At 47.6% G+C, this 57,671-nt stretch carries 50 protein-coding genes and 1 pseudogene (1 of these 51 running past the window's edge); 23 read left to right on the plus strand and 28 right to left on the minus strand.

Going from position 1 to position 57,671, the window contains the following annotated elements; translation table 11 throughout:
- Positions 1-1,213: the 5' portion of an FAD-dependent monooxygenase gene (locus NGM44_RS10475; protein ID WP_253223587.1), read on the minus strand. 440 nt of this gene lie to the left of the window's left edge; the window shows 1,213 of its 1,653 coding nt (coding positions 1-1,213); the start codon lies at positions 1,211-1,213; its stop codon lies off the left edge, out of view.
- A 137-nt stretch (positions 1,214-1,350) separates the two neighbouring features.
- The gene (locus NGM44_RS10480) at positions 1,351-1,779 is read right to left on the minus strand and encodes a MarR family winged helix-turn-helix transcriptional regulator (RefSeq protein ID WP_253223588.1); all 429 of its coding nucleotides are present in this window, start codon (positions 1,777-1,779) and stop codon (positions 1,351-1,353) included.
- Positions 1,780-1,916: 137 nt separating this feature from the next.
- Here NGM44_RS10480 and NGM44_RS10485 point away from each other — a divergent pair, with 137 nt between their 5' ends.
- Positions 1,917-2,708, plus strand: a complete 792-nt coding sequence (locus tag NGM44_RS10485) for a HesA/MoeB/ThiF family protein (RefSeq protein ID WP_253223589.1) — start codon at positions 1,917-1,919, stop codon at positions 2,706-2,708.
- A gap of 86 nt (positions 2,709-2,794) precedes the next feature.
- On the opposite strand, the gene NGM44_RS10490 is transcribed toward NGM44_RS10485, so the two are convergent.
- Positions 2,795-4,141 (minus strand): NarK family nitrate/nitrite MFS transporter, encoded by a 1,347-nt coding sequence (locus NGM44_RS10490; RefSeq protein WP_253223590.1) that lies wholly within the window; start codon positions 4,139-4,141, stop codon positions 2,795-2,797.
- Positions 4,142-4,199: 58 nt separating this feature from the next.
- Positions 4,200-5,405, minus strand: a complete 1,206-nt coding sequence (locus tag NGM44_RS10495; RefSeq protein WP_371923554.1) for a nitrate/nitrite transporter — start codon at positions 5,403-5,405, stop codon at positions 4,200-4,202.
- Between the two features lie 375 nt (positions 5,406-5,780).
- Between NGM44_RS10495 and NGM44_RS10500 the strand changes: the two genes are divergently transcribed.
- The 13 genes and pseudogenes from NGM44_RS10500 to NGM44_RS10560 all read left to right on the plus strand — a co-directional run bounded on the left by NGM44_RS10500 (position 5,781) and on the right by NGM44_RS10560 (position 15,110).
- Entirely contained in the window at positions 5,781-7,808 is a 2,028-nt protein-coding gene (locus NGM44_RS10500; protein ID WP_253223592.1) for a type IV pili methyl-accepting chemotaxis transducer N-terminal domain-containing protein, read from the plus strand.
- Positions 7,809-7,901: 93 nt separating this feature from the next.
- Positions 7,902-8,561: a two-component system response regulator NarL gene (gene narL, locus NGM44_RS10505; protein WP_253223593.1), complete on the plus strand. Its 660-nt coding sequence runs from the start codon at positions 7,902-7,904 to the stop codon at positions 8,559-8,561.
- 129 nt (positions 8,562-8,690) lie between these two features.
- Positions 8,691-9,752: a GTP 3',8-cyclase MoaA gene (gene moaA, locus NGM44_RS10510; protein ID WP_253223594.1), complete on the plus strand. Its 1,062-nt coding sequence runs from the start codon at positions 8,691-8,693 to the stop codon at positions 9,750-9,752.
- Positions 9,753-9,829: 77 nt separating this feature from the next.
- Positions 9,830-10,396: a molybdenum cofactor biosynthesis protein B gene (moaB, locus tag NGM44_RS10515; RefSeq protein ID WP_253223595.1), complete on the plus strand. Its 567-nt coding sequence runs from the start codon at positions 9,830-9,832 to the stop codon at positions 10,394-10,396.
- Positions 10,290-11,069, plus strand: a complete 780-nt coding sequence (locus tag NGM44_RS10520) for a molybdenum cofactor guanylyltransferase (RefSeq protein WP_253223596.1) — start codon at positions 10,290-10,292, stop codon at positions 11,067-11,069. The genes moaB and NGM44_RS10520 overlap by 107 nt, the downstream gene beginning before the upstream one ends.
- A gap of 24 nt (positions 11,070-11,093) precedes the next feature.
- The gene (gene moaC / locus NGM44_RS10525; RefSeq protein ID WP_253223597.1) at positions 11,094-11,591 is read left to right on the plus strand and encodes a cyclic pyranopterin monophosphate synthase MoaC; all 498 of its coding nucleotides are present in this window, start codon (positions 11,094-11,096) and stop codon (positions 11,589-11,591) included.
- On the plus strand, positions 11,581-11,832 hold the full coding sequence (locus NGM44_RS10530) for a MoaD/ThiS family protein (RefSeq protein ID WP_253223598.1): 252 nt from the start codon (positions 11,581-11,583) through the stop codon (positions 11,830-11,832). Before moaC ends, NGM44_RS10530 begins: the two co-directional genes overlap by 11 nt.
- A 1-nt stretch (position 11,833) precedes the next feature.
- Positions 11,834-12,322, plus strand: a complete 489-nt coding sequence (locus NGM44_RS10535; protein WP_253223599.1) for a molybdenum cofactor biosynthesis protein MoaE — start codon at positions 11,834-11,836, stop codon at positions 12,320-12,322.
- Positions 12,315-13,109 carry a molybdate ABC transporter substrate-binding protein gene (gene modA, locus NGM44_RS10540; protein WP_253223600.1) on the plus strand — a complete coding sequence of 265 codons (795 nt, stop codon included), beginning with the start codon at positions 12,315-12,317 and terminating at the stop codon, positions 13,107-13,109. The genes NGM44_RS10535 and modA overlap by 8 nt, the downstream gene beginning before the upstream one ends.
- Entirely contained in the window at positions 13,106-13,795 is a 690-nt protein-coding gene (gene modB / locus NGM44_RS10545; RefSeq protein ID WP_253223601.1) for a molybdate ABC transporter permease subunit, read from the plus strand. The genes modA and modB overlap by 4 nt, the downstream gene beginning before the upstream one ends.
- Positions 13,792-14,412 (plus strand): ATP-binding cassette domain-containing protein, encoded by a 621-nt coding sequence (locus tag NGM44_RS10550; protein WP_371923501.1) that lies wholly within the window; start codon positions 13,792-13,794, stop codon positions 14,410-14,412. Before modB ends, NGM44_RS10550 begins: the two co-directional genes overlap by 4 nt.
- Before the next feature lie 207 nt (positions 14,413-14,619).
- Positions 14,620-14,961, plus strand: a pseudogene (locus NGM44_RS10905) (type IIL restriction-modification enzyme MmeI).
- Positions 14,952-15,110: a type IIL restriction-modification enzyme MmeI gene (locus NGM44_RS10560; protein WP_253223603.1), complete on the plus strand. Its 159-nt coding sequence runs from the start codon at positions 14,952-14,954 to the stop codon at positions 15,108-15,110. Before NGM44_RS10905 ends, NGM44_RS10560 begins: the two are co-directional and overlap by 10 nt.
- 4 nt (positions 15,111-15,114) lie before the next feature.
- Here NGM44_RS10560 and glp read toward each other — a convergent pair whose 3' ends face one another.
- The 8 genes from glp to can all read right to left on the minus strand — a co-directional run bounded on the left by glp (position 15,115) and on the right by can (position 26,104).
- Complete coding sequence (gene glp, locus NGM44_RS10565) at positions 15,115-16,392, minus strand: gephyrin-like molybdotransferase Glp (RefSeq protein ID WP_253223604.1); 1,278 nt, start codon at positions 16,390-16,392, stop codon at positions 15,115-15,117.
- A gap of 13 nt (positions 16,393-16,405) precedes the next feature.
- Positions 16,406-17,467 carry a peptidylprolyl isomerase gene (locus tag NGM44_RS10570; RefSeq protein ID WP_371923503.1) on the minus strand — a complete coding sequence of 354 codons (1,062 nt, stop codon included), beginning with the start codon at positions 17,465-17,467 and terminating at the stop codon, positions 16,406-16,408.
- 92 nt (positions 17,468-17,559) lie between these two features.
- Positions 17,560-17,988: a hemerythrin domain-containing protein gene (locus NGM44_RS10575; RefSeq protein WP_253223605.1), complete on the minus strand. Its 429-nt coding sequence runs from the start codon at positions 17,986-17,988 to the stop codon at positions 17,560-17,562.
- Positions 17,989-18,212: 224 nt separating this feature from the next.
- On the minus strand, positions 18,213-18,941 hold the full coding sequence (gene narI / locus NGM44_RS10580) for a respiratory nitrate reductase subunit gamma (protein WP_253223606.1): 729 nt from the start codon (positions 18,939-18,941) through the stop codon (positions 18,213-18,215).
- Positions 18,938-19,735 carry a nitrate reductase molybdenum cofactor assembly chaperone gene (gene narJ / locus NGM44_RS10585; RefSeq protein ID WP_253223607.1) on the minus strand — a complete coding sequence of 266 codons (798 nt, stop codon included), beginning with the start codon at positions 19,733-19,735 and terminating at the stop codon, positions 18,938-18,940. Before narJ ends, narI begins: the two co-directional genes overlap by 4 nt.
- A 1-nt stretch (position 19,736) precedes the next feature.
- On the minus strand, positions 19,737-21,275 hold the full coding sequence (gene narH, locus NGM44_RS10590) for a nitrate reductase subunit beta (protein ID WP_253223608.1): 1,539 nt from the start codon (positions 21,273-21,275) through the stop codon (positions 19,737-19,739).
- Between the two features lie 219 nt (positions 21,276-21,494).
- Positions 21,495-25,244 carry a nitrate reductase subunit alpha gene (locus NGM44_RS10595; RefSeq protein WP_253223609.1) on the minus strand — a complete coding sequence of 1,250 codons (3,750 nt, stop codon included), beginning with the start codon at positions 25,242-25,244 and terminating at the stop codon, positions 21,495-21,497.
- Between the two features lie 227 nt (positions 25,245-25,471).
- On the minus strand, positions 25,472-26,104 hold the full coding sequence (gene can, locus NGM44_RS10600; protein ID WP_253223610.1) for a carbonate dehydratase: 633 nt from the start codon (positions 26,102-26,104) through the stop codon (positions 25,472-25,474).
- A gap of 245 nt (positions 26,105-26,349) precedes the next feature.
- On the opposite strand from can, the gene NGM44_RS10605 reads away from it, so the two are divergent.
- Positions 26,350-27,111 (plus strand): Crp/Fnr family transcriptional regulator, encoded by a 762-nt coding sequence (locus NGM44_RS10605; RefSeq protein WP_253223611.1) that lies wholly within the window; start codon positions 26,350-26,352, stop codon positions 27,109-27,111.
- Positions 27,112-27,203: 92 nt separating this feature from the next.
- Here NGM44_RS10605 and NGM44_RS10610 read toward each other — a convergent pair whose 3' ends face one another.
- The 7 genes from NGM44_RS10610 to NGM44_RS10640 form a co-directional block, all read right to left on the minus strand.
- Entirely contained in the window at positions 27,204-28,382 is a 1,179-nt protein-coding gene (locus tag NGM44_RS10610) for an acetyl-CoA C-acetyltransferase (RefSeq protein ID WP_253223612.1), read from the minus strand.
- 17 nt (positions 28,383-28,399) lie between these two features.
- Positions 28,400-29,029, minus strand: a complete 630-nt coding sequence (locus NGM44_RS10615; protein WP_253223613.1) for a 3-oxoacid CoA-transferase subunit B — start codon at positions 29,027-29,029, stop codon at positions 28,400-28,402.
- A 21-nt stretch (positions 29,030-29,050) separates the two neighbouring features.
- A complete protein-coding gene (locus tag NGM44_RS10620) occupies positions 29,051-29,749 on the minus strand; it encodes a CoA transferase subunit A (protein WP_253223614.1) in 699 nt (232 codons plus the stop codon).
- A 156-nt stretch (positions 29,750-29,905) separates the two neighbouring features.
- The gene (locus NGM44_RS10625) at positions 29,906-31,246 is read right to left on the minus strand and encodes a short-chain fatty acid transporter (protein ID WP_253223615.1); all 1,341 of its coding nucleotides are present in this window, start codon (positions 31,244-31,246) and stop codon (positions 29,906-29,908) included.
- Between the two features lie 193 nt (positions 31,247-31,439).
- Positions 31,440-32,762, minus strand: coding sequence for a TRAP transporter large permease (locus NGM44_RS10630; protein ID WP_253223616.1), 1,323 nt, complete (start codon positions 32,760-32,762; stop codon positions 31,440-31,442).
- Between the two features lie 17 nt (positions 32,763-32,779).
- Complete coding sequence (locus NGM44_RS10635; RefSeq protein ID WP_253223617.1) at positions 32,780-33,316, minus strand: TRAP transporter small permease; 537 nt, start codon at positions 33,314-33,316, stop codon at positions 32,780-32,782.
- Positions 33,317-33,431: 115 nt separating this feature from the next.
- Positions 33,432-34,487 carry a TRAP transporter substrate-binding protein gene (locus NGM44_RS10640; protein WP_253223618.1) on the minus strand — a complete coding sequence of 352 codons (1,056 nt, stop codon included), beginning with the start codon at positions 34,485-34,487 and terminating at the stop codon, positions 33,432-33,434.
- Positions 34,488-34,798: 311 nt separating this feature from the next.
- Between NGM44_RS10640 and NGM44_RS10645 the strand changes: the two genes are divergently transcribed.
- Both NGM44_RS10645 and NGM44_RS10650 read left to right on the plus strand, forming a co-directional pair.
- On the plus strand, positions 34,799-36,487 hold the full coding sequence (locus NGM44_RS10645) for an arylsulfatase (RefSeq protein WP_253223619.1): 1,689 nt from the start codon (positions 34,799-34,801) through the stop codon (positions 36,485-36,487).
- Between the two features lie 35 nt (positions 36,488-36,522).
- A complete protein-coding gene (locus NGM44_RS10650; RefSeq protein WP_253223620.1) occupies positions 36,523-37,755 on the plus strand; it encodes an anaerobic sulfatase maturase in 1,233 nt (410 codons plus the stop codon).
- A gap of 194 nt (positions 37,756-37,949) precedes the next feature.
- On the opposite strand, the gene NGM44_RS10655 is transcribed toward NGM44_RS10650, so the two are convergent.
- Both NGM44_RS10655 and NGM44_RS10660 read right to left on the minus strand, forming a co-directional pair.
- The gene (locus NGM44_RS10655; protein WP_253223621.1) at positions 37,950-38,948 is read right to left on the minus strand and encodes a fumarylacetoacetate hydrolase family protein; all 999 of its coding nucleotides are present in this window, start codon (positions 38,946-38,948) and stop codon (positions 37,950-37,952) included.
- Positions 38,949-39,018: 70 nt separating this feature from the next.
- The gene (locus tag NGM44_RS10660) at positions 39,019-39,564 is read right to left on the minus strand and encodes a VOC family protein (RefSeq protein ID WP_253223622.1); all 546 of its coding nucleotides are present in this window, start codon (positions 39,562-39,564) and stop codon (positions 39,019-39,021) included.
- 163 nt (positions 39,565-39,727) lie between these two features.
- Here NGM44_RS10660 and NGM44_RS10665 point away from each other — a divergent pair, with 163 nt between their 5' ends.
- The gene (locus tag NGM44_RS10665; RefSeq protein ID WP_253223623.1) at positions 39,728-40,639 is read left to right on the plus strand and encodes a LysR family transcriptional regulator; all 912 of its coding nucleotides are present in this window, start codon (positions 39,728-39,730) and stop codon (positions 40,637-40,639) included.
- A gap of 74 nt (positions 40,640-40,713) precedes the next feature.
- Here NGM44_RS10665 and NGM44_RS10870 read toward each other — a convergent pair whose 3' ends face one another.
- The 3 genes from NGM44_RS10870 to xthA all read right to left on the minus strand — a co-directional run bounded on the left by NGM44_RS10870 (position 40,714) and on the right by xthA (position 46,280).
- Positions 40,714-43,953, minus strand: coding sequence for an autotransporter domain-containing protein (locus tag NGM44_RS10870; RefSeq protein WP_305884150.1), 3,240 nt, complete (start codon positions 43,951-43,953; stop codon positions 40,714-40,716).
- A gap of 139 nt (positions 43,954-44,092) precedes the next feature.
- Positions 44,093-45,304 carry a bifunctional glutamate N-acetyltransferase/amino-acid acetyltransferase ArgJ gene (argJ, locus tag NGM44_RS10680; protein WP_253223624.1) on the minus strand — a complete coding sequence of 404 codons (1,212 nt, stop codon included), beginning with the start codon at positions 45,302-45,304 and terminating at the stop codon, positions 44,093-44,095.
- A 160-nt stretch (positions 45,305-45,464) separates the two neighbouring features.
- Positions 45,465-46,280 (minus strand): exodeoxyribonuclease III, encoded by an 816-nt coding sequence (gene xthA, locus NGM44_RS10685; protein ID WP_253224688.1) that lies wholly within the window; start codon positions 46,278-46,280, stop codon positions 45,465-45,467.
- Positions 46,281-46,336: 56 nt separating this feature from the next.
- Here xthA and NGM44_RS10690 point away from each other — a divergent pair, with 56 nt between their 5' ends.
- The 3 genes from NGM44_RS10690 to fetB are packed head-to-tail and all read left to right on the plus strand — an operon-like array spanning position 46,337 to position 48,403.
- The gene (locus NGM44_RS10690) at positions 46,337-46,930 is read left to right on the plus strand and encodes a thioesterase family protein (RefSeq protein ID WP_253223625.1); all 594 of its coding nucleotides are present in this window, start codon (positions 46,337-46,339) and stop codon (positions 46,928-46,930) included.
- Between the two features lie 7 nt (positions 46,931-46,937).
- The gene (locus NGM44_RS10695) at positions 46,938-47,636 is read left to right on the plus strand and encodes an ATP-binding cassette domain-containing protein (protein ID WP_253223626.1); all 699 of its coding nucleotides are present in this window, start codon (positions 46,938-46,940) and stop codon (positions 47,634-47,636) included.
- A complete protein-coding gene (gene fetB, locus NGM44_RS10700; RefSeq protein ID WP_253223627.1) occupies positions 47,597-48,403 on the plus strand; it encodes an iron export ABC transporter permease subunit FetB in 807 nt (268 codons plus the stop codon). Before NGM44_RS10695 ends, fetB begins: the two co-directional genes overlap by 40 nt.
- Positions 48,404-48,458: 55 nt before the next feature.
- Here fetB and NGM44_RS10705 read toward each other — a convergent pair whose 3' ends face one another.
- Positions 48,459-49,757, minus strand: coding sequence for a S1C family serine protease (locus tag NGM44_RS10705; protein ID WP_253223628.1), 1,299 nt, complete (start codon positions 49,755-49,757; stop codon positions 48,459-48,461).
- Between the two features lie 283 nt (positions 49,758-50,040).
- Here NGM44_RS10705 and NGM44_RS10710 point away from each other — a divergent pair, with 283 nt between their 5' ends.
- Complete coding sequence (locus tag NGM44_RS10710) at positions 50,041-50,808, plus strand: Nif3-like dinuclear metal center hexameric protein (protein ID WP_253223629.1); 768 nt, start codon at positions 50,041-50,043, stop codon at positions 50,806-50,808.
- 296 nt (positions 50,809-51,104) lie between these two features.
- Entirely contained in the window at positions 51,105-52,385 is a 1,281-nt protein-coding gene (locus NGM44_RS10715; protein ID WP_253223630.1) for a transglycosylase SLT domain-containing protein, read from the plus strand.
- Positions 52,386-52,486: 101 nt separating this feature from the next.
- Here NGM44_RS10715 and NGM44_RS10720 read toward each other — a convergent pair whose 3' ends face one another.
- The 3 genes from NGM44_RS10720 to NGM44_RS10730 form a co-directional block, all read right to left on the minus strand.
- Positions 52,487-55,420 carry a LysM peptidoglycan-binding domain-containing protein gene (locus NGM44_RS10720; RefSeq protein WP_253223631.1) on the minus strand — a complete coding sequence of 978 codons (2,934 nt, stop codon included), beginning with the start codon at positions 55,418-55,420 and terminating at the stop codon, positions 52,487-52,489.
- A 223-nt stretch (positions 55,421-55,643) separates the two neighbouring features.
- The gene (locus NGM44_RS10725) at positions 55,644-56,201 is read right to left on the minus strand and encodes a nuclear transport factor 2 family protein (protein WP_253223632.1); all 558 of its coding nucleotides are present in this window, start codon (positions 56,199-56,201) and stop codon (positions 55,644-55,646) included.
- Between the two features lie 201 nt (positions 56,202-56,402).
- The gene (locus tag NGM44_RS10730; RefSeq protein ID WP_371923555.1) at positions 56,403-57,413 is read right to left on the minus strand and encodes a CNNM domain-containing protein; all 1,011 of its coding nucleotides are present in this window, start codon (positions 57,411-57,413) and stop codon (positions 56,403-56,405) included.
- Positions 57,414-57,671 lie beyond the last annotated feature (258 nt).

The raw sequence follows: 57,671 nt of genomic DNA on the forward strand, positions 1-57,671 counted from the left end.
GCTCAAGCGACAGCGACAACACCGCATCACGCAGCAGACGAAAGCCCTTGCTCGGTGGCGCCATAAAGCGCGTGCTTTTGCCCGCTTCATCAATAATCTCACGCGTGGCCGTGACGCGTTCATCGCTATAACTATTTAGAAAATCTTCACTTGCAAAGCCTTGAATCACACTTGCCAATTTCCAGCACAAATCCATGGCATCTTGAAAGCCCGTGTTCGCCCCACGCACCCCAAAAATTGGCAACAAATGCGCCGCATCACCAACAAAGCAAATGCGATCATAGACATAATTTGGCAAAGTCAAAGCACGCGCCGAATACACCGAACCCCAATCCAGCTCCCAAGGCAAATCGCCATAGCCCATCATGGTAAGCTGAGAATTGACCGCGTGAGCGATGTTTTCAGGTTTTAGCGCTTCTTCATTAGAAACTTCTAGTGGCAGCTGATAATCAAATCGCCAAATGCCATCGGGTTCTTTGTGCAATAAAATGGTATTGCCCTTGTTCCATTCAGGCGAAAAATACGCCAAACGCTCGGTCGGCAGTGGCAAATCCACCTTAATATCAACAATCACAAATTGCCCTTCATAGCTGCTGCCTTCAAGCTTCAGCTCAAGTTTGCTGCGTACAAAAGAGCGACCGCCGTCTGCAGCAATCAGCCAAGGCGTCTTATAACTGTACTCACCTTCTGGCGTGTCAATTTTCAGTACCACGCCATTAGTTTCAGATGTAAAATCGATCAATAGATTGCCAAATCTAAGTTCAATATTTGGGTTGGCTAGTACTTCATCGATTAAATAGCCTTCAAGGTGGTTTTGCTGCAAGTTATTAAGCGGTGCAAAGACATCGTGATCATCGCTTGGGTTTTGCATACGAAATACTTGCTTGCCATGATAAAACGAATTGCCTGCCGTCCACGGCAAAACCTTTTGAACAATGCGCTTTGCCACCCCTGCTGTGTGTAAAATCTGCATCGAACGCTTGGTATAAACGAGCGCGCGACTGCCTTCAGAGACTTGTAGCTCGCTTGCCAACACGATGGATTTGATGCCTTGCTTGGCAAGTAGCAGCGCTGAAGTAAGCCCAATCGGACCTGCGCCGACGATGGTAACAGGCGCATCCGTTTGCGCGCCGTCTTTGGGATAAAAATGCGGATGGACGATATAATCGTGGTACAAAGAGTGTCGCGGTGTGGTGGTGGGATTGTGCGTCATTGGCTCATTTCCTTATGTTAAAAATTAGTTGTGTACGCAACTATTATAAGAAAATAATGCCATGCATTCAAGATTTCAATTGTCGGTAAATCTGTGATATTTATTGAAAAATATGATAATTGGTGATGATTAGAAAATCACCCCAATCCATCCACCACTTTATCAAGCAAGGCAAGTAATTGCTTGCGCTCATCATCATCTAAAGTGGACAAGGCAAGCTCATTACGCTCATGGATACGCGGGATGATGGCGTGATAGGCAAGCTCCCCTTTAGTGGTCAGGCTTAACTCAAAGCTGCGGCTGTCTCTATCGCTTTTGGTTTTGGCGACCAAGCCTTTATCCACAAGGGCTGCGGTAGCGCGACTGGCTTGGCTTTTATCAAGGTTGCTTTTGTTGGCAAGCCCATTGACCGACAAAGTCTTATGATAGCCAATCACCGCAAGCACCCGTCCTTCGCTGTAGGAAATGTCGTATTCATCGTTGCCAAAGTCAAGCTTTTGGTCGATGAGCTTGGATAGGTGGTGTAATTTATAGGTCAAAAATTCGTCTAGGATGAAGGTGCTCATGGGAAATTTCTTGATAATGAAAATTGAAGTATAACAATTTTCAACCCAAAATTTAAGCCCATTCGCTTATCCATAAGGTGTATTGACGCTGATCAATAAAATAGGCAGACTATATCAATCTACAACGAGTAAGTATTATGTCAATAAACTTAACAAATCAAAGCGACAAACACCCCATCGATATGCTGAGCGATGCTGAGATGATGCGCTACAGCCGTCAGATTTTATTGGACGGATGGGACATCGATGCACAGCTTCGGCTCAAAAACAGCACCATTGCCATCATCGGCATGGGCGGACTTGGAGCGATGGTCACGCCTGTACTGGTGCGTGCAGGCGTGGGCGTGGCGCATCTATTTGATCATGACACGGTCGATGACAGTAACCTACAGCGGCAGCTGCTTTATACGACAGATGACATCGGCAAACCCAAAGTGCTGTGCGCCAAACAAGCACTTAGCGCACAAAATACACTGGTGGACATCCACGCACACCATACCCAACTGGATCATGATAATATTGTAAATCATCTACATAATCTGCACGCAGATCTATGGATTGATTGTAGTGATAATTTTACCATCCGAACTTTATTAAACCAAACCAGTCTGCAGCTGAACACGCCGCTGTTGTCTTTATCTGCGATCGCAGAAGTTGGGCAGGCGGCTCTGTTCGAACCGAATAAAACAGGCTGCTACACTTGTGTTTTTGGTACGCCAAAAGCTGAGCAAGCCAACTGTGCGACATCGGGTGTGTTGGCAAGCACGGTGGCGATGATCGGTGCACTGGGCGCAGATGTTGCCTTGCATTATCTGGGCAAGGACATCAATACTATCGCCAATCAGTTGGTAATTTGGCACGGCGCGCGTGCAAGTTTACAAAAAATGCAATTTATTAAAAACCTAACTTGTCCGACTTGCGCTAATTAATCGTTTAAAAATCAACATAATAAAAAATGGCCTAGCAAAAATCTAAGCCATTTTTATTGTATATAAACTTTACAATATCTGCTATCTTAGCATGGATATTCAGCCCCTTTACGGCTGTAGTACCACCATGTCAGCGCGATGCACACCACATAAAATACGATCAGCGCGATGAAAGTGCCATTGACACCCAGACCTGAGCCGAACATTTTTGGGATGACAAAGCCACCATACGCCGCAAAGCCCCCTGCAAAACCCACCACGGCCGCTGCTTCTTTGCGCGCTTGATTGATGAGATCTGGAGAGTTTAGGTGCTCGTGCATGGTGCGGAAAATCACAGGAATCATGCGGAAAGTTGAGCCATTACCGATACCTGTGGTGATAAACAGCACCATAAAGCAAGCAAAATAACCGGTGAAATTCCCTGCTTTTAGAAAATACATCACCGCAATGACGGCCGCCGTCATGATGATGTAGTTGTACAAAGTTACGCGCGCGCCGCCCAATTTATCCGACAGCCAACCGCCGACAGGACGGAATAATGCACCGACCAACGGGCCCAAAAATGCCACTTTTAAAGGATCGACTTCAGGGAAAGACTGCTTGATGACCATCGGAAAAGCCGCGCTAAAGCCGATGAATGAGCCGAAAGTCGCTAGGTATAAGATGCACATGATCCAGTTGTGCTGACGCCCAAAGATCACCGATTGCTCTTTAAATGATGCTTTCGCGCCGCTTAAGTCATTCATACCAAACCAAGCAAGCAGTGTCATGATGACGATCGGAATCACCCAGACAAAAGCTGCATTTTGTAAGTACAGCGTCTTGCCTTCTTGGGTGACTTGTCCGCCACCTGCCAATGCACCAAACAGCGAAAAACCAATCACCACAGGCACGACGAACTGCAGCACTGAGACGCCCAAATTACCCAGCCCTGCGTTCAGACCCAATGCCATGCCCTGCTTGGATTTTGGGTAGAAAAACGAGATGTTCGACATACTTGATGAGAAATTCGCCCCACCAAAGCCACACAGCAGCGCGATGATCGCAAAGGTTATGAACGGCGTGTCAGGGTTTTGGATTGCAAAACCAAGCCACACGGTCGGAATCAGTAGTGATGCGGTTGAGATTGTCGTCCAGCGTCTGCCACCGAAAATCGGCACCATAAAGGCATAAAAAATACGCATCGTCGCCCCTGATAAGGCAGGTAAGGCAAGCAGCCACGACAGTTGCGCTTTATCAAAGCCAAAGCCCACTTCAGGCATACGCACGACGATCACCGACCAAATCACCCACACCGCAAAGGCAAGCAGTAGCGCAGGGATTGAAATCCATAGATTGCGGCTGGCGACTTGTTTGCCACCATTTTCCCAAAAGGCTTCATCTTCTGGTCGCCAGTCGTCAATACGGCGACCACCTTTGAGTTCATCTTTCATTACATTCTCCAAATCCGCACATTATGTGTGCGAGTATTTTTTAATAAATTTTACACAATTAGCCGCGTTTTGGCTGATGGCCTTTTTCCATTTTTGGCTTAACTTCTGATAAATAAATCCAAATCAAGCTTACCCACACCACGCCAAACATGATCATAAATGCTGATGAGCGCACGCCTGTGATGTCCACGGCAGCACCGAACATGATCGGTAGAATAAAGCCGCCCAAGCCACCTGCCAAACCGACCACGCCTGAGACCGCGCCCATGTTGTCTTTGTATTCATCGGACAAGTATTTGAACACCGATGCTTTACCGATGGCAAAGGCAATGCCAAGTAAGAAAATCAAGACAGTAAAGATGGTGGCATTTAAGCCGATATAAAAACTTTGTTCGCCATCGACCGTCTGAATGGTGAGAAATGTCTGTGGATATGACAGCACAAACAGCAGCAAAAATGACGCCCACAGCACCCACCAAGTGACGGTATGTGCTGAATATTTGTCTGACAGCCAGCCACCCAGTGCGCGCAAAACACCACCGGGTAAGCTAAAACACGCCGCCAAAAATGCCGCTGTCTGCAGGCTAAAGCCATATTCGCCGACATAATATTTGGTCATCCACAATGCCAATGCGACATAGCCACCAAAGACGATCGAGTAATATTGGCTGTATCGCCAAACATTTTTATCTTTTAGCACAGCTAATTGACTGCTGATACTGACATTGCTTGCGGTGCGATGTGCTTTGTTATCAAAACTAAAAAACCAAAAGCCAATTGCAGTGATGAGCATGATGCCTGCATAGACCTTTGGCAAGAACCGCCACCCTTCTGCCGCGCTCACAGCAGTCGATGCGCCCATGGCGATGATCGCAGGGCCGACCATTTTGGTCAAGGCTGAGCCGGCATTACCTGCGCCGAACACACCCATGGCAAAGCCTTGTTTGCTTGAGTCGAACCACTTGGCGACATAGGCGATGCCAACTGAGAACGAGCCGCCCGCCAAACCGACAAACAGACCCAATAACAAAAACTGCCAATATTGATCAGCATAACCCATCAAAAAAATCGGCAGAACGGTGCACAACATCAGCGCAAAAAACACGATGCGTCCGCCGTATTTATCCGTCATCATGCCAAGTGGCAAACGCACCAGCGAACCTGTCAGCACAGGCGTGGCAGCCAATAAGCCAAATTGCGTTTCGTTCAAATCAAGTGCCTGCTGAATGGGAATGCCAAGCACAGCAAACATCATCCAAATCATAAAACACACCGTAAAAGCGATGGTCGATGAGATGAGTACAAGGGTGGATTTCGTAGCCATGAGATGCTCTTTTGTTTAACTATGTTAAATTAACATAACAAGAATGCGTTCAATATCATAAGGTTGGATTGAACGGCTGTAAGGAAGATTTACAAACTATAATAAAGTGAAAATTTTTTGAATTAGTTGATTTAAATCAAGCATTTAAGACACTCCTTTTGGCTAAAATACCATCAACTACTACTTAAGCGGTAGTTGGATTTCTCAGGGATTAGCGTATAATTATCAGTGTTTTCAAAGACTTGTTTTGGCTTGGCTGATTATAATCAATATTTTTTCACTGATTAAAAATCCGATGGCTTTTTGGGGGTATATATGCCAAACTTGCGACTCGATGCCATTTTGCCCAGATCGCTGTCGGTGCGTGCGTGGGTGGCGGTGTGCATGATCGTGTTTTTCGCGGCGGCGACGGCAAGTACATCGGCACTGCTGGCTTGGGTGTCGAAATCGGACGCTCAAGCCTTAAACTCGGTCGGCTCGATTCGTATGGCGACTTATCGGATTAACTATCTACTAAAGACCAATACCACCTTGCCGATCGATACACATTTTAAGCTTGATCCGAATCTGCCGATCAATGAGCAGCTGATCGATGATATGCAGTCGCGCCTTGATGTGCTGGATGCGTATCAAGATATGCTTTTTAATAAAGATACGGAGATCGACGACCAAACCCAAGCCTTGATGCAGCATTGGCAACAGGTACTCAAGCCTGCTTTACTTGAAAATAACGCCCCTGCCGTTCTTGATGCATCAGGCGTGTATATCACCGCTGCCAATGAGCTGACCAAGAGCATCCAAGTGCGCAGCGAACGCCGTCAACACTGGCAACAGGTGCTACAGATGTCGGCATTGGTGGTGATTTTATTGACACTATTGATGGGAATGTATGAGCTGAAGCACAATGTACTAAGCCCGATTCGTTCGCTGATTTTTAGCACGCGGCATTTTCGCAGTGGGCATTATGTGCCTGCACCATTGGCAGGTTATCGTGAGTTTGAGACGCTGAGCAAGTCGTTCAATGACATGGCAAATACCATCAGCGCACATCAAACCAAGCTGAACCAAGAAGTACAAAATAAAACGCAGCATCTAACCCAAGCCAATCAACTGTTGACTTTATTGTATCATTTTTCTAATCAATTAAACCAAGAGCCAGTGACTTTATCCAAGCTGCATCACTTGCTTGAAAATTTCTCCAAGATCAATCCAAATTTCGGCTTTACGCTATGCTTGCATGATCGCTTAAAGATCAATGATGTTGATGAATTGGTGATGGATACGACCGATCCGAATAAGATTATCATCTCATCCAAAGAAGGCGCTGTCAAAGACAGCGTCAGCATTCACAGCCATCAGTTGGATGGTTATCACGGACATGATCAAGATGCATCAGCGCCACGCATGGGCAAGATCTGCACCATCGGCAACTGCGCACGGTGTTCGCTCAAGTCGCGCCCAACGACGCGCATCTATCCGATCAGCGCGCAGAACAGCTATTGGGGTGAGCTGATGGTGCATGAGCAGTCAAGCTCGCACCCAAACCCTGCTGTCGCCGATGAGCTTGTGCGGTCACTAGCAAGCCTAATCAGCCTTGTGTTTACCATCCAAAAGCAGCGTCAGCAAGAGCATCAGTTGATCTTATTAGAAGAGCGCAACACCATCGCACGCGAGCTACATGACTCATTGGCGCAGTCGCTGTCGTATCTGAAGATTCAGCTTGCCATGCTTGGCACGCACGCGCGTCAGCTGTCTGAAGCGGCGCAAAATACTGATGCCAATGCTGACGGCAGCACCGATGGACAAAGTGTGGCACAGTCAAGCGACAGCCTATTACAAGTGCTGACACAGGCGCGCACAGGGCTTGATAGCGCTTATACACAGCTAAGAGAGCTGTTGGTCACTTTCCGTTTAAAAATCGAATCAGGCAGCTTCGATCACGCCATCGAGCAAGCGTGTGATGAGTTTGCGGCTAAGGGCAATTTTCAAATCACGCTTGATAATCGTATCCTAAGCCAAAACCTAAGCGCAGGCGAGCAGATTGATTTATTACAAATCACCCGTGAAGCACTGTCGAACATTCAGCGTCATGCGCACGCCAAGCAAGTTTCTGTCCAGCTATATCAGCAGTCGGATGATACAGGTCAGCGCGTGCATCTGCAGATCAGCGATGATGGCGTGGGCTTGTCTAAGCACGCAGGCAGTCAGCAGCATCATGGGCTCAAGATCATGCAAGAGCGCGCCCACAGCTTAGGTGGTGAATTTCAGATCCGTGATAACGCGCCATCGGGCACGATTGTTAAGATTTGTTTTTTGCCGAAGTTTTATGAAAGAATGAATTGATAAATTATTTTATTAAGTTTATTGATATTATCTCGACTAAGTTTAGCTAAATTTACATATCGTTTAAATTTATATCAGTTTAAGGATTTTTCCATGACCCTAAAAATCTTCACCGCTGCCGGTCCTGCGCGCCTATTGCTTGTCGATGATCATCCGATGCTGCGCCGCGGCTTGGCGGATTTATTAAGCCTAGAAAAAGATGTGCAAGTCATCGCCGAAGCCAATCACGGTGCGGAAGCTTTGGAGATTTTGGCGGAGCAGTCGGTGGATTTGGTGATCTTGGATCACAGTATGCCGGTGCTAAACGGCATCGAGACGCTCAAAAAGATCCGCGAGCTTGGGCTTGAGACTAAGGTTTTGTTATTCACCGTATCGGATAACAGTAAAGATGTCCAAGACGCGCTGCAGCTGGGCGTCGATGGTTATTTACTTAAGGACATGGAGCCTGAAGAGATCATCACCGATGTGCGCAAGATTCTGCGTGGGGAGCTGGTGATCAGCCCAAGTCTTGCGCCAATCCTAGCCCAAGCGATGCGAAAACCTGTGCAAGCTGACAGCGGCTATGAGCTGACAGAACGCGAAGTGCAAGTGGCGCAGATGATCGCCCAAGGCATGAGCAATAAGATGATCGGCAATAAGCTTGGTATCGCCGAATCGACGGTGAAAGTTCATGTTAAGCATATCTTGGGCAAAATCGGTCTGCGTACGCGTGTCGAGATCGCGGTCTGGGCGGTGGGACAGTATCAATTATAAGCCCTGCATACACCCAAAGTAGTAGTAATCCGACACAAACCCTGCCCATGGGGTTATAGGGGCGTTTGCCGAACTTTGTTATAGTAGTGCCATACCCATCACCGAGGCAACGCCCATAAGTTCACTGTCATGAAAAAGTCAATCCACACCCCATCTGCAGCCCTTGCAGAGCATCGCTTGTCTGGTTCTGTTTTTCATCACAGTGAATTGACCCCTGATCATCTGACGGATCATTTTCATCGTAAGCTGACTTATCTGCGCTTATCTGTGACCGATTTTTGTAATTTTCGCTGCAATTATTGTCTGCCGAACGGTTATCAAGGTAAGCGACCTGATAACGAATTGACCTTAGATGAAATTTCAACCTTGTTCACAGGCTTTGCTGCGCTTGGCACGACCAAGGTGCGTCTTACTGGTGGCGAGCCATCGGTGCGCCGTGATTTACCCAACATCATCGCCCTTACCAAATCCACTGCAGGCATTCAGACCGCGTGCATCAGCTCAAATGGCTATAAGCTTGGCAAGCACCTATCGGCTTGGCGCAGCGCAGGACTGGATAAGCTGAACATCAGCATTGATAGCTTTGATCCTGCCATTTTCCATCAGATCACAGGACATGACAGCTTGCCACAACTGCTACATGACATTGATAAGCTGCTTGACAGTACTGATATCTCATTGAAATTAAATGGGATTTTGATGGCTGATACTGCTTATGATAATCTGATGGCAGCTCTTGATTTCATCAAAGATCGCCCTGTCGCTTACCGCTTTATCGAGTTCATGCAGACATCGGACAACAGTCAGCTGTTTTTTGCGCAGCACGCAAGCAGTCAGCACATCAAATCCTACTTACAAGAGCATGGCTGGACGGCGACGGCGCGACCTACAGATGGCGGCCCTGCGATCGAATACAGCCACCCTGATTATCTGGGCAAGATTGGCTTGATCGAGCCGTATGCGCCGCGTTTTTGTGATAATTGCAATCGCTTGCGCGTCAGCAGCCTTGGCAAAGTGCATCTGTGCCTGTTCGATCACCAAAATTATGACATCCGCACTTATCTGAGTGCAGGCGATACCGATGGCTTGATCGGTGCGCTGCAAGGCTTGATGCCAATCAAACCTGAACATCACCACCTACACAGTGCCGATAGCGGTATCATGCGTAATCTGTCGATGGTTGGCGGTTGATTGCTTTGCCAATTGACTTTGCCATCATCTTTGCCGCTTATTTATTATTGTAAAAATCTCAATCAAGGAAAATCACCATGTGCGAACTGTGCAACGACCCAAATCACAAACCTGAGACCAAAAAAGCCGACAAGCCTTTTGTACCGCTAAATATCGCGGTGCTGACGGTGTCGGATACGCGCACGCTTGATGAAGATACATCGGGCAAATATCTGGCGGATAGTCTAATCGCTGCAGGTCATACGCTGATCGATCGCAAGCTTACCACTGATGATGTCTATCAAATCCGCGCGGTGGTGAGTGCATGGATCGCCGATCCGAATGTCAATGCCGTCATCACCACGGGCGGTACGGGTTTTTATCATCGTGATAATATGCCTGAAGCGTTGTCGGTGCTGTTTGATAAAGAAGTGCAAGGCTTTGGCGAGATGTTCCGTCATTTGTCTTATGGCGAAATCGGTATGTCCACGCTACAGTCGCGCGCGGTGGCAGGCATGGCGAACAGTACGGTAATTTTCTGCTTACCAGGTTCGACAGGTGCGTGCCGTACGGGTTGGGAAAGCATCATCAAAGACCAACTGGATAATCGCACGCGTCCGTGCAACTTCGTGCCGCATCTGCTGCGCGAAAATCCATCGCACTAAGCTTGCCAAAGGCTTAAGCCCTATGCAGCCATCAGCCGTCGTAATCCTAGCAGGGGGACAGTCTAGCCGTATGGGACAGCCCAAGGCACTGCTGCCCTTGCCTGATGGTAAGACCGTGCTTGATCATCATCTATGCCACGCACAGGTGCTCGGCTGCCCTGTATTGCTTGCTGATAATGGTAAAAACTTCAGCAAGCAATCATCAGTGCAGACGATCAGCGACCATCTGCCGAGCGATACCGATGGCAAAGGTGCAGGTGCGCTGTCTGCCATCTGCGGCGCGATGAAATATGTGATGAAAAATCCAACCACAGCAGATGGCTATCTGCTTATCATCAGCTGCGATAGTCTTATCAAGGCGGATCGGCTGTTTGTACATTTACAAGACAAGCTTTCACAAACATCTGTGAATAATGATGAGCAAAACGATACGCACGCTCTGCCCTACGATGTGATCTATCTGAAAGATCATAAGGATTATCCACTGCTTGGACTGTATCATACGCGACTTCTGCCAAGCTTGATGGCGTATCTGGATGCAGGCGAGCGTTCGGTGATGCGGTTTTTGGCTGATCAGCGTACTGCGACTGTCACTGTGCCGAGTGCGTGGCGGCAGTTAGTGAATTTTAATACTTTACAAGATTTTCATTTGGCTTTACAAGCATATCATTGATAACTTAATCTAATAAATATACTCATGACAGATCATACAGCACACACTCACACCCTAAGTCATCTGGATAAAGATGGCAACATTACCATGGTCGATGTCGGTGACAAGGTCGCAACCACGCGCACCGCCACCGCCACAGGCAAGGTGATTTTTCCATCGGATATCTATCAAGCGATCAAGCAAACCGATGGACAGACTAAAAAAGGCAACATCACCGCCACCGCGCACATCGCAGGTATCATGGCGGGTAAAAAAACCCATGAACTCATCCCGCTATGCCACGCCCTACCACTTGACACCATTAAGATGAGCTTTATTTATGATGATGAAATGTGCGCGATCATCGTCACTGCCACTGCGAAGGTTACGCACAAGACAGGCGTAGAGATGGAAAGCTTGACTGCGGTATCTGTGGCGTGCTTGACCGTCTATGACATGACCAAGGCACTAAGCCATGACATCACCATCAGTGATATTTGCCTTGTCAATAAAACTGGGGGAAAGTCTGATTATGTCAAATAATGTAACAATCACCGTGCTGTATTTCGCAAGCTTAGCCGAGATCGTACAGCGTGATGAAGAAGTGCTGACTGTCGATAGCGGTGATCTTATTAAGATTTATCAAGATTTAAGCGATCGCTATGGCTTTACACTTAGCCAAGATGAGCTTGCTGTGGCGATCAATCATCACATCGCCGATTGGCATACACCTGCAAATGATGGTGATGTTATTGCTTTTATTCCACCTGTGGCAGGGGGCTGATATGCGACTACACCAAGGATCATCAGTTATCACATTAAGCCATGATGACGCGTATCAGACTGCCATTACTGATGGCTTTGCGCTGATGGATACGCCGATTAATGAAGCTGTGCTTAAAAAATCTCTACTCGATGGTAGCTGTGGTGCGCTTGCGACCTTTGAAGGTTGGGTGCGTAATCACAACAATGCTCGCCCTGTCGATCGGCTGACTTATTATGGCTATGAACAGCTTGCGCTCAATCAAGGCAAGCTTTTGATCAAGAAAGCCAAAGCCAAATTTGACATCGAACGCGCTGTCGCCATGCACCGCATCGGTGATCTTGCCATCGGTGATATGGCGGTGTGGATCGGCGTGACGGCACACCATCGCTACCCTGCTTTTGATGCGTGTCGCTGGCTACTGGACGCGATCAAAGCTGAGATTCCTGTGTGGAAACAAGAGTTCTACACTGACAGCGATGAGAGTCTGTGGCTGTCGAATAATGGCTGATCAATGGGTTAAGACGATGGCGCGAATGGCTTGGATGATGGCGGCGATGGCGCTAGCTGCTTGTACGCAGTCTGATGGCGCGCGTGATGATGGAGAAGATAGCCTGACCGTCTTTGCGCCAGCGAGCCTTGCCAATGCCATCGATGAGATCAATGCCATCTATCAAGCCCAAAACGGCATCAGCATTCACACATCATATGCATCATCAGGCACGCTTGCCAAGCAAATCGAAAATCACGCCCCTGCCGATGTCTTTATCTCAGCGGATACGGCGTGGATGGTGTATTTGGCTGATAAGAAAGCTTTGGCAAATCAGGCTTATCATCAGCTGCTGTCCAATCGGCTTGTGCTCATCACCCCAAAAAATCACCCGACCACTGTGCCGATCGCCGATGATGGCAGCTTCGATGTTGCTGTCTTTCGTGGTAAGTTGTGTATCGGTAATACTGATAGCGTCCCTGCAGGCAGATATGCCAAGCAAGCCTTGAGCCACTTGGGAATGTGGCAGGCATTAACGCCCAAGCTTGTCGAGACCGAAGATGTCAGACAGGCGCTGACTTTCGTCGATAAAGGCGAGTGCGAGCTTGGCATCGTCTATGCCACCGATGTCGTGGCATCTGATCGCGTAAGCGTGGTGGCGCGATTTGCTACTGACAGCCACGATCCGATCATCTACCCTGTGGCGATGGTAAGTGGGCGTGGTGCTACTTTGCAGTATGTGGATTTTTTATCAAGTAAGCAAGCGCAGGCGATTTATCATAAATACGGCTTTGTGGTGCTGCCATGATGGGTCTAAGCTATGACGAATGGCAAGTGATCGCGCTGTCGTGCAAGATCGCTTTGAGTAGTCTTGCCATCAGTATTCTGCCTGCGCTACTGATGGGTTATGTGCTTGCGCGTAAGGAATTTTTTGGTAAGTCTTTGCTTGAGACGCTTGTTTTTTTGCCCTTGGTATTGCCGCCTGTCGTACCAGGGTATTTGCTCTTGATTACCTTCGGCAGTCAAGGCGTGCTTGGGCAGTATTTAGCCAAGATCGGCATGACTTTGGCTTTTGATTGGAAAGGTGCGGTCTTGGCGAGTAGCGTGATGGGCTTTCCCTTGATGGTGCAGTCGGTGCGTCTTGCCATTGAACTTGTAGATAGACGGCTTGAGATCGCAGGGATGACTTTGGGCGCAAGTCGCTTGCAGGTATTTTTTGGCATTACCCTGCCTTTGGCAAAGACTGGGATTTTGGTCGGTGCGATGCTTGCCTTTTGTCGTAGCCTTGGCGAGTTTGGCGCGACCATCACCTTCGTGGGGAATATCGCAGGGCAGACGCGCACCTTGCCTTTGGCGATCTACAGCCTACTACAGCAGCCCAATGGCGATGAGAAAATCCTACGCTTAATGTTCATCAGCATCGCGGTGGCGTTCGTCGCGATGTGGCTTGCGCAGTGGTATAACCGTATCCAAAAAACAAGGCTAGGACGATGAGTTTTAATTGTCAATTCACCTTACAGTTGGGTAGATTCATGCTCGATGTCGATCTGTGTAGCTCTGCACAAGTCGTCGGGCTATACGGCGCATCAGGCACGGGCAAGACCAGCATTCTGCACGCGATCGCTGGCATTCACACGCCGCGATCAGGTATCATCAGTATCGATGATCAAGTGTGGTTCGACGCCCAAACGCGCACCAATCTTCCCATCCAAAGCCGCCGCACAGGACTTGTATTCCAAGACGCACAGCTATTTCCCCACAAAAGCGTGATGGATAATCTGCTCTATGGTTATCGTAATATCACTTTAAGTGAACAAAAATTCCACCCTGATGAGATTGTTCAATTATTAAAATTAGAACACTTGACTAAGCGGATGCCTGCCAAACTCTCTGGCGGTGAAAAGCAGCGAGTTGCCCTAGGTCGTGCCCTGCTGTATTCGCCGCGACTTTTACTATTAGATGAGCCGTTATCGGCATTGGATGGCGCGCATAAGGCTGAGATTTTGCCATTTTTCCAAACTGTGATCGACAGCACCGACATTCCCATGCTGTATGTTAGCCATGACAAGGCAGAGATCGAACGGCTGACAGATGAGATTTATTATCTATAAAGTGGCATTTTGGTGTCATTATCCCCCATCCCATCCTGTGTGAAACTGTGCTACAATACCGCCACCGAACCTTTAGGCTACAAAGGAAGCACCATGCCGATTTCACGCAATCAAATCATCAAAAACGCCCGAGCATTCAGCCTGCGTTGAGCAGACGAAACCAGCGAAAAAGCCGAAAGCCAAACCTTTTGGAATGAGTTTTTCGTCATCTTTGGGATTAATCGCCGTGAAGTCGCCATCTTTGAAGCTGGGCTCAAAAAGCTCAAAGGCTCACAAGGTTTCATCGATGTATTTTGGCGTGGCAAGCTGATCTGCGAACAGAAATCTCGCGGTCAAGATCTCAATAAAGCCTATCTGTAAGCCACCGCCAAAGTCGCGCGCGAAGATCTGCCGCGCTATGTCATCACTTGTGATTTTGAGTGGTTGCATTTGTATGACTTGGAAGCTGATACGCCTGAGATGATGCAGACCATTATTCCAGTTGCCAAGCTTGCCGATCATATTCATCTATTTGGCTTCATGCGTGACTCAGTCAGCAAATGCGCCTAGAAGAAGAACAAGCCAGCATCATCGCCGCATTAACGCAAGCTCATAAAAATTTAGATTTGGCAGTGGACAAAGCCTATCGCAAAGAGAAATTTGCCGATGAAGCAGAGCGAGTGGCGTTTTTGTTTGAGCTTTATGGGGAGATGGTTTGACCCATCACGCCCAATCAAACACTTCGATCATCACCTGATCACCTGCTGCCACACCTGCGCAGTCTTCATCTAGGACGATCAGGCAGTTGGCTTGTGATAGCTGCTTGATGCGGTGCGAGTCTTGGGCACTGGCGGATGACACCACCAAGCTATGTTCACCCTGCTCAAAGTATCCGCGCTGATATTCGCGCCGCCCTGCGTTTTTCTTGATCGCATTGGCAGATTGTGCAGATAATCTTAAAATCTGTGGTGGATCAATCGCACCTAATGCCTGCCACAGTGCAGGACGCACGAAGTTGATACAGCCGACCACGGTGGAGAGTGGATTGCCTGGTAATCCAAAATACAGCACCGTGCGATCACAATCACCAAATTCCCCAAAGACAAAGGGCTTACCCGGTTTCATCGCCACTTTATAGTGATTGATTTTACCAAGACTATCAACCACTTGGGTCAAAAAATCATAATCACCCACCGACACCCCAGCACTGGAGATGATGACATCGCACTCCTTGATGGCGCGTGCAACTGTCTGCATGGTGGCATCGAGTGTGTCTTTGGTGATGCCATAGTCTTTGATGGTGATTGGCAGCTTTTGCAATAATGCCTTGAGTGTCGGTGTGTTCGAATTATAAATCTGTGCTAAATTATCCAGTGAATTACCAATGGCAACCAGCTCATCCCCTGTGGCGATGATCCCCACCACAAGTGGCGCATAGACAGCCACGGCATTATAGCCCATACTGGCAAGCAGACTGACATCACTGGGGTTTAGGCGTTTGCCTGTGTGCAGCAGCACATCACCGCGGCTGATCTCTTCACCTTGGCGGCGGATGTTCGCGCCGATGGTGGCGGATTTGGTGAGTGTGATTTGATAGGGTTTGCTTTTATCCAGTGTGTCTTTGATGTCTGTGAAGTTGGTATTTTCTTGCATTACCACCGTATCGCACGCGCTTGGCACGACTGCACCTGTGAAGATGCGTACGCCTTGATTGGCTTTCAGATCACCTACGAACGGTGCACCTGCACACGATTCACCGATGATCTCATGCATACTGCCATCACCAAGATCCCTACCATGAGTAAACGCAAAGCCGTCCATCGCCGATAGGTTTTGGCGTGGGATATCCAGATGAGCTGTGATGTCTGTCGCCAGTATGTGATGGCAGGCATCATCAAGCGCGATACGCATCGTCTGACGAGCTGATAAAGGATTATCTGTGGCGGTATAGGCAGCGACACGCTCGCTGATGGCTTGTTTTAATTGATTGACACTGATCATATTCACCTACTTATTAGCCACGATAGACATTTTCTTCGTTCATGCTAAGCTCGATACCGACGATGTCTGCTTTTTTACTTAGTTCAAATAAATAATCGCACAGGCTGTGGTGAAATGACTGCTGCTTGAGCTGATTTTCGATCATCGGATACGCACCATCGAAATCAAGTTGCTTGCCGTCTTGTTTGTCCAGCACTTCGACGATATGCACACCATAGCGTGTCTCGATCGGATTGACGCCGACACCCACAGGCAGCGCGAATACTGCTTTTTCGAACTCAGGCACAGTGCTGCCTTTTTGGACCACGCCAAGCTCGCCACCGTCTTCTTTGGACGGGCACGCCGAATAGCGACGCGCAAATTCAATAAAATCACTGTCGCGGCTTGTGCTTTGGCTGAGTGTGGCGATGATTTCACTGGCTTGTTTTTTCAGCTGTAGTCGCTCTTCACCTTCTTCGGGTGGGCTGCTTAGCAGGATATGGCGTACTTTCATGATCGGCGGTGTGATAAACTGCGTGCGATTGGCGTCATAGTACTGCTGACAGATGGCGCGATCAGGCGTCTTGGCGTGGACTTGTCGCTCGATGAGTGCGGCGATGGCGGATTCTTCGTCCGCTTGCCATGCATCATCACCCTGCTGCTTGGCGACTTCTTGGCGCAGCAGCTCGCGCACGACTAGGGCTTGAGCGGCTAGATACAGCGCGTCTTCTTGGCTTTTGGCAGGATGATACTGGGTCTCTGCAGCGATGGCAGATTCTGGGATTGCTACGCCATTGACGCTAATTTTTGGCAGGGTTTGGCGACTGGATGCGATCAGATTGCTGTGATTGGACTTTTCTTCGCTGAGTGCTTTTTTGATGAATTCAGCATCTGATGATGGCTTGGTCAGGTCATCTGAAGTCGGCATGATACGAATGCCGTCATCGTCTTCGACAAGCCCAATTGGTGTAAATTCTTCGACGGTATGCGCCTGTTCGTGCTCACCTGCACAGCCACATGAGCCACCGCCACAGCCACCTGTGGTAGGCTTGGTGTCAGTCTTGTCTGCTGACGGTGTAAAAGTGCCAACGCTCATACATTTCCCCTTAAGATTGATGATAAGCCATTATCAAGGATGGGTTCAGATTTTGCCATACTTCTTTGGGGGAATGTGGGCGGATTTATCGCCTATTTGACATCAGGATGGCTGGCGTGATAAATCGCTAATAGCTGTACATCATCCAAAATCCGCTCAATCACTGGATATACTTGCCGTTCTTCATAGCGAATGTGCGCCGTCAAGGCATCGGCTAAGGCGTGCAGGTCTGTCAAGCTTGGATCAGTAGTATGTCGAAGTTTATCCATATCGCGATGCTCCCCTTGCATCTGGGCGATCAGTGCCATCGCGTCTGAATCACCGCTGTCAGTGACGAATTGTGCGATCAGCCCATCTTCGATGGCAAAGTGCTGCTGCATCTGCTGATCAAGATATGCCGTGATCGCTTGCCAATGTGTGTGAATCTCATTAGGATCTTGGCAATGTCTTGCATGATTGGCAAGCACCAAGCCTAAATGATGTTCGCGAGATAAAGGCTGTAGATAAGGATGGCGTTTCATGCGTTGTCCTTGGGATTTATAAGTTGATGATTTTGTTATTTTAGCTCAAAAACTGATACGGCTTTGGTGTTTTGGCTTAATAACTTGATTCAATAATTTATCCTAATAATTTACCATAATTTCATAATAAACTGCCATAAAAAACCACAAAGGCAAGGATGCGTAAGCCTTTGTGGTCAGTGGTGGAGCTGATAGCGTTTATTATTATAGTTATTCTTGGTGGTTTATTGTGCTTTTTTCTGACGCACAATCTGATAATTGCGACCCAAATACCAAATCGGTGCAGAAATGATATGCACAAGGCGCGTGAATGGGAATAGCAGAATGATGGTAATCCCCAATGCCACATGCAACTGATACACAAGACCAATGTCATGCAGCTGATTGAGCGCGTGTACGGGGCGCAAAATCGTGATGTTCTGCACCCAGCTTGACAGCGCGACCATCACCGAGCCATCCATATGCTGAGTCGATGCGATGATCGTGCCTAGTCCAAGATTCAGCTGAATGAACAAGATCACCAAAATCATCTTATCAGCGAAGCTAGAAGTATGGCTGATGCGCGGATCGGTAAAGCGGCGGATCAGAAGCATGGCAAGACCAATCCAGCACAGCACACCCATCACACCACCTGCGACCATCGCCAGTAGCTGCTTATGCTCGGTGCTGATGAAATGATGATAAATCGCAGCAGGTGTCATCATACCGACAAAATGCCCCAGCAAAATGCCGATGATGCCGATGTGAAATAGGTTACTTGCGATGCGCATACCTTTGTCATTGAGCATTTGGCTTGAGCCGGTTTTCCATGAATACTGCGACAGATCAAAGCGTGCCCAAGTGCCGATCACGCACACAGCCAAGGCAATATAAGGATACACGCCAAAAACAAAAATCTGTAGCCAATTAAGATGATCAAGCCCCATCGATGCGGCGGTTACGGCAGTTGTCATAGGTTCACCCCTTTATCACGGTTGGTGCGAGTATTCGGTTTGTCAAAGCCGACCCAGTGTACAGGGATTTCGGCGTTTTTATTAGCGGTTTGTGCCAAGGTTTCAGCGACGCGCTGATTGACTTGGTTGCTTGGGCAGCGGTCTTGTTGTTCGGCGGACAAAAAGTCCACCACTTCTTCTTCCCATGCCTGATCAATGGCATCCATCGTCGTGTCATCGGCGATTTTGCCCATCTTGGCAAGCTCATCATCGATGACGCTCAAGGGCTTGCCTGCAATCTGTAGCAGTGCTTTAAATAAGCTGGCATAGGTGCTGTTTTTGTCAATCAAACGCGCAGCAAGCACGGTCAGAATATGACTGATATCAGCGATGTCCATGCGAATCTGCATGGTGTCATCGGTTTGGCTTGCTTGATATGCCAAAAACTCAAGATACATCGGCAGATAGTCAGGCAGCTCTTTGATACCAATCTCAAAGCCTGCCGCTTCATACTGCGCCATCAGATCGACCATCGCCTGCCCACGGTCACGGCTCTCGCCATGTACATGCTCGAACAGCCACAGCGACAAGTTACGACCGCGTTCAAACAAGCCATCATAACGCGACTGCGCTTCGATGCTGCCCATGCTGCCAAGCTCATCGATGAACTTGGCAATCTCGGCGCGTACTTCAGGGCTGATCAGCTTCGATGTCATCACAAGCTTGCGACACTCTGCCAGATGATCATCACCAAACAGCACATCATCAGGATAATCCAGTAGAACGCTGATGACTTTTAATAATTTAAAATCCATCTTAGCTCTCCCAAGTCTGTACCGTCTCGATCATCTCGCGGCGATTGGTTTTCTTTTGTCCAAACATATTGACATCATTACTGCCGCCACAGCCTTCACCAAAGCTAAAGCCGCAGCCATTACGCTCAGCAAAGACATCGCTCATCGCTTCTTCGCGGTGTGCTGTCGGAATGACGAAACGATCTTCATAATTGGCAATCGCAAGGTAGCGATACATCTCATCGACTTGGGTTTTGGTCAAGCCCACAGACTCAAGCACGGCGGTGGCGTCTTGTTTCTCAACCAGCTCCAGACGCTTATAAGAGCGCATGGCAAGTAGGCGTTTTAGTGCCAATTTCACTGGGGCTTCATCGCCTGCGGTGAGCATATTGGCAAGGTATTTAAGCGGAATGCGTAGGCTATCGACATCAGGGATTAAGCCATCCATGCCCACCTGCCCTGCTTCGGCGGCGTTTTGGATTGGTGATAGTGGCGGTACATACCATACCATCGGCAAGGTGCGATATTCTGGGTGTAGTGGCAGTGCCAATTTCCAATCCATCGCAAGCTTATACACAGGTGATTTTTGAGCAGATTCAATGACCGACATCGGCACGCCGTCTTTTAGCGCTTGCTCGATGACTTTTGGATCATTTGGGTCCAAGAATACATCAAGCTGTGCTTGGTATAGGTCTTTTTCGTTTGGCGTACTTGCTGCTTCTTTAATCTTGTCAGCATCATATAGCAGTACGCCAAGATAGCGGATACGACCGACACAAGTCTCAGAGCAGATGGTTGGCTGACCTGATTCGATGCGTGGATAGCAGAAAATACATTTTTCAGATTTGCCTGATTTCCAGTTATAATAAATTTTCTTATAAGGGCAACCAGAGATACACATACGCCAGCCGCGGCATTTTTCTTGGTCAATTAGAACAATGCCATCTTCTTCACGCTTATAGATCGCCCCCGATGGACAAGACGCCACACAAGTTGGATTTAGGCAATGCTCGCACAGACGCGGCAAGTACATCATAAAGGTGTTTTCGTATTGACCGTAGATATCGGCTTGGATATTGTCAAAGTTCTTATCAATACGGCGTTTTTCAAACTCTGAGCCTAGGATCTCTTCCCAGTTTGGACCCCATTCAATCTTTTGCATACGCTTGCCAGTGATCAGCGAGCGCGGGCGTGCGATCGGCTGATGTTCGCTGATCGGCGCGGTGTGCAGATGCTGATAATCAAAGTCAAACGGCTCATAATAATCATCTAGCGTTGGTAAATCAGGATTGGCAAAGATATTTGCCAAAATACGAAATTTACCACCAATTCTAGGATTGATTGAGCCATTGGCGTTACGAATCCAGCCGCCTTTCCACTTGTCTTGGTTTTCCCATTCTTTAGGAAAGCCGATACCGGGCTTGGATTCGACATTATTAAACCATGCGTATTCCATGCCTTCACGGCTGGTCCAGACATTTTTACAAGTAACAGAACAAGTATGGCAACCGATACACTTGTCTAGGTTTAGCACCATACCCACTTGTGAACGAATTTTCATCTTAATTTCCTTGACCTAGCGTTTGCTTGGTAATTTTTGGTATTGTTCAATCAACAGACTGTAGGGTGTACGCACCATTAAGATTTGGGGTTTTGAAGGTGCGTGCAACGCACCCTACACCAAAATTTGTTAAAATCTATAATTTTAACAATACCAACTGTTTAAGTTATTGTATCCCCTTTGACAAGGCTTGATTATCCTGCCAAAGGGGCTTGCCCATCAGTCAATGGTAGTAGGCAGCGGCTGTGGCAGGCTGTCATCAGGCTTGCCTTCTAGCCAGTCGATGTTCGCCATCTTACGCACGACGACGAATTCATCGCGGTTGCAGCCGACTGTACCATAGTAGTTAAAGCCATAAGACTGCTGTGCATAACCGCCAATCATGTGCGTCGGCTTTAAGATCGCGCGCGTCACTGAGTTGTGGATACCGCCACGCGTGCCTGAGTTCTCAGAACCAGGGATATTCACAAGCTTCTCTTGGGCGTGGTACATCATGGTCATGCCTTCTTTGACACGCTGAGAGACGACAGCACGCGCGGTGATCGCACCATTGGCATTGAACACTTCGATCCAGTCATTATCGACGATACCTGCTTTTTTAGCGTCGATCTCACTCATCCACACAATCGGGCCGCCGCGGCTTAGGGTCAGCATCAGTAGGTTTTCTGAATAAGTTGAGTGGATACCCCATTTTTGGTGCGGTGTTAGGAAGTTTAGCACCACTTCTTTATTGCCATTAGACTGATAGCGTGTCAAGCCTTCGATTGCTTGGGTGTCGATCGGTGGGCGATACTGCTGCATCTGCTCACCGAACGCCTGCATCCAAGGGTGATCTTGGTAGAACTGCTGACGGCCTGTGATCGTACGCCAAGGAATCAGCTCATGCACATTGGTGTAGCCTGCGTTGTAGCTGACCTTTTCAGATTCTAGACCTGACCAAGTTGGGCTTGAGATGATCTTACGCGGCTGAGCGACGATGTCGCGGAAGCGGATTTTCTCGTGTTCGCTTGACTTGGCTAGGTGCGTATGATCACGACCTGTATTTTTGGACAAATCTGCCCAAGCTTTCACTGCCACATGACCGTTAGTCTCAGGGGCAAGCATTAAGATCGTCTCGGCAGCATCGACTGCAGTGTCAATGCGTGGGCGACCTTTGGCGACACCATCAGCGACGGTGTAGTTTAGGTCTGCCAAGTGGCGCACTTCTTCTGTGGTGTCCCAGTTGATGCCTTTTGAGCCATTGCCAAGCGTATCCATCAAGCCGCCCAATGAAGTGAACTTCTCATAAGTAGCAGGATAATCACGCTCCACCACCTTGATGTGCGGGCAGTTGATACCTGGAATTGGACGCTCGCCTGCAGTTTTCCAGTCTGTGCCACCAAATGGCTGCGCCAATTCAGCTGGGCTGTCGTGCTGCATCGGCAAGGTGACGATGTCGGTCTCTACGCCCAAGTGTCCATCGGTTAATTCTGAGAATTTCTTGGCGATGCCTTTATAAATTTCCCAGTCGGTCTTTGATTCCCAAGCAGGGTCGGTCGCCGCGGTCAATGGATGGATAAATGGATGCATATCCGATGTGTTCATGTCATCTTTTTCGTACCAAGTCGCGGTTGGCAGCACGATATCAGAATACAGACAAGTCGATGACATACGGAAATCGAGCGTCGTGACCAAGTCTAGCTTGCCAGTCGCGCCAGTTGGCTCAAAATCAATCTCAGTTGGGCGAATGCCATCATGAATGGTCTCATCGCCTAGGATACCGTGCTTAGTGCCAAGCAGATAATGCAGCATATATTCATGCCCTTTACCTGATGAACCTAGCAGATTTGAGCGCCAGATGAATAGGTTTCTTGGGAAGTTGGCAGGATTATCAGGACTTTCGGCAGCGAAGCGGATTAAGCCATTTTCCAGACCATCGACCACATAATTTTCAGCATTGCCTGATGCCTTGGCAGCACGACCGATGGCAAGTGGGTTTTGGTTCAGCTGTGGTGCTGATGGTAGCCACCCTGCACGCTCGGCGCGGATGTTGTAGTCAAGCATATGCTCAGGGAACTGTGACTTATCCGCGTGCGGTGATAGAATCTCGTGCGCTGACACTTTCTCATGACGCCATTGGCTTGAGTGATTATAAAAGAAGCTTGTGCCATTCATATGACGCGGCGGACGATGCCAGTCCAAGCCAAATGCCAAGGGTGCCCAACCTGTTTGTGGACGCAATTTTTCTTGACCGACATAATGCGCCCAGCCACCGCCAGACTGACCGATACAGCCGCACAGAATGAGCATATTGATCACGCCGCGGTAGTTCATGTCCATGTGATACCAGTGGTTCATGCCCGCGCCGATAATGATCATCGATTTGCCGTGGGTTTTGTGTGCATTTTCAGCGAACTCGCGGGCGATTTGGATGACTTTTTCGCGAGATACGCCTGTGATGACTTCTTGCCAAGCTGGTGTGCCTGCCACAGTTGCATCATTATAATCATCGGTGACATGATCGCCGCCGATGCCATTATCCACGCCAAGGTTCGCTAGCATCAGATCAAATACGGTGACGACTTTGGCGGTTTCGCCATTGGCAAGGGTTAAGGTGCGACAAGGCAGGGTTTTGTATTGAATGTCATCGCCTTTGGCAGAAGTGAAGTACGGATGCTCACCGCCACCGAAGTAGTCAAGACCGACTTCCACCGTTTCGCCTGAGCCTTTTTGCGAAAGCTGTAGGGTAACTTCGCTATTGTTCGTGCCTTCTTTATTTTCAAGATTCCAGCGACCAGATTCGCCCCAACGATAGCCGATAGAACCAATCGGAGAGACGAGTTCACCGTTTTGGTCAAGGGCGATGGTTTTCCATTCTGGGTTGTTTTCTTGACCAAGATTATCCACAAGGTCAGACGCACGAAGAAAACGCCCTGCACGAGCTGATTTGCCTTCCCCTTCTACCATCACAAGCATTGGCAAGTCAGTATAGCGGCGTGCATAGTCAAGGAAATAATCGCTTGGCTGTTTAAGATAAAACTCTTTGATAATCACATGGCAGAATGCTTGGGCAAGGGCTGCGTCCGTGCCTTGTTTTGGGTTTAGCCATAGGTCGCACAATTTGGCAATCTCGGCATAGTCTGGAGTAATTGCGACAGTTTTTGTGCCTTTGTAACGCACTTCGGTGAAGAAATGCGCATCAGGGGTACGCGTCTGCGGTACATTTGAACCCCATGCGATGATGTAGTCTGAATTATACCAGTCGGCAGCTTCAGGGACATCGGTCTGCTCACCCCAAGTCATTGGGCTGGCAGGCGGTAGATCGCAATACCAGTCATAGAATGACAAGCACACACCGCCAATCAGCGACAGATAACGACTGCCTGCTGCATAGCTGACCATACTCATCGCAGGAATCGGCGAGAAGCCGATGATGCGGTCAGGACCGAAGGTCTTGGCGGTATAGACATTGGCAGCAGCGATGATCTCTAGTACTTCATTCCAGCTAGAGCGCACAAAGCCGCCCAAGCCGCGTTTAGATTTATACGCTTGGGTCTTGGCAGGATCGGTGACGATGCTTGCCCATGCGTCCACAGGATCTTTGTGCTTGCCTTTGGCTTCGCGCCATAGTTTGAGCAGTGGTTTACGCACTTTTGGGTATTTTAGGCGGTTTGCCGAATACATATACCAGCTATAGCTTGCACCGCGTGGGCAGCCGCGTGGTTCGTGGTTTGGCAGGTCAGGACGGGTGCGCGGATAGTCGGTTTGTTGGGTCTCCCAAGTCACCAAGCCATTTTTGACATAGATTTTCCACGAGCATGAGCCTGTACAGTTTACGCCGTGTGTTGAGCGGACGATTTTGTCATATTGCCAGCGATTGCGGTAGAAATTTTCCCAATCGCGACTTTCATCACGGACTTCACCATGTCCGTCTGCGTATTCGCCAGTTTTTTTCTTAAAGAAACGAAATTGGTCGAGTAAATGGCTCATCTTGCTTTCCTCGTTGTGATAAAAATGCTGCATTGGCAGATGCCAAGCCAAGTTTTATTATAAAGTGTGACTAATCAGCCAACCATCGCCTAGACGGCTACAGCGAGATACTTCTTTGGGTGTAGTTGGGTAGTTTTGACTTGATTAGAATCAATAATTTTTAGCCAATTGATAAGTTTATTCATCATTATCCACATTCCTAGTGATGAAAATTATCACCCCACCCTTTAATGTGAATACACAAACGCCGATGCTAGCTGCTCGGTATCACTGATACTCACGCCCAGATCGTGAATGCGCCCATCGTGCATATCATAGATCCAACCATGCACGGCAAGTTTATCGCCGCGGTACCATGCGTTTTGGACGATGGTGGTGTGGCAGACATTGGTGACTTGGCGTTTGACATTGATTTGGCACAGTAAGTTCAGCTCATCATCACCGCTAAGACCTTCAAATTCATCGCGGTACTGATAGCGCATTCCTTTTAGCGGTCTGAGCCAATTATCGATCAAGCCAAACTCTTCTTGGCTGAGTGCCGCCTTGACACCGCCACAGCCATAATGTCCGCAGACGATGATGTGCTCGACTTTCAGTACATCGACCGCGTACTGCAACACGGATAATAGATTCATGTCCGTTGAGACCACCATATTTGCGACATTGCGGTGCACGAACAGCTCCCCTGGCATCACGCCCACCACTTCATTGGCAGGCACGCGGCTGTCTGAGCAGCCGATCCATAGGTATTTGGGCGATTGGGCTTTGGATAGCTTGGGGAAATACTCAGGATCGCGCGCACTCAGTGACTCTGCCCAGTATTGATTATTGGCTAATAAATCAGTTAATGATGTATTCATGATAATTCCAAAACGGCTTCGGTTGGCTTGGTGATCATGAGCATAAAATAAAGCGCGATCATCTGCCATGCCCTAAAAGGTCAAAAATCTAGCCAAAAGTAGTAAACACCCCGCCGCTGCTTGCCACCTAAGCACACTTAGCAGGCGTGGTGGGATTTTTTACAATAACTCATCTTTAAGCACTATGAATGACAAGGGCCGTGAATGGGTGAATTGATGGACTATCTGATGGGCTGTGTATCGCTATGAAAAAACTGTTCGATGATCAAAAAACCGCGTATCTGGAGCGACTGTGCTGCCATCCACTTTTGGCAGGTGTCAATAAGCAGGCGTTGCTATCCGTGCTTAGCATTCATCATTATCCGAAAAATAGCTTGATTTATCTGCAGTATGACAAGGTGCGCTATGTGTATTTCTTGCTCGATGGCGCGATCAACTGTTATCGTCAGCAGCCTAATGGTCAAGAAAGTCTGATGGCAAGCTTTGATACGCGTATGGATACATCACAGCAGGTACTTATGATCAATGAAAGCTTGCCAACTGTGAATCATAGCTTATCAATATCATCTGATCATACGCCTTATAGCCAGTACAGTTTATCAGCACAGCAAGACAGCCATCAGCTTACTGCTAAGGCAGCGCAATCAAGCTTTGTGGCATTATTGCCGATCAGTGAACTTGGCAAAATGATTGATTTAGGCGGTGTGTTCTTGTGGTATGGCGCGCAGATGCACAGGCAGCTATCGACGCAGTATCTGTTGTATGATTTATTGAGTCTAAAGACCGCGCAGGCGAAGGTGGCATATTATTTGCTGGCTTATGCAGATGCCAAAGGCGTGGTGACAGTGACGGTCAATCAGAAGAATTTGGCAGGATTGTTGGGCTTGCGTGCTGAGACATTGAGCCGTACTTTACGCATTTTGATGGCGAAGAAAATCATTGATACGCACGCACAGGGTTTTGTGATTTTGGATGAGAAAATCTTGGCTGCTATCGTTGAACAATAAGCATTCAAGCAGCAGTAAATTGGTAATTTTTTCTAAAATATAAAAAAGCATCTTATGATAAGATGCTTTTTTGTTGTGGTGCTTGCAAGCAATCACACTTCAACCGCCATTGCCAATCCCATACCGCCACCGACGCACAAGGTAGCGACGCCTTTGGATTTGCCTGAGCGTTTAAGTTCGTGGATTAAGCTGACCAAAATACGGCAACCTGATGCACCGATTGGGTGTCCGATGGCGATTGCTCCGCCATTGACATTGACCTTGTCGCTAGGCAAGCCTAATTCTTTGGCAACGCCTAAGGCTTGAGCGGAAAATGCTTCATTGGCTTCAAATAAATCCACATCGGCAATACTCCAACCTGCTTTTTGTAAGGCAACTTTCACCGCTGATACAGGCCCTAGTCCCATGACTTCAGGCTCAATACCAGTCGCACTATACGAAACGATTTTTGCCAAAATCGGCAAGCCCAATGCTTTGGCACGGCTTTCGCTCATCAGTAGCACGGCGGAGGCACCGTCATTTAAACCTGAGGCATTGCCTGCGGTTACTGTGCCATCTTTTTTAAAGGCTGGTTTTAGTTTGGCTAAACCTTCAGCTGTCGTATTTGACTTGATGTATTCATCTTTATCCACAATAATAGGGTCGCCTTTGCGTTGTGGTACGGCAACTGGGGTAATTTCGCTGACAAATTTGCCATCTGCTTGAGCCTTAGTCGCTTTTTGTTGTGATGACAAGGCAAATGCGTCTTGTTCTTCACGGCTGATATTTAAGCGTTCAGCAATATTTTCAGCAGTAATGCCCATATGATAGCCGTGATAAACATCGGTCAAGCCGTCCGCCACCATGCTATCGGTGAGCGTGCCATTGCCCATTTTTACGCCATCACGCATTCGTATAAAATGCGGACTTTGCGACATGGATTCTTGACCGCCTGCAATGACGATGTCGGCATCACCACATAAAATTGCTTGTACACCCATTTGCACGGCTTTTAAACCCGAACCACACACCACATTGACCGTTGTAGCTGGAGTGGTTACAGGCAATCCTGCAAACATTCCTGCTTGACGGGCTGGATTTTGTCCTACGCCTGCAGTCAAGACATTACCCATAATCACTTCGCTGATTTGTTCAGCTTTTAACCCTGTTTCTTGTAAAATATCGCTGATGACTACCTGCCCCAGTTGTGGTGCGGTTAGGCTTGATAATGAGCCTAAAAATGAACCGACTGGCGTGCGTTTGGCAGAAACGATAACAACTGAATTTGACATGATAGTTCCTTTTTTAATTATTGAATAATGCTAACGCCTGTTTTGCTTTGCAATTCATCAAAACTTACACCATCTGCCAATTCCACCAGTTTCAGCCCATCTTTGGTAATGTCCAAAACCGCTAAATCGGTAATGATACGATGTACCACTTTTTTGCCTGTCAATGGTAATTCGCATTGTGGTTTGATTTTGAATGCTCCGTTTTTGGCGGTATGTTCCATCAGCACAATCACTCGTTGCACACCTGCGACTAAGTCCATCGCTCCGCCCATGCCTTTGACCATTTTACCGGGTATCATCCAGTTGGCAAGGTCGCCAAATTCTGACACTTCCATCGCTCCTAAAATCGCCAAATTGACTTTTCCGCCACGAATCATCGCAAAGGATTGACTGCTACTAAAGAAGCTCGCCCCTGTTTGTGTGGTAACGGTTTGTTTGCCTGCGTTGATTAAATCAGGGTCAAGTTCGTCTTCGGTTGGGAATGCTCCAATGCCAAGCAAGCCATTTTCTGACTGGAGCATGACATTGACACCGTCAGGAATGTAGTTGGCGACCAAAGTCGGTAAGCCAATGCCCAAATTGACATAAAAACCATCTTGTAATTCTTGGCTGGCACGCTGTGCCATTTGCTCTCTTGTCCATGCCATGATTATTCTCCTAATTTTAAATTATGCTTGACGAATGGTGCGTTGTTCAATGCGTTTTTCTGGATTGGCATTTACCACAATGCGATGCACATAAATGCCAGGCAAGTGAATGCTATCAGGGTCTAACTCGCCCACTTCTACCAATTCTTCCACTTCTACAATGGTGATTTTGCCTGCGGTGGCAACATCTGGGTTGAAGTTGCGAGCGGTTTTACGGAAAATTAAATTGCCTGCTTTGTCAGCTTTCCACGCTTTAACGAGCGATACATCAGCCACAAGCGAGCGTTCCAGCACATACTCAACGCCATCAAATTCACGCACTTCTTTACCTTCAGCAACTTGTGTACCCACGCCTGTTTTGGTGAAAAAGGCTGGAATGCCCGCACCGCCAGCACGCAATTTTTCGGCTAATGTGCCTTGTGGTGTAAGTTCCACTTCTAATTCGCCTGATAAAAATTGGCGTTCAAATTCTTTATTTTCACCGACATAAGAGGCAATCATCTTTTTGATTTGGCGAGTTTGTAAAAGTAAACCTAAGCCAAAATCGTCCACGCCTGCGTTATTGCTAATACAAGTCAAGCCTGTAACGCCACTCTCACGCAAAGCACTGATTAAACTCTCTGGAATGCCACATAACCCAAAACCACCGACTGCGATGGTTTGGTTGTTGGCAACCACGCCTTGCAAGGCAGATACCGCATTGTCATATACTTTACTCATAATCATTCCTTAGGTTGTTGTTAAACATAGTATGGTAATTATTCATACATTTCAATAAATTTGGTGTAGAGTGCGTTGTATGCACCTTTAAAATACTCCATCTTAATGGTGCGTGGGACGCACCTACCGTATCTTGATTTAACAGTACAAAAAAAATTAAGCCAAGAAAAAGAACGCCCCACAAATCAAAACACCTGAATACGCCAAAGCAATCAAACAATAGCCCATGATGGAGCGAGCGTCAAGCCCTACAATGCCCAACAGTGGCAATGCCCAAAACGGCTGAATCATATTCGTCCACGCATCACCCCAAGCGATTGCCATTGCCGAAACCACAGGCTCTACACCAAGCTGTACACCAGCTGGTAGCATAATTGGACCTTGTACTGCCCATTGACCACCGCCCGATGGCACAAAGACATTAACCAGTCCAGCACTCAAAAACGCAAGCATGGGGAAAGTCTCTTGATTGGAAATCGCCACAAAGCCATTACTAATCATACCAGCGAGCGACTGACCGCCATCGGCTGACCCCATCATCAGACCCATGATACCGCCATAAAATGGGAATAATAACACAATACCTGCAATGCCCTTGGCACTGTCTTCAATGGCACGGCTGTAGCGTTCTGGGGTTTTGTGTGCCAAAATCCCTGCAAACAAAAACAGCCCAATGACGATGTTTAACGCCAAATTAAAGCCATTATTGGCAAAATGCCCAAACAGATAAATCGCCCCCATTGCCACGATAAGCAGTGCCATCAAGCGATTGTCATCTAGTTTTTGGGCAGGGGTATTAGTGGGTGGCAACACTGGCAATGCTTCGCTTAATTTGGCAGGGTCGGCAATGGTCGGCTCTTTGGGTAGCATGAGCATATTGACAATTGGCAAACCGATAAGCAAACCAAAAACGATAAAGAGATTAAGCGGTGAAAACAGCGTTTGGCTCACAGGAATGGCAGCTGTGATGGTCTCGCCAGAGATACGCACCAAATCCGCCCCTTCAGTCGCCAAAGCCAAGGGAATAGAGCCTGATAGACCACCATGCCAAATCAAAAAGCCAGAATAAGCCGAAGCCACCAGTAGTGGGTAGTCCACGCCCTGTACTTTTCGTGCCAAAGACTTGGCAAAGACCGCCCCCACAATCAAGCCAAAGCCCCAGTTGAGCCAGCAGCCTATCAACGCCACCACAGTTACAGCGACAATGGCTTGTTTTGGGCTTTTGACTTTGGCGGCGATATTATCCAAAAACCGCCCCACAATCGGTGCTTTGGCAAGTACATGACCTGTTACCAAAATCAGTGCCATCTGCATAGAAAAGCCAAGTAGCGACCACAGCCCATCGCCCCAAAATTTGGCAGCGGTGAGGATGCTTTGGTCAGTCAAGATCATCGCAGCGGCAAATACTGCGACAGTAAGAATGATACAAAATACGAACGGTGATGGCAGATAGCTTTTGACCAGTTTCACCGAGAGATTGGTGATCGCTTGAAACATTGTCACTTCCCTTTGCGGCGTCAATTCCTTATGTGGAAAACCGCGTATCTATTGTTATTTTATACGGCATCCGATTTCAACGATTGTAATCGTTTCGAATGCCAAAATCAATGTTTATTGCAATTTCATCAAAAATTTAGAATCAATCAGCCAAAGCCAAATAAACTGTCGCCAAAGTCAGCGACCGCCCTTTTTAGGATAAGACATGCACCAGCCACAGCGCCATACTTGGCATAAAGGCAAGCGCGACGATGCGGATCAAATCCGAGCACAGAAACGGCAGCACACCTTTATAAGTTTCTTTCATCGGCACATCTTTGGCAAGACTATTGATGACAAAGATATTCATGCCCACAGGCGGTGTGATCAAGCCAATCTCAACCACCATCAAGGCAAGCACGCCAAACCAAATCGCCTTATCGGTTGGGTTTAGCCCCCACAGATCCAGACCCATGATGATTGGGAAAAACACAGGAATGGTCAATAGAATCATCGACAAGCTATCCATCACGCAACCAAGCACAATATAGATGATGATCATGGCAAATAGCACGGTCAATGGTGACATACCGCTATTGATCACCCAGTCAGCAAGTGCAGCAGGCATCTGTGAGATGGCGAAAAATGCATTCAGCAGATCAGCACCGATTAGGATCAAAAAGATCATGGCTGTCGATGAAGCGGTATCTAGCAGTGCTTGCATAAAGCCTTCTTTGGTCAGCTCACGCGTCACTAAGGCAAGTAAAGCCACCGCCACCGTACCGATCGCCGCTGCTTCTGTTGGCGTAAAGATACCACCATAGATACCGCCGATCACAGTCACGAACACTGCGACTACAGGCCATACACCTTTTAATAAGGTGAATCGCTCGCCCCAGCTCATCTTCGGCATGGCAGGGCCACTGTTTGGCACTAGGCGCACATAGATGGCGATGGCAAGCATATAGCCAAGCATGGCGATTAAACCGGGGACTAATGCCGCCATGAACATCGCTGAGACATTTTGTTCAGTTAAAACAGCATAAATCACCAGTACCACCGATGGCGGGATCAAAATCCCCAAAGTACCACCCGCTGCAAGTGCACCCGTTGATAATGCATCTGAATAATTGGCGCGCTTAAGCTCTGGTAAGGCAACTTGCCCCATGGTGGCGGCAGTGGCAAGTGACGAACCGCAAATCGCCCCAAAGCCTGCACACGCGCCGACCGCACTGATCGCCGCCCCACCACGATAATGACCCAAAAAAGCATTGGCAGACTGAAATAGTCGTTTGGACAAGCCGCCACGCGATGCTAAGTTACCCATCAATAAAAACAATGGCACAACGGACAAATCATAGACCGAAAAGCGCGCAAACGGCATCCCTTTTAGGTAGCTTAATAACGGTACCCACCCTGCGACCATCACATAGCCGATACCGCCTGCAATAAGCATTGCAACGCCAATATGAATACGAAAAACCAATAGCAGAATGGTAAAAGCACCCATTCCAAGTCCGATCATCATTGGATCCATCTTATTATTCCTTATCCTTATTTGACAGCGTTGCCATAATCACGAAAAAACTGCCATGCTGTATAAAATGATGTCAATGCCAGTAGGAAAAACCCTGGTGCGATGGTTAGGTGCGCCCACCATTCAGGCATACCCAGAATCATCGTCGTTGTGCCGTTTTTGTAGGCGGTGATGCCCCCAAAATAACTACGCCACATCAGCACCAGTGAACACGCGCCCAATAAAATCGCCGCGATGATATCTAAGTATTTGCGCACAGCCATCGGTGCTTTTAGGGTAAAAAAATCAACAATTACATGGGCTTTTTTCATCTGTCCATAAGGCAAAAAAGCCGCAATCGCCCACGCACAGCCCAGTTGCACCAGCTCCACATCACCTTTGATCGGTGCAGAAAATAGCGCGCGGCCGATGACGCTTGCGGTCGAAATCACACAAATCGCCACCAAAATGACGATGCCGCCCATCGCAGACAGCTTCGACCACGCCATCAAAAACCGACCCACCGCATCCTTTGGTGTATCATCGCGCACTTCGATCTCAAATGCTTCAGACATATCATTCCCTTTTTTGTTATTGTAAGATTGATTGGCAGTCAGTTTGGCTTGTGATTGATCATAAGCTGATTAAATTCACTTAATCGCTTACCAAACTCACTGCCATTGTAGGTGATTATTTGGCAGCGGCGGCGACCAGTTCTTTGGCGCGATTGACCATCGCTTGACCGTCATAGCCCTTGGCATTCATCTCGCTGATCCAGTCGCTTTCGACTTTTTTCGCCGCTTCTTCAAAACGCTTAACTTCAGCACTGTCAATGGTGTTAATCGCATTACCATTATCCACCGCGTGCGCGCGTGCTGGCGCAAGCTCATCATCCCATGCCTTACCGATGCTCGCTGAGAAATCCGCACCAGAGTTATCATCGATGATTTTTTTCAGATTGTCAGGCAAACTGTTATAACGCTGCTTATTCATTGCGATGGTGAATAAGGTGCTGTATAGCACAGGATCAGGCTCGTTGATCTCTGAATGGTATTTGGTCATCTCGTGCAGTTTAAGCGTTGGCACGACTTCCCAAGGCAGCACATAGCCATCGACCACGCCTTTTGACAGTGAATCGGTCAAGCTTGGCAAAGGTAGGCTCACTGGTGTTGCACCATAAGCTTCTAGCATCTTATTGGTAAGGCGTGTCGGCGCGCGCAGTTTTAGACCTTTTAAATCTTCGATTTTGGTGATTGGGCGGACATTGTTGTGGAATTGACCGCGATCATGGACATTGAATGCCAATGGTTTTAGATTGGCGAAATCTTTTTGACCAAATTCTTCATAGATCTGCCACGCCACACGGCTGCTGCTTTCGGCATCGCGCGTCAAAAATGGCAGCTCCATCACTTCCATGCTTGGGAAGCGACCTGCATTATTACCTGGTAAGCTAAAGACGATGTCGGCCACGCCATCCATCACCTGATCGAACAGCTGCTGCGGTGTGCCGCCAAGCTGCATGGCAGGATAAAATTGGCAAACCATCTGACCTTGTGACTGTTGTTCGATTGTTTGGCACCAAGGCTCAAGCACCTTTTTTTGTGCCATGGCGGTCGCTGGCCAAAAATGTGAGACTTTAAGAACGACCTTTTCGCCTGATGCCGCTGAAGGTGCGGTTGCAACATCTTCCGTGCACCCTGCCATTGCTAGTGCTGCCAATACCAGTGCGGTTGCTTTTAGTTTCATGTGATACTCCTGCGTGAAATTGATGCCAAATAGCATTCCTTGATAAACATCGTTGCGAAATTTCAGGCTTAGGTTTTTGCCCTTGTTTGGTATTAAACCTGTTTTTTGGTAAAATTTACAGCGGTTTTTTCTGATTTATTTATACAAAATCGCAATAAATTCATTGCATTTTTGGGATTACAATACCCTTGTGTCATAATACTGCATAAAAATTGTCGAAATTTTATCAAAATGATGCATAATTTTTGTGATATCTGGCATGATTGTACAAGATTTTTTAATTTCAATGATAATTCTTCAAAGGAATGATTATGCAAAATGTACTTCATAATCGTCGTCCGCTGTATATGGCGGTGGGGCTTGCGATGTCGCTGGCTGCCCACACTGCTTATGCTGCTGATGGCGCGACAACGCAGCAGCCGAATATCCTTGTCATCATGGCAGATGATATGGGTTGGTCAGACATTCAGCCATTTGGCGGTGAGATTGATACGCCATATTTGGATGAGCTTGCCAAAGAAGGTGTAAGCTTCAGTAACTTTTTCGTCTCGCCTTTTTCATCACCGAGTCGCGCGATGTTCCTAACGGGTGCAGATCCGCATGAAGTGGGGCTTGGCAATATCCGTGAGCTGAATAAACCTGAACAGAACAAAGCACCGAACTATGTCGGTCACTTGACGGATAATGCAGTGACGCTGGCGCAACGGCTTAAGAATGCAGGTTATTACACCATTTTATCAGGCAAATGGCATCTGGGTCGCAAGATCGAAAATCAGCCTAATGCATGGGGCTTTACCGATGCCTTTGCTTTATTAAACGGCGAAGCGAACAACTACCGCTATCAAGATAAGTTCGATTCTCCTGATGGGCGCGATCTGTACAGTCATAATGGCGAAGATGTGCAGTTGCCTGATGGCGCATTTTCTACTGATTTTTATACCGATTATCTGATTGATCATTTATCAAAACAACAAGGCAAGCCGTTCTTTGCTTATTTGGCATATACCGCGCCGCACTCACCGCTACAAGCACCGCAGGCGTATATTGACAAATATCAAGGTCGCTATACCGATGGCCCACAGGCGCTGGCTGATCAGCGATTTGATAAGCTAAAATCCTTAGGTCTGGTCAATGACATAGCCAAGCCACATCCGCTCATCGGCGTGCCTGAGTGGGATAGTCTAAGTGATGACGAGCGCGCGGTAGAATCCAAGCGTATGCAGTTGTATGCGGCGATGGTCGATAATATGGATCATAATATCGGGCGCGTGATGGATTATCTAAAATCCACAGGTCAATATGACAACACAGTGATCGTGTTCTTGTCAGATAATGGTGCAGCAGGCGCATCTCGCGAAAAATCAGGCAGATGGGGCGGCTGGATCAGCCAATCTCGTGATAACAGCTTTGATAATCTTGGTAAGGCAAGCAGCTATGTTTCGACAGGATTGGGCTGGGCGCAGGCATCGATGTCGCCCTTTGCTTATTATAAGGGCTTCACGACCGATGGTGGCATCCGTTCGCCTTTGATTATCAAAGCACCGAATGCTAAAGCAGGCGCGATCGAAGGACGGTTCAATACACTAAAAGATCTTGCGCCGACTTTACTGGATCTAGCAGGTGTCAGTAAAGCCACGCCCGTGGGCAAAACACCGCTACAAGGCAAAAGCCTGATCGATCAACTTGCCAAGCCACAAGCTGCCCAAACAGGTCCGATGACCGCTGAGATCTTAGAGATGAACGGCAACCGCCAAGTGCGCAAAGGGAATTTTAAGGCGACATATTACAGCCCTATCCCATATGGTCTGCCACCTGAAGCGATGGATACCGATATCGGACGCTGGAAGCTGTATGATGTGATGGCAGATCCGGGTGAGACGACGAACATCGCCAAAGAGCATCCACAAATCCTAAATGAGCTGGTCAAAGAGTATGAAGCGTATTCTCAGCGCGTCAGCGTGGTGGAATTAAGCCCAACTAACCCAACCTTTTCTGATTGATAGATCTTTGAGTGATAACACCATTGGGGATATCTATGACAAGCAGTCAAACCCAAGCGCAAAAGCAGCAGTCTGCTGTTTTTGCGTTTCATACTATGATCAAACCCAGCGGCTCGCAGTGCAATATCGACTGCGAGTATTGCTTTTATTTACATAAAGAAAATCTACTACACCAGCCCAAGCAGCCACGCATGAGTGACGCGGTGCTACAGGCGCACATCAAGCAGTACATTGATGCGCAGACAGCTGGCGAAGTGATGTTTACTTGGCAAGGTGGCGAGCCGACCTTGATGGGGCTTGAATTTTATAAAAAAGTCGTCGCTTATCAAAAGCAGTTTGCCAAGCCCAATCAACGCATCGTCAATGACATTCAGACCAATGGACTACTCATCGATGATGCATGGTGCGAATTTTTGAAGCAGCATGATTTCTTGGTTGGCATCTCGATCGATGGGCAAGCAGCATATCACGATCAGATGCGCCGCGCCAAAAATGGCAAGCCGACTTTTGACTATGTCATGCGTGCCATCAGGCTTTTGCACCAGTATCAGATTCCTTTTCATGCGCTGTGCGTGGTCAATCATTATAATGCTCGCGCACCGCTTGAAGTGTATCGCTTTTTGCGCGATGAAGTTCGCCCGCGCATGATTCAGTTTCTGCCTGCGGTCGAGCCTTTGGATTTTACCAAGTCTGCCACCGCTTATATTCGCCCAAACTCGGATAAGCGTATCACCATACGCCCTGCTGCTGTGACCGACTGGTCGGTATCGGCTGATGATTGGGGCAGATTTTTGGTGGAGATTTGGCAAGAATGGCTGGAGCGTGATTTTGGTCAAGTGTTTGTTGATCAATTTGAAAATACCATCTCGCAGGCGTTTGGCTTGGGTGCGCAAAAATGCACCACCGCACCGATCTGTGGTAAGGCGCTTGCCATTGAGCATAATGGCGATGTCTATAGCTGCGATCATTTTGCTTATCCTGAATATCACTTGGGCAATATCTTGGACATCGAAGAAGGTAAGCTTGCTTTTAGTCAGCAGCAGGCAAGTTTTGGTTATGCCAAGCATCTAAACCTGCCCAGTGATTGTAAAGAGTGCCAATTTTTGAAATTGTGCTGGGGTGAATGCCCAAAGAATCGCTTTATCAAAGATAATGATGGCGGCACACGGCTCAATTATCTGTGCCATGGGCTAAAGGCGTATTATGCGCAAGTGGCTAAAGATCTACCACAGATTCATGCCAAGATGCTAAATAATGCTAAAAGGTAAGTTTGACTGTGTAGGTGCGTTCAATGCACCATCAATTCATAAGATAATGATTTTTAAATTAAATTTTTTATCGGCTATCTGATGATGTGCACGATACACCTATACTGTTAATTTATCAACCCTTAAATTCAAACCCAACAAATAAAATCAGCCACTGAACATGGCTGATTTTATTTGATTGGATTAAGCGGTGATCAAATCGCTTTGACCGTGTTTTCGATCGTGCCGAAGATATTATTGCCATCTTTGTCGAACATCTCGACGCGCACCACATCGCCATTGGTCATGAATGGAGTTTGCGGTTTGCCTTCGATGGCTTCATACATGCGCAGCTCAGCTAAGCAGCAGTAGCCGACACCGCCGTGCTCGACGCTTGAGCCCCATAGGCTGTCCTGCTTATTTGAGACCGTGCCTGAGCCGATGATGGTGCCAGCGGCAAGATTACGCGTCTTGGCAGCATGGGCGACAAGCTGACCGAAGTTAAAGGTCATGTCCGTGCCAGCATTTGGGCGACCGAATAAATTGTTATTCAGATGTACCACCAGTGGCAAGTGCAGCTTGGCATCATCTGACCAGTCTTCTAGCTCATCTGGCGTGACCGCCACAGGGCTAAATGCCGATGCAGGCTTACTTTGGAAAAAGCCAAAGCCCTTAGCAAGCTCAGCGGGGATCAGATTGCGCAGTGACACATCGTTCACCAGCATCACTAGGCGGATTTGCTTAGCGGCTTCTTCTGCGCTGCTGCCCAGTGCGACTTTACCTGTCACCACAGTCACTTCCGCTTCCATGTCGATGCCCCACTCTTCTTTGGCATAGATCTCATCGCGTGGGCCGATGAAGCTGTCCGAACCACCTTGATACATTAGTGGATCTTCATAAAAAGACTCAGGCACTTGTGAATTACGCGCCTTACGCACCAGCTCCACATGGTTCAGATACGCTGAGCCGTCCGCCCATTGATAGGCGCGTGGCAGTGGTGAATGGCAAGCGGCTTGGTCAAAGGCATCGCCCTGCTTGCTGTCGTTAAGCTCTTGATATACGGCTTTTAGCTTCGGTGCAGCTTCATCCCAGTTGTCCAGTGCTGCTTGTAGTGTCGGTGCGATGTCAGCGACTTCACGGCAGATACTCAGATCACGGCTTACGACTACCAAAGTACCATCCAGACCGCCTTTTTTTAGTGTTGCTAGTTTCATAAGTTTTTTCCTTGTTGTTAATTAAAATTTATAAAAAATCAAAAAAGTCATCAAAAATCACAAGCCAAAATCACACTTCAGGTGGCTCAGTGCCATCATGCACCCAGCGCGCGTGCTGTGGGGCTTTTTTGGTCACTGCCCATTCATTGAGCATATCCCACTTGACTTTATCGAGCGCTTTTGCCATCTTATCGGTGGTGACATCACAAGCAAGCTCGATGCGATGACCGTTTGGATCGAAGCAATAAATCGAATGGAACAGTGTGTGATTGACAGGGCCAAGTACATCCACGCCGCCTGCGATCAGCTTTTCTTTGGTGGCAAGTAGCGTATCCATGTCCTTGACTTTCAGTGCCAAATGCTGTGTCCATAGTGGCGTATTCTCATCGCGACCCATTTCAGGCTTGGTTGGCAACTCAAAGAATGCTAGAATATTACCTGCACCTGTGTCCAAAAAAATGTGCATATACGGATCAGGCTCGCCAGTGGACGGTACTTTGTCTTCGGCGATGGCGAGCACAAAGCCCATGTCTAGATGTTTTTGGTACCACTCGACGGTTTCTTTTGCATCTTTACAGCGGTATGCGACATGGTGAACGCCTTGGGTGATTGACATAATTATACTCCTTTATAAAAAAAATCAGCTTAAGCCATGTGCTTGGGTTGTGTGTTCAACCTTAGGTGTATTTCACCAAAAATCAGGCAAAAGGTAAAACGGTATTTTCTTAATTATTTATCGCGATTTGTGATAAGTATTGACAACAAAAAGAGCAAGGATCATGAATTTAAATAATGTCACGCTAAAACAACTGCGCGCCTTCAAGGCAGTGGCAGAGACAGGCAGTTTCACCAAGGCAGCAGAAAGCCTGCATTTGACCCAGTCGGCATTGAGTGGCTTGATCAAGGATTTTGAGACGACGCTGTCACTGCGGCTGTTCGATCGTACCACGCGCAAGCTGTCCTTGTCGGTCGCAGGTCAGCACATTTATCCGATGGCGACCAAGATTTTATATGATGTCGAGACCATGGCGACAGAAGTCGGACGCCTAAAAGCATTAGAAAGTGGCGTGGTGAATATCGCTGTCAGTCAGCAGCTTGCCGCGGCGATTTTGCCCAAGGTGATGGCAGAATTTGTCACCGCTTATCCGAATATCAAAGTTTCGGTCAAAGACTGTTCAGTCGATACGGTGATCAGTGCGGTGGCATCTGGTGAAGTGGATTTTGGCATCGCACCTGCGCGTAATATCAGTGACAGCCTATCATCTGAGATGCTGTTCGATTTGCCGTTTTATGCGGTGATGCCACAAGCGCACCCTTTGACCAAGCGCGACTCGGTCGAATGGAAAGACCTAAAACACGAAAAGTTGATCACCATGGCAGGCGTGTTCAGTGATCTACTCAGCGATGAGCTGCCCGAAGAAGAAGCGCAAATGGTGAAAAACTCCGCATATCAAGTGAACTTTTTGACCACGGCATTTAGCATGGTAAACCAAAACTTGGGCGTAACCTTATGCCTGCCCTATTCACGCGCCCGTGTCGCCCAAAACGGACTAGAAATGCGCGTCCTAACTGCACCACGCATCACGCGCGCATCGTATCTGTATCGCTTGCGCGGACGGGCGTTCAGTGATGCGGCACATAAGTTTTATGTGGTTTTGTGCCAGCATTTACAGAGTAATGATTATACTTAATTAATCAAAATACAAATATCCCACAAAAATGCCCAAACCGATGATGGCTTGGGCATTTTGTTTGGTGTGATGGCTTAGAATGCGATACGCAAGCCGACATTCGCCGATTGGCTGTCATAGCCTGACTGCCACTGACCTTGATAAGTCGCTGAGACTTGAGCCCGTGGTGTCAGCTGATAGGTTGCGCCCACCCCTGCGATACCGATCGTGCGACCGATTTCGCGGCTGCGTGTGCTGAAGCGCCCATCATGATCAACAAAGCCTGCGCTAATGAAGCTTGCCGCATCGCCGCTTTCATAGCCCGCGGCAAGCTTACCAGTTAGAACAAGCTTTGGTGTGATCGCTTGATTGAACTTAGCACCGATGGTACTACGCACACTCTCAAAGCTTTGTTTATCCACAGTCAGATCATACACCCCTGCGCCTGTTTCGCGATAGCCATCAGCGCGCACGCGTGCATAGTCGAATGCCACAAATGGCGTGATGTTACGATCGCTGGTACCGATGCGGTATTCCGCGCCGATGCCTGCATTGACGGTATTGGCTTGATAATCTGATTTCGCTACAGAATTGGTCAACGTGTTCAGATGGCGTTCACCATCGATATCACTGCGACCGATGGCAGCTTGACCATACAGGCGGGTTGCGTCATTTGCATAGTGATCAGTATAGATGATCGCTTGCTTAGACTTGGCGGTCAGCTGATGATTCGTGCGTCCGCGGCTGTCTGCATCGCTGTGTACATAAGACACCGCGACACCGACACGCGTCTGATCGAGCATGGTATCGATACCTGTCACCACGCCGTATTCATCGTTGTTATAGCCCAGCGCGCCTGTGTCATCAGCATCAAGCGTGCTGCTCTTACCGATCACTTTCGCCCAGAAGGCACGATCACGGTTAATATCTGTATCAAAAATCACTCCTAATGCCTGTGCATTAGCATCATGAACAATACGATTGCCTGCACCCATCATCAGTGGCTCAAGCTCGCTGACTGCTTGTGATAGCTTGGCAGAATCAAAATTCACCGTATCACGAAGCAGTGCATCAGACAGTGCAGAACCATCTGCCACGACACCATCTAGGAAGCTTGCCAATGACAGCGTATCGGTATTGTTGTTTTCATTGACCGCAGTCACGAAGTTCACATCACGCACCGATGGCACTGGCTCAGGCTCTGGCTGTGGTGTTGGTTCAACTGGCTCAGGCTCTGGCTGAACATCAGGCTTAGCAGGCGTTTCTTCCACTGGTGGCACAACTGGTGGTGTCGGCTCAGGCTGCACAGGCTCAACAGGATCGGTCGGTACGACAGGCTGCGGCTCAACAGGTTTTGGTTCAGGTTTTGGCTCAACCACTGGCGGTACTTCAGGCGTTTGTGGTTCTTCAGGCTTAACCAAAGTGAGATGAACTTTATTTGGATCGGAATAATCCGCATAAAAAGTCACCAAAGGACTGTTATCAGTCACTTGCTTGAATTGCCCTACTAGTTTTTCTGCAGTGATGACATCTTTCCATACCGCAGATTTGTCGGTGTTGTTTATCAACTCTTGTGTAAGAACAACAAACTCGCCATTACTGATGTCAGCAGTGCCGTTAAAGACAAATTTGCCATATGGGTCAGCATTAGGATCAATAACATCATCGGCATCGACCCATTCATTCTGTTTTTGATCAAAATAATCAAAATCAAATAGGGTAATACCCAAGCGATCCCCTGCTTTCATCGCATAGTCGCCATTAACTTTGAGCACACCTTCAGAGACAATGGTATCGCCCTGCCAGCCCATAGATGCGCTATCGATCTCTAAAGTACCCATACCAGTTTTTGTAAATCCAACATTTGGGCGGGATGTCTCATATAAATCACCTTTGGCAGTGCCAACATTTCCCACCAAGCGTGCGTTTGGATTGATTCTGACATAATGTGGTTCTATAGCCGCATTGCCATTGATATCAGTGTAATCTGCATCAATTTGGAATAGTACACCGCCTGCACCAAGCTCAATTGGGGTTGTGCTATCAAATCCTGCAAAGAAATTATTCTCACTGCGGGCACTATCAATCAATGATGCGTTATCAATTTTTACAGTAGCTTTGCCCTTTGGATTTCTAACGATATTACCCACATGAAAAATAGAATTATTGTCAATGATTAGCGTACCTTGACCTTCATTACCAACGGTAACCGTATCATTAAAATCCACCGCTGCATTATCAACCGTAAGCACGCCTTGTGAGCCTGCTTTATTTGCAATAATGACATTTTGGACATCGGTTAAGATTGACCATCCGTTGTTTTCTGAGTTTTTTGCAGTAAAAGTGCCAGTACCTTCATCGCCGACAATTAGATTGTCAGCAAAGATTTTGATATAGCGATCTTCAACATTTTCTTGGTCAAGCGTAACACTGCCTACACCTGCTTTGGTTTTTCCCAAAATCATGTTCCCTGCAGAAACGCTACCACTTTTTAAATCAATGATGCCATGACCTTCATTACCTACGATCAAGTCTTGGGTGGTGCGCACACCAGTGATAAAAGATCCAATATCGACAGCAGATGTGATGGTGCCTTGAGATCCTTGTTTATTACCTAAAATGATGCCTTGATCGGAGATCAAATATCCTTTTTGGGCATTGATAGTCGCAGAGCCGCTATCACCGATAATCGTTTGTCCTGCGACCTGAATATGGTTATCCGATCCCCATGAAGTGGTCGATTCATTTTCTTTGCCCAAAGTGATGGTGTTGCCTTTACTGACAACATTAACACCTGCGATCAAGTCTTTACCGACAATAATCTCACCACGCTGCGAGAAAGCAACATGGCCGACTCCATTAACACCGACTAATAGATTTTCAGCGATCGTCGCTTTTGGGGATGTTGCATGGGCACTAAAGGCTGCCACATCAGTGACGGACAAAGTACCTCGAGAGCCTGATGACTGACCTAGAGTGATCGATGTGGCTTTTATTTCAGGTGAGACGATGGTAAGCGTGCCATCAGTAGATTTGGCGTTTTGATTAGTAACGGTTAGACTGGCAGTCGTCGTGTCGCCAATGATGGTATTTTGATAATTAACAACTGTGCGATGGCCATCAACCGTATCGGTACCTGCGATGATGTGTGGATTATCAGTGATTGTGGTACTAGAAGTATAATCCACCGCCATCGCTGATGAGCTTGCCATCACAGCACCGACCAAAGCCATAGTCTTAAACGACTTACTTTTGCCTTTACTGCGTGCCAATTCACTCACACACTGCCATACGCCTGTGGCATGGTTAAAAATCACTCGATAAGCACGATTCATAATATGACCCTTTGATGATAAAACCTTGCTGAATTGCAACAAAACCTATCTGTATCTTATCAAATAACCGAATCACTTAGCAAGTAAAAAAACAGCTATTGTCAATTCTAACAATAGCTGTTTGCACCAGTTCGCCTGTTTATGAACGATAATCGGCGTTAATCTTCACATAGTCATAAGACAAATCGCAGGTATAAACAGTATCTGTGGCATCACCACGCCCAAGCTCAATGTGTACGGTAATCTCAGGACGCTTCATCACCTCACTGCCACGCGCTTCGGTGTAGCCATCTGCCAATCCACCACGCTCACAGATGGATACTTCATCGAGTGCGACACTGACACGGCTTTGGTCAAGCTCAATACCTGCATAGCCAACCGCTGCTAGGATGCGACCCCAGTTCGGATCAGAGGCAAAAAACGCCGTCTTGACCAATGGCGAATGTGCCACTGCATAAGCGACATCGGCACACTCATTGGTGTCTTTACCACCAGTGACTTTGACCGTGATGAACTTGGTCGCCCCTTCGCCATCACGCACAATCAGCGTCGCCAAGCGGACAAACACACGCTCAAGTGCAGCATAAAACTCGCCAAACCGCGGATGGCTCTCGCCAATCTCACCGGCTGTGCCTGTGGCGATCAGCGTACAGCAGTCATTGGTCGATGTATCGCCATCGATGGTGATGCGGTTGAATGAGGCATTGGTTAGCTTGATGAGCATGGACTGGAGCACAGCTTGATCAATCTTGGCATCAGTCGCCACAAAGCCAAGCATCGTCGCCATATTTGGGCGAATCATCCCTGCACCCTTTGAGATGCCTGTGATGTGATAATCCACGCCATCAATGCTTACCTTCTCACTAGCAATCTTCGGGATGGTATCAGTCGTGCAGATACCGTGTGCTGCATCCAGCCAGTTATTTTCGGACAAATCTGCCAAAGCACTATCCAGCCCTGCGATGATTTTGTCGCTAGGTAGAGTCTCACCGATGACACCAGTTGAGTAGGGTAAGATTTGCTCGATACTCACACCAGCTTTATTTGCCAAGGCATCACAAGTGGCAAGTGCACGCTTGACGCCATCAGCACCTGTTGCGGCATTGGCATTGCCAGTATTGATGAGTAGATGTGTAGTCACTGTATTTGCAATGTGCTTACGAAGTACTTGCACAGGTGCGGCACAGAATTGATTTTGAGTGGTGACCGCTGCTACGCTCGCTCCTTTTGCAATCTCAAACACCACCAAATCACGGCGGTCGGCATATCGCACGTGCGCCTTGGTCGTGCCGATTTTGACACCAAAAATTGGATAAATCGTCTGCGGAATACTAATATCACCGACTGCCATAACATCACTCCATGTTGCTAAATTACAAAACCGACTGCGATAGTCACTATTTATCGCTGATAGTCATCTAAAAAATTGTCGTCAAAAAAATGGCTGATTTATAATCAATTGAGATAATCCTAACCATCACTCAATTGACAAACCACCATGACAAAACCCATTACAAATCAAACTTCGCCCAAATCGGTGCATGATCTGATGGCTTGTCCATGCCGCGAATATCATAGCTGATGCCAGCATCGATACAGTCGGCTTTTAGTCCATCGGTGCACAATATATGGTCAATACGAAGTCCACGCTTAGGTGTATCCTCAAAGCCACGAGAGCGATAATCAAACCAGCTAAATTCATCAGCGGCATTTGGACGGAATAGGCGATAAGTATCGCTTAGACCCGTCGCCATCAAGGCTTGATACCAGTCTCGCTCTTCGGGTAAAAATGAACAAGTCCCCTTGGCAAGCCAGCGTTTGGCATTGACTTCACCGATACCGACATCGATATCCAGTGGCGAGATATTCATATCACCCATGATGACAAGCTCACGCCCTGCCGTGGTCAACTCATTGATATAGCGGTTCAAATCTGCATAAAATGCACGCTTCATGGGAAATTTGGTCTCATGGCTACGGTTTTCGCCTTGGGGGAAATAGCCATTAATCACATCCACCACACGACCATCGAAATCGTAGCGTGCATGAATCAGACGACGCTGTGCCTCAGCATCACCAAATGGAAAGCCTTTTTGTACAAAAATCGGTGCTGTCTTTGATACCAGTGCCACACCATAATGCGACTTTTGCCCAAAAAATTCCACATGATAGCCAAGCTCACTTGCCATCTCGAGTGGAAACGCTTCATCATGCACTTTGGTTTCTTGTAATCCGATGATATCTGCGTTCAAACTTTCTTTGACGGCTTGTAGCTGATGTGGTCTGGCTCGAAGCCCATTGATATTAAAACTGACAAATGTGGTCATCATAAAACGCCTAACAACATAAAATTGCTGACTATTGTAACAATTTTTTGGGATAAATGGCGAAATTTTTTTGTGCTGTGATGACTTTGGCATTCATCAACTTACCGTGCTTGGTACTACCACCAAGCCATGAAAAGGTGTACAATAGTAAGCCAATCGATGCTAAGGCTAGACGGATTATCAAGGAATTTATGATGGCTATTTTTCAAAAAAACTACAAAGTCTATATCAATCACACCGACGCAGGCGGGATCGTCTATCATGCCAATCATCTCACTTTTTTTGAAAATTGTCGCCGTGATTGGTTGGCGTCCTTAGGCTATGATGGCTACTTTTTTGATTTATCCAAGGATGGCGACAGTGCGGCGAATACCCATGGTCAAGGCGGTGCGGTGCATTTTGTGGTAAGTCAAGCCGAACTAAAATATATCGCCCCACTATTGGTCGATGATGAGCTGAGCGTTACCGTAGATAGTCTGACCATCAAGCCTGCAAGCCTAATCCTATCCCAAAGCATCTATCGACCTGATAGTGATAAGCCTGCCACCACAGGCATGATCACGCTTGCGTGCGTGCGTAATGATGGCAAGGCAATTCGCCCTTATCGCTTACCGCAGAAGTTTGCCGATCTGATGAAATCGCTTGTGTGATCATCGTATGAATATAAGCTTATCTACAGATACCGATCAAGCATTATTACAATTTGATGGTATCAGTATCACACATGAAGATAAAGTATTGCTAAATAATGCCACAGGGACAATCACGCGCCAATCCTTGATCGTGCTATGTGGTCAATCAGGCTCGGGCAAGTCGTTGTTATTATCAGCCTTGGCAAATCAGCTGCCGCATTTTGGGCAGGTGTCATTGTATGATCGTGGGCATATTTTATCGCAGCACACCACAGAGCCTACCCAGTGGCGCGCCAAAATCGCCCTACTGACGCAGACGCCTGTGATGATCGATGGCACAGTGCTTGATAATCTTGCTCTGCCTTTTACTTTTAAGCAGTATAAAGATCGCAACTTTGATCAGGCGTGGTGCGTCGCGCGCCTAGCTGAATTTGGCAAGCCATCAGATTTTATCCATCAAGACATCGCAAATTTATCTGGTGGCGAGCGGCAGATTGTGCACTTTTTACGCACTTTGCAATTAAATCCTGCCTTGCTGCTGCTTGATGAACCGACTGCCGCGCTTGATGATGTCACCGCTCGGGTGCTGTGGCAGATGGTGCAGGCGTGGCTATCTGCCGATCCGATGCGTGCCGTGCTTGCCATCAGTCATCGTAAGGATGAGCAAGTGTACGCGACACAAATTTGGCAGATGGCAGATGGCTGCTTGGCGGTGCGTACATGACTTTGACATTCATTGATGTATTGATCTCTGCAAGCTTGGTACTGGTCGCCATTATTGTGTCGTGGTGGCTGAAACTTGGGCTTGCGCGCACGCTGATTGTAGCCAGTATTCGCACAATTGTTCAGCTAAGCTTAATTGGCTTGATCTTAGCTTGGGTGTTCGCGCGCGAATCGATGGTCGAAGTGCTGACGATTTTATCGGCGATGACCATCATCGCTGCCATTTCTGCTAAGAACCGTGTTAAAAAACCTTATCAAGGTTTGCTTATCGATACGCTTATTGCGCTTGGTGTGGCGACTTTTGCGGTGACATTGGTGGCGATGCTGCTGATTTTACAGGTATCACCATGGTATGCGCCGCAGTATATCATTCCGATTTTGGGCTTAATATTGGGCAATTCACTGACGGCGATTTCGCTGACCACAGGTCGGCTGATTGAGCATCTGCATGAGCAGCAAAGCCAAATCCGCACTCTACTTGCTCTATCCGCCACGCCTTTTGAAGCGTGTCATCGGGCTATGGCGACAGCGATCAGTGCAGGGATGCTGCCGACGATTAACTCGATGATGGTTGTGGGATTGGTCAGCTTACCAGGGATGATGACGGGGCAAATCCTAGCGGGCGCAAATCCGACGCAGGCGGTGCGCTATCAGATTGTGACGATGTTTTTGATTTGTGCGGGCAGTACGATTTCTTGTACGCTGTCGGCGGTTTTTGTGATACGGCGGTTTTTTGACAAGCAAGATCGCTTGGTTATACCTAAGTAAGTTGGGTTACAAAAATAAAGCGTATGCCATCACATACGCTTTATTTTTGGCTAAATTACTGCCCTTGCAGTCGCTTGACTTCATCGATCAGTCTTTGAAGCTGTGCTTCATAGCTGCCATCATTCGGGTTTTGGGCTTTATCATCACTTGGTTCGCTTTGATTGTGTGCGCTCAGTGATGGGCGTTCGGCTAGGACGATGTCCAGCATCAATTCTTGACCATTGCGCTTGATGGTGGCTTTGACTGTCGTACCAGGTGATTTTTGGGCGATCAGATTGACAAGGCTTGCATCATTAGATAGCACTATATCATCGATCTGCAGCAGGACATCGCCTGATTGTAGCCCTGCTTGCGCCGCTGGACTGTCTGGGAATACGCGCGCCACAGTCAAGCCCTTTGGCGTCTCAAGTGCAGTCGGATCATCGCTTGAGCGCGCAAACTCAATACCAATCCAGCCGCGACTGACATAGCCCTTACTGATCAAATCATTCATCACTTTTGCGACAGTCGATGTCGGAATGGCAAAGCCAATCCCCATTGAGCCACCAGAGCGAGAGTAGATGGCAGTATTGATACCGATCAAAGCGCCATTGGCGTCAACCAGTGCACCGCCTGAGTTACCTGGATTGATGGCGGCATCAGTTTGGATAAACTCTTCAAAGGCACTCACGCCAATCCCAGCACGCCCTGTCGCTGAAATGATGCCTTGGGTGACGGTCTGCCCCACACCAAAGGGATTGCCGATTGCCAAAGCGACATCGCCCACTTCGATGGCAGTATCACGAAACGCCATCGGCACAAGGTCATTTCGCTCAACTTTAATCACCGCCAAATCACTTTCGACATCACGACCCACGACACTTGCTCGTGCTTTTGAGCCATCATTGAACACGATGACAATCTCATCAGCCCCTTCGATGACATGGGCATTGGTAATGATATAACCATCTTTTGAGACGATCACGCCTGAGCCTAGGCTATTGCCCTGTTGCAGCTGATCGCCATAATAGCGTTCTAGATACTGCTGAAGTGCAGGATCATCGGCAAACTGGCGTCTGATATCTTGGGTGGTATAGATATTGACCACAGACTGAGCGGCGGTTTTGACCGCTGATTGATATGAGCTGATTGGGCTGGCAGCATCAGGCAGATTGCCAGCTTCTGCAATCTTAGGCTGCCATACTTGTTGCTGCTCTACTTGGGCGGCATTTGCGGTCTCAAGGCTTGTGCGAGTGCTTTGTAATTGGTCATAGACAAGCCACAGCACAGCCGCCAAAGCGATGGCAAGTAGCCAAGGCAAAATCGCCCAAGCACTAAAGCCTTGTTGTTTTTGGTGAATTGGCTTTTGGTTCATAGTTTATCCTTATTAAATGGCGTGATGGTGTTATTTGCAGTTTATCGTGCAGTATATCATGGGCGTATCAAGCAAGTTTTTCAAGGTGGATACATTTGGTAATCATGAGTCTAATCAATTTTTCTAAATTTTATCAATTTGCCAAATCCACATCACAAGTTATATTGATGATCGTCAAGTCATACAAAAAGCCCTAGAAACCCAAAAACCCTTCTAAGCTTGCCAAGTGCCCATGAAGTCATTACAATAGCCTAAATTTACCATTTCTATCGGATAAACCAACATGACAACCACCATCACCGCCCAAGCTTTGACCGATTTTTGTGATGAGTATCTACAAGCTGCCAATTTCAGCGATTATTGCCCCAATGGACTACAAGTCGATGCAGGCGTGCCAATTGATAAAATCATCACTGGCGTAACTGCAAGTCAAGCACTGATTGACGCCGCCATCGCCCAAAATGCTCAAGCCATCTTGGTACATCATGGCTATTTTTGGAAAGGTGAGCCAGCACCGCTGACAGGTATGAAAGGCAATCGCATTCGCAGTCTGATGCAGCATGGTATCTCGTTGATTGCTTATCATCTGCCGCTTGATGCACACCCTGTTATTGGCAATAATGCCGTACTTGCCAAAGAGCTTGATTTGCAAATTGTCGGTGCTTTGTACCCACATGAGAAGTACCCTGTCGGTAATATCGCTACCACTGCGCCGATTTCAGCACAAGCTTTCGCCGATAAAATCAGTAAAGTCCTAGGCCGTGCGCCATTATATATTGGCAATGATCCAAGCCGTACTTTGCACAAGATTGGGCTGTGTACAGGTGGTGCGCAGGATATGATCGAGCAGGCATATGCGATGGGTTGTGATGCTTTTATCTCGGGTGAAGTCAGCGAGCGCACGACGCATTTTGCCCGAGAAATGGGCATTGATTATTTTGCTGCAGGGCATCACGCCACAGAGCGCGGCGGTATCCGTAAGCTTGGCGAGCTGATCGCTGATAGACTTGGCGTGGCGGTGACATTTGTCGATGTGGATAATCCGGTGTGATCACCCTTGCGCGAATCATTTGATAAAAACTGTGCGGCGCATCTAAGTACAAAATTTAACTTGACAACACAGTGCGTGCGCGTTCTAAAATTGATTATAGCATTTTACTGTGTAATATTATTTTATAAATATAAATAATTAGGTAGAATTTGGGGTAAATTTGCTGATTACTGTCAATTTTTGATCAGATTATTGTAAAATTGTGTTGTCGTGCATTGCGATTTTTGGGATTTTTTTGCATAGTATGATGAGTTAAAAACGCTTAAAGTAAAGCAAAGCTTACTTATCAGTGATCTATGAGCCAAAATTCACAACTGCCCAAACGCGACAAATCCGCTTACCGCCCGACACCAAAACGGGTGGTGTTTCGTCGTGATCTGGAGACAGGTAAATGGGCATGGATCAAAAATCGCTTATTTTTCCCCATCCAAACTCACGCCCAAGCCTTGTACCGCAAGCTTGAAGGTTATCGCCAAACCCATCCACAGTACTATGTGCGCACGGCTTTTGCTGCCGTGATCGGTGCGCTGATCATCATCCCCGCCATCGGTATCATTCAGCATGACCCTGCGATCAAAGCAAAAGTAATTCGTGGGATCGATAGTTTGACCCAAAATAAAGTGCTGACATTGGCGGCGGTGACTGGTCGCAGTACAGTCTATGATGAAGATGGGCTAATGCATGGCTTTGGCTATGATGTTGCGCGGCAGTATGCCAGCCATTTGGGCGTGGAGCTGCGCGTGATTAAGTTCGATGATGCCAATGCGGTGCTGTCGGCGATGCATTCAGGTGATGTGGATTTGGCATTATTAAGCCAATCTAATATCATCAGCGAACAATCCGCCAAGCTACCCATCAGTCCTTTGGCGTGCAGCGACAGTGAGCGTGCGATTTTTGCAGGTGCAGGCATTGATGCGGATTTGGTTTTCGTCAGCCAAGCTGACAGCGATATCGTCAGTAATGTCACGCAGTTTCTGTGCGATGATGAATTTCAAGAAGATTTAAGTTATTTAGCTAAATTTCATGATGATACCCTGCTTGATAATGCCTATAATGCACAGCATTTTGCTGATGCGATCCAAAAACTGCCGCTGTATGAATACGGTTTTCGCTTGAGTGCCAAAGAGTTCAATCATGATTGGCAGCTGCTTGCGATGATTGGTTATCAAGAATCGCACCTAAATGCCAATGCTGTCTCGCCAACGGGCGTGCAAGGGATCATGATGCTCACCCAAGACACCGCCAAAGCAATGGGCGTAAAAAACCGTAATGATGCTGCACAAAGCATCCGCGGCGGCGCGAAATATCTAAGCCAACTACAATCGCAATTTCAAGACATCCCCGAAGTGGATCGCTTGTGGTTCGTGCTTGCGGCGTATAATATGGGTCCAAATGCCGTGCGTCAGATTCAGTCACGCCTAAGCGAATCGGGTAAAGATCCAAATCTGTGGCTGAATTTCTATGCTTATCTACATAAAAACGCCGCGAAAAACTCGCGCTATCGTCAGTGCATCACCTATGTGACCAATATCCGCACTTATTTAGAAGCGATCAAAAAACACAATGCCAATGCGTGATTGATGGTTTTCTCATTAACATCACAATTTAAATTCAAGATTAACACCCAAAAAAATTAAGCCTGTCATCATCATGATACAGGCTTAATTTTTTGCCAAACTTATTTATTCGGCACAGTCAGTACTTGACCGATTTGTAGATTTGCCGTCGGTTCGATGTTGTTCATCTTGGCAAGTTCTTGAGCGCTGATGCCATAACGGCGCGCCAATGAGATCAAGCCATCACCTGCCTTGACGGTGTAAGTTGTGGTGGTTTTTGGCACACGCAGTCGCTGACCGACCAGTAGATTGGCATTGGTTGCAAGGTTATTGGCACTGGCAAGCTCTTGGATCGACACCCCAAAACGCGATGCCAATGCAGTCAAGCTCTCACCTGCTTTCACCGTGTAGCTATCGGTTGCGGCAGTGCTTGTATTGTTACTTGCAGCTTTTGGCGTTGGCGCAGGCGTAGTCTTAGCAGGCTGTACAGGCGCTGCCGCCCCATTTGGTAGTTTTAGCACTTGACCGATCAAGACATTATCAGTCACTGATAAACCATTTTCAGCAGCTAGGGCTTGTAGGCTGACATTATATTTGCGAGCAATGACGGTCAAGCCTTCCCCTGCAACTACTTTATGCGTGGCAGGATTATTGTTTGAAGAAGCATTGCTTGCTGTCGTTGATGGTGCTGCTGCAGGTTTGGTTGGTACAGCTTGTGGCTTGACTTTACCAGCGACAAGCCATAACTTTTGACCGATTAAAATCCCTGAATCTACAGGCAGATTATTAAAGCTTGCTAATTGACCCACTGTCAAACCATTTGCCGCTGCCACCGAAGTTAGGCTATCGCCTGCACGGACGGTGTAGCTTTCGGGTTTGTTCTCGGCTTTACTTTCTGCCTTGCTCTCGGTTTTGTTTTCAACTTTTGGTGCAGCGGCTTTAGCGGTTTGTACAGGCGCTGCCGCCCCATTTGGTAGTTTTAGCACTTGACCGATCAAGACATTATCAGTCACTGATAAACCATTTTCAGCAGCTAGGGCTTGTAGGCTGACATTATATTTGCGAGCAATGACGGTCAAGCCTTCCCCTGCAACTACTTTATGCGTGGCAGGATTATTGTTTGAAGAAGCATTGCTTGCTGTCGTTGATGGTGCTGCTGCAGGTTTGGTTGGTACAGCTTGTGGCTTGACTTTACCAGCGACAAGCCATAACTTTTGACCGATTAAAATCCCTGAATCTACAGGCAGATTATTAAAACTTGCTAATTGACCCACTGTCAAACCATTTGCCGCTGCCACCGAAGTTAGGCTATCGCCTGCACGGACGGTGTAGCTTTCGGGTTTGGCGGCAGGTTTTGGTGTAGGTTTAGGCGCTGTTGCTGTAGGTTTTGGCGCAGGTGCAGCCGCTTGCACAGGCTCAGGTCGGCTTGGTGCAGATGGCTGGGTGTTTTGGGTTTGTACCGATGGGCTAAAGCCATCCATGCCATCATCAACAACTGATGGCGGTACATCATCATCCGCTGCAATCACCGTGCTTTGACCCAAGACAGGCTGCTCAGCTGCCACTTGTGCAGGCTGAGTGATGCTTTGGGCAGGTGGCAGTGGCGTAGGTGTAGGTGCAGGCTTGGCAGCAGGGCTGCCTGCGAATCGGATGGTTTTGGTTTCACCACGCGCATCAAGTACCGATTGACCGGTTTGGATGGCGTCTAGCTGAATGTTGCCATCGGCTGGGCTGACAGGCTGAACGGTGTTTTTGGTTTCGGTTTTGATTTGTTCAGCGATGAAGTCGCGTTCAGCTTTACTCAGTGCAGGCTCTTGGACGATGGTGTTGTTTGCCGTGACTTTGGCGATGGTGGTTGGCAAAGTATTTGCCAAGATCAGCTCTTGCTGTGATTGGGTATTTGCCTTGGTGTTGCCTGATTTTGGCACGACGAAATCAATGCTTTGTGCCGGTGCGGTTGCGACATAATCACCACCAAAGCCAAAGCCTTTTAGCGCAGATAATTTGGCATCCGTCGATGATGGCACGCTATCAGGAATGACGATGCGGTTTGGACCCATTTCATCGACCGTTTGGCTCAGTAGCGCTGGGTTTAGTAGGCGCAGTTCATCGACGCCGATGCCTGTGACCGATGAGACTTCAGCCAAGCTTACGCCATAATTGACAGGTACGGTACGAAAGTGGTTGTGGTTGGCGATCGCAGGTAGGCTGACACCATAGCTGTTTGGTTCTTTGACGATTTGCGCCACTGCCAAAAAGCGCGGCACATAGTTCATGGTTTCGGTCGGCAGTTTCAATGACCAATAATCGGTAGGCAAGCCCTGCTCTTGATTGGCTTTGATTGCGCGAGAAATACGCCCCGGTCCTGCGTTATAGGCAGCCAGTGCCAGTTCCCACGAGCCGAACTGATTATACAGGCTTGTCAAAAAGTCATAAGCAGCGCGCGTGGATTCGATGACATCGCGGCGACCATCATAGCTTGAGCTTTGGTTCAGACCATAGATACGGCCTGTACTTGGAATGAACTGCCACAGACCAGCGGCGGCAGCATTACTGGTGGCGGTCGGATCGTATGAACTTTCGATGATCGGCAATAGCGCCAATTCAGATGGAATGCCGCGGCGTTCTGCTTCGGCGACGGTGTGATGTAGATAACGCGATGCGCGTGCTGTTAGACGATCTAGATAACTTTGGCGAGAATAGAACCATGATTTCTGCGCTTCGATGCGTGCATTGCTGCGATCAGGCATACGATAGCCACGGCGGATGCGCTCCCACAAGTTACCATAGCGCGATACTGCCAATTCATCACCTTCCACCATCGACATATCGGTGGCTTGTAGCAGATCTTCGAGCGCATCGAGCATCTGCGGATCAAGCACGCCTGTATAAGCAGTATTGGCAGTCTTGGCTGAGTTGCCCTGCACCATCTTGGTGCTGGTCGGCTGAGTTGATGAAGTCGGTGCGCTGCTACACGCTGCCAAAATACAAGATGAAATGGCAATACTTAAAGGCTTAACTAAACGGCTTTTTTTGGGACTTGTTGGGCGTGTCATCACTTATCCTTTATCATCAAACTCAGCAAAAATCACGGGATGAGCGTATCATCTACAAAAAGCTCAATAATGCCTTATTTTGACAATTTTATCAACCGCTAGACAAGGATAAATGATCAATAACCGCGCGATATTAACACAAATACACGCGCGGTAAATATTGCGTAAGAATTAGGATAGTGATGTTATTTCAATGATTTTGGTATATCGCTATGCCAAACCATCAATCAACCGTCACTTGTGCAACCGATCTTAGCAACACAGTATTGCCATCAAGCTGTGAGAGTGTCGCTCGTGATGATGTTTTGATGGTGACAGGTTTGCCTGCTTGCGTCCAAGTCTCGGTGGTCGTTACTTGTGCGCGGGCTTGATTACCTGTGATCACCACATCGCTGATGCTGATTTGGTAGCGATAATTAGTGGCTTTTGCCCAGCTTTTTTGTAGCATTTGCAAGTAGCCATCTTTGTTTAGACTGGTGGTTTTGTTGTTTCTTGATAAAGAAATGATGGCATCATCGGCGATCAGCTTAGAGATTTGACCAATATTTTGGCTATTGGCAGCGGTGCGCATGGTGGCCGCAAAGCTTGTCACACCGCGTTCGCTCATCGCATAAGCAGGGGTACTGATTAAGCTTTGTGCGCCAAGTGCGGTGATGAATACGCCAAGACCCAAGCCCTTGCCAAGATTTTTGCCTGATAATTTACTTAAGCTGCCAATTACCGTAGTCAATAAGCTGGCATTCACAGTTTGTTTTAAAAATTGACGGGTACTTTGTTTCATAAAAAGCCCTTGTTAATCGGTGGATGATGGGCAAAATTTTTCACCCTATCGGCTTAATACCACAATAGCAAGCCAAACTTAAGCAACGATGGCTAATTGTAACATTTTGTTGCAAATTTGGGAAGTCTGTGTGCAAAAATTTATTGACCACAAATTCTCTGTCTACAGAACGGCAAAAAGGGACATCACTGCCCCTTTTTATTAAGATGATTTGTCTTCGCTGATTTCTTGTTCGCTGTCGTCTTGTTCAAGCTTTGCACCCAAGCGTGCCATACGGCGATCCATCAGCTGATGCGCCAAGGCTTGCATATCATCGACTCGGTCAAATTCATCGACAATCTCAAGCCCAAGCAGTGTCTCTAGCACATCTTCAAGACTCACTAAGCCTTTGACTTCACCAAATTCACCGACCGCCAGTGCAATATGCACGCGCTCTTTAAGCATCAAGTCCAATAGATCGAACAATTTCATCTTGGCAAACACAAAGTTAATATCGCGTTTAAACTGCTTAATCGGTGTGTGAATGCCTTGATTTGCCTTGGCGATGAGTAAGTCAGACTTCAGCACAAAGCCTGTGGCATTGTCCAAATCTTCATCATAAATCGGAAAGCGCGAGAATGGTAACTTTGGGTGTAAAGCGAGCACTTCACCGACAGTCATGTTCTCATCAAAAGCCATCACCACCGAGCGCGGGCTAACGATGTCTTCGACATTGATCACGCCTAGCGCCAATGAGTTTTTGATGATACGAGTCTCAAGCGCGCTCATCTGACCTGAGCTTTCGCCTTGGGTGGCAAGTGCCAAAAATTCATGACGATTAAAGCCGCTTTCTTGATGACCCTTGGTCAAAAAACGCGAGATTTTCTCAGTGATCCAAATGATCGGCATTAGTAGCCAGTTGATCGCGCGCACATAATAAGCAACAGGCGTAGCAAATCGACGCCAATAAGTCGTGCCAAGCGTCTTTGGAATGATCTCAGTACCGATCAAAATCACCAAAGTCAGTACACCACTGAATACCCCGAACCACACATCACCAAAGACGATGACCGCTTGTGCGCCTGCGCCCAATGAACCCAGCGTGTGCGCTACGGTATTAAGCGTCAAAATCGCTGAGATTGACTTTTCGATATTGTCAATTTTTACTTCTTTTAAGAGCGCGGCGATTTTTGGGCGATCTTCTTGTAGCGTATCGATGTATGACGGTGTCATCGTCAAAAGCACCGCTTCTGATACCGAACACACAAAAGAGACAATGAGCGATAAAGAAATGAAAAAAATCAATAAAATCAAATTGATCGGTGTGCCACCAAGCTCAAAGCTTGCGTGTGCTGCCATCGGCATGATGGCGATCAGCGCGCAACAAATTACGGCAAAATATGATGAGTGCAAAGGTCGCTGTCGGGGCATAAAAATTATATGATAACCAAAATTATCGCTCATATTAAGTGAAAATGCGCATAACTGCAA

Origin of the sequence: Moraxella sp. FZFQ2102 (assembly GCF_024137865.1) — a bacterium.
Taxonomy (GTDB): domain Bacteria; phylum Pseudomonadota; class Gammaproteobacteria; order Pseudomonadales; family Moraxellaceae; genus Moraxella.

Bases quoted from the DNA above. Each gene is read 5' to 3' on its own strand.
- NGM44_RS10720 (WP_253223631.1), bottom strand. From the start codon at position 55,420: ATGACACGCCCAACAAGTCCCAAAAAAAGCCGTTTAGTTAAGCCTTTA.
- NGM44_RS10640 (WP_253223618.1), bottom strand. From the start codon at position 34,487: ATGAAACTAAAAGCAACCGCACTGGTATTGGCAGCACTAGCAATGGCA.
- NGM44_RS10610 (WP_253223612.1), bottom strand. From the start codon at position 28,382: ATGTCAAATTCAGTTGTTATCGTTTCTGCCAAACGCACGCCAGTCGGT.
- modB (WP_253223601.1), top strand. From the start codon at position 13,106: ATGATGGGTCTAAGCTATGACGAATGGCAAGTGATCGCGCTGTCGTGC.
- argJ (WP_253223624.1), bottom strand. From the start codon at position 45,304: ATGGCAGTCGGTGATATTAGTATTCCGCAGACGATTTATCCAATTTTT.
- NGM44_RS10605 (WP_253223611.1), top strand. From the start codon at position 26,350: ATGAAAAAACTGTTCGATGATCAAAAAACCGCGTATCTGGAGCGACTG.
- narJ (WP_253223607.1), bottom strand. From the start codon at position 19,735: ATGGATTTTAAATTATTAAAAGTCATCAGCGTTCTACTGGATTATCCT.
- NGM44_RS10725 (WP_253223632.1), bottom strand. From the start codon at position 56,201: ATGAAACAAAGTACCCGTCAATTTTTAAAACAAACTGTGAATGCCAGC.
- NGM44_RS10575 (WP_253223605.1), bottom strand. From the start codon at position 17,988: ATGAAACGCCATCCTTATCTACAGCCTTTATCTCGCGAACATCATTTA.
- NGM44_RS10645 (WP_253223619.1), top strand. From the start codon at position 34,799: ATGCAAAATGTACTTCATAATCGTCGTCCGCTGTATATGGCGGTGGGG.
- NGM44_RS10550 (WP_371923501.1), top strand. From the start codon at position 13,792: ATGAGTTTTAATTGTCAATTCACCTTACAGTTGGGTAGATTCATGCTC.
- NGM44_RS10620 (WP_253223614.1), bottom strand. From the start codon at position 29,749: ATGAGTAAAGTATATGACAATGCGGTATCTGCCTTGCAAGGCGTGGTT.
- NGM44_RS10650 (WP_253223620.1), top strand. From the start codon at position 36,523: ATGACAAGCAGTCAAACCCAAGCGCAAAAGCAGCAGTCTGCTGTTTTT.
- narL (WP_253223593.1), top strand. From the start codon at position 7,902: ATGACCCTAAAAATCTTCACCGCTGCCGGTCCTGCGCGCCTATTGCTT.
- NGM44_RS10710 (WP_253223629.1), top strand. From the start codon at position 50,041: ATGACAACCACCATCACCGCCCAAGCTTTGACCGATTTTTGTGATGAG.
- NGM44_RS10630 (WP_253223616.1), bottom strand. From the start codon at position 32,762: ATGGATCCAATGATGATCGGACTTGGAATGGGTGCTTTTACCATTCTG.
- NGM44_RS10495 (WP_371923554.1), bottom strand. From the start codon at position 5,405: ATGATTTGGATGATGTTTGCTGTGCTTGGCATTCCCATTCAGCAGGCA.
- NGM44_RS10695 (WP_253223626.1), top strand. From the start codon at position 46,938: ATGAATATAAGCTTATCTACAGATACCGATCAAGCATTATTACAATTT.
- NGM44_RS10635 (WP_253223617.1), bottom strand. From the start codon at position 33,316: ATGTCTGAAGCATTTGAGATCGAAGTGCGCGATGATACACCAAAGGAT.
- NGM44_RS10530 (WP_253223598.1), top strand. From the start codon at position 11,581: ATGTCAAATAATGTAACAATCACCGTGCTGTATTTCGCAAGCTTAGCC.
- narI (WP_253223606.1), bottom strand. From the start codon at position 18,941: ATGACAACTGCCGTAACCGCCGCATCGATGGGGCTTGATCATCTTAAT.
- xthA (WP_253224688.1), bottom strand. From the start codon at position 46,280: ATGACCACATTTGTCAGTTTTAATATCAATGGGCTTCGAGCCAGACCA.
- NGM44_RS10625 (WP_253223615.1), bottom strand. From the start codon at position 31,246: ATGTTTCAAGCGATCACCAATCTCTCGGTGAAACTGGTCAAAAGCTAT.
- glp (WP_253223604.1), bottom strand. From the start codon at position 16,392: ATGATCAGTGTCAATCAATTAAAACAAGCCATCAGCGAGCGTGTCGCT.
- NGM44_RS10485 (WP_253223589.1), top strand. From the start codon at position 1,917: ATGTCAATAAACTTAACAAATCAAAGCGACAAACACCCCATCGATATG.
- moaC (WP_253223597.1), top strand. From the start codon at position 11,094: ATGACAGATCATACAGCACACACTCACACCCTAAGTCATCTGGATAAA.
- NGM44_RS10705 (WP_253223628.1), bottom strand. From the start codon at position 49,757: ATGAACCAAAAGCCAATTCACCAAAAACAACAAGGCTTTAGTGCTTGG.
- NGM44_RS10500 (WP_253223592.1), top strand. From the start codon at position 5,781: ATGCCAAACTTGCGACTCGATGCCATTTTGCCCAGATCGCTGTCGGTG.
- NGM44_RS10560 (WP_253223603.1), top strand. From the start codon at position 14,952: ATGCGCCTAGAAGAAGAACAAGCCAGCATCATCGCCGCATTAACGCAA.
- NGM44_RS10715 (WP_253223630.1), top strand. From the start codon at position 51,105: ATGAGCCAAAATTCACAACTGCCCAAACGCGACAAATCCGCTTACCGC.
- can (WP_253223610.1), bottom strand. From the start codon at position 26,104: ATGAATACATCATTAACTGATTTATTAGCCAATAATCAATACTGGGCA.
- NGM44_RS10570 (WP_371923503.1), bottom strand. From the start codon at position 17,467: ATGAGCGTTGGCACTTTTACACCGTCAGCAGACAAGACTGACACCAAG.
- NGM44_RS10490 (WP_253223590.1), bottom strand. From the start codon at position 4,141: ATGAAAGATGAACTCAAAGGTGGTCGCCGTATTGACGACTGGCGACCA.
- NGM44_RS10655 (WP_253223621.1), bottom strand. From the start codon at position 38,948: ATGAAACTAGCAACACTAAAAAAAGGCGGTCTGGATGGTACTTTGGTA.
- moaA (WP_253223594.1), top strand. From the start codon at position 8,691: ATGAAAAAGTCAATCCACACCCCATCTGCAGCCCTTGCAGAGCATCGC.
- NGM44_RS10660 (WP_253223622.1), bottom strand. From the start codon at position 39,564: ATGTCAATCACCCAAGGCGTTCACCATGTCGCATACCGCTGTAAAGAT.
- NGM44_RS10870 (WP_305884150.1), bottom strand. From the start codon at position 43,953: ATGAATCGTGCTTATCGAGTGATTTTTAACCATGCCACAGGCGTATGG.
- narH (WP_253223608.1), bottom strand. From the start codon at position 21,275: ATGAAAATTCGTTCACAAGTGGGTATGGTGCTAAACCTAGACAAGTGT.
- NGM44_RS10730 (WP_371923555.1), bottom strand. From the start codon at position 57,413: ATGACACCGTCATACATCGATACGCTACAAGAAGATCGCCCAAAAATC.
- NGM44_RS10480 (WP_253223588.1), bottom strand. From the start codon at position 1,779: ATGAGCACCTTCATCCTAGACGAATTTTTGACCTATAAATTACACCAC.
- NGM44_RS10615 (WP_253223613.1), bottom strand. From the start codon at position 29,029: ATGGCATGGACAAGAGAGCAAATGGCACAGCGTGCCAGCCAAGAATTA.
- NGM44_RS10665 (WP_253223623.1), top strand. From the start codon at position 39,728: ATGAATTTAAATAATGTCACGCTAAAACAACTGCGCGCCTTCAAGGCA.
- NGM44_RS10595 (WP_253223609.1), bottom strand. From the start codon at position 25,244: ATGAGCCATTTACTCGACCAATTTCGTTTCTTTAAGAAAAAAACTGGC.
- NGM44_RS10690 (WP_253223625.1), top strand. From the start codon at position 46,337: ATGGCGAAATTTTTTTGTGCTGTGATGACTTTGGCATTCATCAACTTA.
- modA (WP_253223600.1), top strand. From the start codon at position 12,315: ATGGCTGATCAATGGGTTAAGACGATGGCGCGAATGGCTTGGATGATG.
- NGM44_RS10535 (WP_253223599.1), top strand. From the start codon at position 11,834: ATGCGACTACACCAAGGATCATCAGTTATCACATTAAGCCATGATGAC.
- moaB (WP_253223595.1), top strand. From the start codon at position 9,830: ATGTGCGAACTGTGCAACGACCCAAATCACAAACCTGAGACCAAAAAA.